The 42356-nt window shown below is 53.9% G+C and carries 40 protein-coding genes, 2 tRNA genes and 1 other RNA gene (1 of these 43 only partly in view); 25 read left to right on the top strand and 18 right to left on the bottom strand.

All coding sequences use genetic code 11. The annotated features are described in order from the left end of the window. The 4 genes from glmM to NA986_RS06945 form a co-directional block, all read left to right on the top strand. On the top strand, nucleotides 1-1295 hold the 3' portion of the coding sequence (gene glmM / locus NA986_RS06930) for a phosphoglucosamine mutase (protein ID WP_000071169.1). Its footprint begins 43 nt before the window's first position; the window shows 1295 of its 1338 coding nt (coding positions 44-1338); its start codon lies off the left edge, out of view; its stop codon occupies nucleotides 1293-1295. Nucleotides 1296-1517: 222 nt separating this feature from the next. Further along, nucleotides 1518-1850, top strand: a complete 333-nt coding sequence (secG, locus tag NA986_RS06935) for a preprotein translocase subunit SecG (protein ID WP_000272680.1) — start codon at nucleotides 1518-1520, stop codon at nucleotides 1848-1850. Between the two features lie 13 nt (nucleotides 1851-1863). Further along, a tRNA-Leu gene (locus NA986_RS06940) sits at nucleotides 1864-1950 on the top strand. A 335-nt stretch (nucleotides 1951-2285) separates the two neighbouring features. Then, the gene (locus tag NA986_RS06945; RefSeq protein WP_023215717.1) at nucleotides 2286-3350 is read left to right on the top strand and encodes a YwqG family protein; all 1065 of its coding nucleotides are present in this window, start codon (nucleotides 2286-2288) and stop codon (nucleotides 3348-3350) included. Nucleotides 3351-3436: 86 nt separating this feature from the next. Here the strand turns inward: NA986_RS06945 and argG are convergent, their stop codons facing one another. Then, on the bottom strand, nucleotides 3437-4780 hold the full coding sequence (gene argG / locus NA986_RS06950) for an argininosuccinate synthase (RefSeq protein ID WP_000207646.1): 1344 nt from the start codon (nucleotides 4778-4780) through the stop codon (nucleotides 3437-3439). A gap of 343 nt (nucleotides 4781-5123) precedes the next feature. On the opposite strand from argG, the gene NA986_RS06955 reads away from it, so the two are divergent. From NA986_RS06955 to mtr, 12 genes are all read left to right on the top strand, one after another. Further along, nucleotides 5124-5200, top strand: a tRNA-Met gene (locus NA986_RS06955). A gap of 207 nt (nucleotides 5201-5407) precedes the next feature. After that, nucleotides 5408-5860, top strand: a complete 453-nt coding sequence (gene rimP / locus NA986_RS06960) for a ribosome maturation factor RimP (protein ID WP_000105461.1) — start codon at nucleotides 5408-5410, stop codon at nucleotides 5858-5860. 27 nt (nucleotides 5861-5887) lie between these two features. Beyond that, nucleotides 5888-7390 carry a transcription termination factor NusA gene (gene nusA / locus NA986_RS06965; protein ID WP_001031038.1) on the top strand — a complete coding sequence of 501 codons (1503 nt, stop codon included), beginning with the start codon at nucleotides 5888-5890 and terminating at the stop codon, nucleotides 7388-7390. Between the two features lie 24 nt (nucleotides 7391-7414). Continuing rightward, on the top strand, nucleotides 7415-10093 hold the full coding sequence (gene infB, locus NA986_RS06970) for a translation initiation factor IF-2 (RefSeq protein ID WP_000133064.1): 2679 nt from the start codon (nucleotides 7415-7417) through the stop codon (nucleotides 10091-10093). A 220-nt stretch (nucleotides 10094-10313) separates the two neighbouring features. Then, entirely contained in the window at nucleotides 10314-10715 is a 402-nt protein-coding gene (rbfA, locus tag NA986_RS06975) for a 30S ribosome-binding factor RbfA (RefSeq protein ID WP_001040208.1), read from the top strand. Beyond that, nucleotides 10715-11659 (top strand): tRNA pseudouridine(55) synthase TruB, encoded by a 945-nt coding sequence (gene truB, locus NA986_RS06980; protein ID WP_023215716.1) that lies wholly within the window; start codon nucleotides 10715-10717, stop codon nucleotides 11657-11659. Before rbfA ends, truB begins: the two co-directional genes overlap by 1 nt. 150 nt (nucleotides 11660-11809) lie before the next feature. Then, nucleotides 11810-12079: a 30S ribosomal protein S15 gene (gene rpsO / locus NA986_RS06985; protein WP_000059465.1), complete on the top strand. Its 270-nt coding sequence runs from the start codon at nucleotides 11810-11812 to the stop codon at nucleotides 12077-12079. Between the two features lie 241 nt (nucleotides 12080-12320). After that, nucleotides 12321-14456, top strand: a complete 2136-nt coding sequence (gene pnp / locus NA986_RS06990; protein WP_001670767.1) for a polyribonucleotide nucleotidyltransferase — start codon at nucleotides 12321-12323, stop codon at nucleotides 14454-14456. Between the two features lie 109 nt (nucleotides 14457-14565). Then, nucleotides 14566-15450 (top strand): lipoprotein NlpI, encoded by an 885-nt coding sequence (gene nlpI, locus NA986_RS06995; RefSeq protein ID WP_000802069.1) that lies wholly within the window; start codon nucleotides 14566-14568, stop codon nucleotides 15448-15450. Between the two features lie 105 nt (nucleotides 15451-15555). Further along, a complete protein-coding gene (gene yrbN, locus NA986_RS07000; RefSeq protein WP_010723222.1) occupies nucleotides 15556-15636 on the top strand; it encodes a protein YrbN in 81 nt (26 codons plus the stop codon). Further along, complete coding sequence (gene deaD / locus NA986_RS07005; RefSeq protein WP_000807244.1) at nucleotides 15629-17518, top strand: ATP-dependent RNA helicase DeaD; 1890 nt, start codon at nucleotides 15629-15631, stop codon at nucleotides 17516-17518. The genes yrbN and deaD overlap by 8 nt, the downstream gene beginning before the upstream one ends. 153 nt (nucleotides 17519-17671) lie before the next feature. Beyond that, nucleotides 17672-18916, top strand: coding sequence for a tryptophan permease (mtr, locus tag NA986_RS07010; protein WP_024147132.1), 1245 nt, complete (start codon nucleotides 17672-17674; stop codon nucleotides 18914-18916). Between the two features lie 90 nt (nucleotides 18917-19006). Here mtr and NA986_RS07015 read toward each other — a convergent pair whose 3' ends face one another. The 3 genes from NA986_RS07015 to ubiU form a co-directional block, all read right to left on the bottom strand. Then, nucleotides 19007-20014, bottom strand: a complete 1008-nt coding sequence (locus tag NA986_RS07015; RefSeq protein ID WP_023215714.1) for a luciferase-like monooxygenase — start codon at nucleotides 20012-20014, stop codon at nucleotides 19007-19009. Between the two features lie 177 nt (nucleotides 20015-20191). Then, nucleotides 20192-21070 (bottom strand): U32 family peptidase, encoded by an 879-nt coding sequence (locus NA986_RS07020; RefSeq protein WP_000877716.1) that lies wholly within the window; start codon nucleotides 21068-21070, stop codon nucleotides 20192-20194. Between the two features lie 8 nt (nucleotides 21071-21078). Further along, on the bottom strand, nucleotides 21079-22074 hold the full coding sequence (ubiU, locus tag NA986_RS07025) for a ubiquinone anaerobic biosynthesis protein UbiU (protein ID WP_000421309.1): 996 nt from the start codon (nucleotides 22072-22074) through the stop codon (nucleotides 21079-21081). A gap of 216 nt (nucleotides 22075-22290) precedes the next feature. On the opposite strand from ubiU, the gene ubiT reads away from it, so the two are divergent. Next, a complete protein-coding gene (ubiT, locus tag NA986_RS07030) occupies nucleotides 22291-22815 on the top strand; it encodes a ubiquinone anaerobic biosynthesis accessory factor UbiT (RefSeq protein WP_000884721.1) in 525 nt (174 codons plus the stop codon). Continuing rightward, nucleotides 22809-23312 carry a GNAT family N-acetyltransferase gene (locus tag NA986_RS07035; RefSeq protein ID WP_000908562.1) on the top strand — a complete coding sequence of 168 codons (504 nt, stop codon included), beginning with the start codon at nucleotides 22809-22811 and terminating at the stop codon, nucleotides 23310-23312. The genes ubiT and NA986_RS07035 overlap by 7 nt, the downstream gene beginning before the upstream one ends. Here the strand turns inward: NA986_RS07035 and NA986_RS07040 are convergent. After that, nucleotides 23299-23616: a GIY-YIG nuclease family protein gene (locus NA986_RS07040; protein WP_000928379.1), complete on the bottom strand. Its 318-nt coding sequence runs from the start codon at nucleotides 23614-23616 to the stop codon at nucleotides 23299-23301. The genes NA986_RS07035 and NA986_RS07040 overlap by 14 nt on opposite strands. A gap of 37 nt (nucleotides 23617-23653) precedes the next feature. Between NA986_RS07040 and NA986_RS07045 the strand changes: the two genes are divergently transcribed. Next, nucleotides 23654-24097, top strand: coding sequence for a YhbP family protein (locus NA986_RS07045; protein ID WP_000380404.1), 444 nt, complete (start codon nucleotides 23654-23656; stop codon nucleotides 24095-24097). Here NA986_RS07045 and yhbO read toward each other — a convergent pair. Continuing rightward, entirely contained in the window at nucleotides 24077-24595 is a 519-nt protein-coding gene (gene yhbO / locus NA986_RS07050; RefSeq protein ID WP_000037599.1) for a protein/nucleic acid deglycase, read from the bottom strand. The genes NA986_RS07045 and yhbO overlap by 21 nt on opposite strands. Before the next feature lie 130 nt (nucleotides 24596-24725). Here yhbO and NA986_RS07055 point away from each other — a divergent pair, with 130 nt between their 5' ends. Beyond that, nucleotides 24726-25361, top strand: coding sequence for an NAD(P)H-binding protein (locus tag NA986_RS07055; protein ID WP_001517952.1), 636 nt, complete (start codon nucleotides 24726-24728; stop codon nucleotides 25359-25361). A 66-nt stretch (nucleotides 25362-25427) separates the two neighbouring features. Here NA986_RS07055 and dolP read toward each other — a convergent pair whose 3' ends face one another. Genes dolP through NA986_RS07075 form a run of 4 tightly spaced genes read right to left on the bottom strand, consistent with a single transcriptional unit; the run spans nucleotide 25428 to nucleotide 29020 of the window. Continuing rightward, nucleotides 25428-26003: a division/outer membrane stress-associated lipid-binding lipoprotein gene (gene dolP / locus NA986_RS07060; protein WP_001650801.1), complete on the bottom strand. Its 576-nt coding sequence runs from the start codon at nucleotides 26001-26003 to the stop codon at nucleotides 25428-25430. Nucleotides 26004-26012: 9 nt separating this feature from the next. Beyond that, nucleotides 26013-26603, bottom strand: a complete 591-nt coding sequence (gene diaA, locus NA986_RS07065; RefSeq protein WP_000893481.1) for a DnaA initiator-associating protein DiaA — start codon at nucleotides 26601-26603, stop codon at nucleotides 26013-26015. Nucleotides 26604-26624: 21 nt separating this feature from the next. Then, nucleotides 26625-27020 (bottom strand): YraN family protein, encoded by a 396-nt coding sequence (locus NA986_RS07070; RefSeq protein WP_023215713.1) that lies wholly within the window; start codon nucleotides 27018-27020, stop codon nucleotides 26625-26627. Further along, the gene (locus NA986_RS07075) at nucleotides 26978-29020 is read right to left on the bottom strand and encodes a penicillin-binding protein activator (RefSeq protein ID WP_000249230.1); all 2043 of its coding nucleotides are present in this window, start codon (nucleotides 29018-29020) and stop codon (nucleotides 26978-26980) included. Before NA986_RS07075 ends, NA986_RS07070 begins: the two co-directional genes overlap by 43 nt. A gap of 63 nt (nucleotides 29021-29083) precedes the next feature. On the opposite strand from NA986_RS07075, the gene rsmI reads away from it, so the two are divergent. Then, nucleotides 29084-29947, top strand: a complete 864-nt coding sequence (gene rsmI, locus NA986_RS07080; RefSeq protein ID WP_000812295.1) for a 16S rRNA (cytidine(1402)-2'-O)-methyltransferase — start codon at nucleotides 29084-29086, stop codon at nucleotides 29945-29947. 157 nt (nucleotides 29948-30104) lie between these two features. Here rsmI and NA986_RS07085 read toward each other — a convergent pair whose 3' ends face one another. The 8 genes from NA986_RS07085 to garD form a co-directional block, all read right to left on the bottom strand. Then, nucleotides 30105-30878, bottom strand: coding sequence for a DeoR/GlpR family DNA-binding transcription regulator (locus NA986_RS07085; RefSeq protein ID WP_001083899.1), 774 nt, complete (start codon nucleotides 30876-30878; stop codon nucleotides 30105-30107). 110 nt (nucleotides 30879-30988) lie between these two features. Continuing rightward, complete coding sequence (gatD, locus tag NA986_RS07090; protein ID WP_000844174.1) at nucleotides 30989-32032, bottom strand: galactitol-1-phosphate 5-dehydrogenase; 1044 nt, start codon at nucleotides 32030-32032, stop codon at nucleotides 30989-30991. A 43-nt stretch (nucleotides 32033-32075) separates the two neighbouring features. After that, entirely contained in the window at nucleotides 32076-33449 is a 1374-nt protein-coding gene (locus tag NA986_RS07095) for a galactitol-specific PTS transporter subunit IIC (RefSeq protein ID WP_023215712.1), read from the bottom strand. 3 nt (nucleotides 33450-33452) lie between these two features. After that, a complete protein-coding gene (gene gatB, locus NA986_RS07100) occupies nucleotides 33453-33737 on the bottom strand; it encodes a PTS galactitol transporter subunit IIB (protein ID WP_000824293.1) in 285 nt (94 codons plus the stop codon). A gap of 30 nt (nucleotides 33738-33767) precedes the next feature. Beyond that, nucleotides 33768-34232 (bottom strand): PTS galactitol transporter subunit IIA, encoded by a 465-nt coding sequence (gene gatA, locus NA986_RS07105; RefSeq protein ID WP_000080445.1) that lies wholly within the window; start codon nucleotides 34230-34232, stop codon nucleotides 33768-33770. 14 nt (nucleotides 34233-34246) lie between these two features. Then, nucleotides 34247-35518 carry a tagatose-bisphosphate aldolase subunit GatZ gene (gene gatZ / locus NA986_RS07110; RefSeq protein WP_023215711.1) on the bottom strand — a complete coding sequence of 424 codons (1272 nt, stop codon included), beginning with the start codon at nucleotides 35516-35518 and terminating at the stop codon, nucleotides 34247-34249. 119 nt (nucleotides 35519-35637) lie between these two features. Then, entirely contained in the window at nucleotides 35638-36492 is an 855-nt protein-coding gene (locus NA986_RS07115) for a tagatose bisphosphate family class II aldolase (protein ID WP_000469979.1), read from the bottom strand. Nucleotides 36493-36749: 257 nt separating this feature from the next. Beyond that, nucleotides 36750-38321: a galactarate dehydratase gene (gene garD, locus NA986_RS07120; RefSeq protein WP_023215710.1), complete on the bottom strand. Its 1572-nt coding sequence runs from the start codon at nucleotides 38319-38321 to the stop codon at nucleotides 36750-36752. 529 nt (nucleotides 38322-38850) lie between these two features. Here garD and garL point away from each other — a divergent pair. The 4 genes from garL (at nucleotide 38851) to rnpB (ending at nucleotide 42187) form a co-directional block, all read left to right on the top strand. Then, nucleotides 38851-39621, top strand: a complete 771-nt coding sequence (gene garL, locus NA986_RS07125) for a 2-dehydro-3-deoxyglucarate aldolase (RefSeq protein ID WP_001057715.1) — start codon at nucleotides 38851-38853, stop codon at nucleotides 39619-39621. A 25-nt stretch (nucleotides 39622-39646) separates the two neighbouring features. Next, nucleotides 39647-40537: a 2-hydroxy-3-oxopropionate reductase gene (garR, locus tag NA986_RS07130; RefSeq protein ID WP_000178106.1), complete on the top strand. Its 891-nt coding sequence runs from the start codon at nucleotides 39647-39649 to the stop codon at nucleotides 40535-40537. A 97-nt stretch (nucleotides 40538-40634) separates the two neighbouring features. Beyond that, nucleotides 40635-41780, top strand: a complete 1146-nt coding sequence (gene garK / locus NA986_RS07135) for a glycerate 2-kinase (protein ID WP_000706464.1) — start codon at nucleotides 40635-40637, stop codon at nucleotides 41778-41780. 32 nt (nucleotides 41781-41812) lie between these two features. Continuing rightward, an RNA gene (rnpB, locus tag NA986_RS07140) (RNase P RNA component class A) lies at nucleotides 41813-42187 on the top strand. Nucleotides 42188-42356: the final 169 nt, after the last annotated feature.

Consider the following 42356-nt stretch of genomic DNA (forward strand, 5'->3'; position numbering starts at 1 on the left):
GTGTAGGCAATGCCCCCATTACACCTGATTTCGTGCTTAAACTGGGTTGGGCTGCCGGAAAAGTGCTGGCGCGTCATGGCTCGCGTAAAATCATTATCGGTAAAGATACGCGTATTTCCGGCTATATGCTGGAGTCCGCGCTGGAGGCGGGCCTTGCCGCTGCGGGGCTGTCGGCCTCGTTTACCGGGCCTATGCCAACGCCAGCCGTCGCCTATCTGACGCGGACTTTCCGCGCGGAGGCGGGTATCGTTATCTCGGCTTCGCATAACCCGTTCTATGATAACGGCATTAAATTCTTCTCTATCGACGGTACGAAACTGCCTGACGATGTGGAAGAAGCCATCGAAGCCGAAATGGAAAAAGAGATCACCTGCGTAGACTCCGCCGAGCTGGGGAAAGCGAGCCGCATCGTCGACGCCGCCGGACGCTATATTGAGTTCTGTAAAGGCACCTTCCCGAACGAACTGAGCCTCAACGGTCTGAAAGTGGTTGTGGATTGCGCCAACGGCGCTACCTACCATATCGCACCGAATGTGCTGCGCGAGCTGGGCGCGACCGTTATCGCCATCGGCTGTGAGCCAAACGGCGTCAACATTAACGAAGAAGTGGGCGCGACCGACGTGCGCGCGTTGCAGGCGCGCGTGTTGGCGGAGAAGGCGGACCTCGGCATCGCGCTTGACGGCGACGGCGACCGGGTCATCATGGTTGACCATGAAGGCAATAAAGTCGATGGCGATCAGATTATGTATATCATCGCGCGCGAAGGGCTGCGCCAGGGGCAGCTGCGCGGCGGCGCGGTGGGAACGCTGATGAGCAATATGGGGCTGGAGCTGGCGCTCAAGCAGCTTGGCATTCCGTTTGCCCGGGCGAAAGTGGGCGACCGCTACGTGCTGGAAAAATTGCAGGAAAAAGGCTGGCGCATCGGCGCGGAAAACTCTGGTCACGTTATTCTGTTGGATAAAACGACCACTGGCGACGGTATTGTAGCGGGGCTACAAGTTCTGGCGGCGATGGTGCGTAATCATATGAGTCTGCACGATCTGTGCAGCGGTATGAAAATGTTCCCGCAGATTCTGGTTAACGTGCGTTACACCGCCGGTAGCGGCGATCCGCTGGAAAATGAAGCGGTGAAAGCGGTAACGGCGGACGTAGAAGCCACGCTCGGCAATCGTGGGCGGGTACTGCTACGTAAATCCGGTACCGAACCGTTGATTCGCGTGATGGTGGAAGGCGAGGATGAAGCGCAGGTTACGGCATTCGCCCATCGTATCGCGGATGCGGTAAAAGCCGTTTAAGCGTTTAAGTGACTAAAAAGGCGGCGGTTGCCGCCTTACGGCCCGCAAAAAACAACGCTTTTGCTGTTTTTTTCCGCAGTTGATACAATGCGCTTAAATTGCCCTTGCGAAGGTCATTCGCTTTGGTTAGTATTCACACCCGCTTCAGTGGGAAACAGTAAAAATCCCGCTTTATTGGTAGAAGCATTGGTACGCGGCAACTCCGCAAGGAACAGGTTGATTATGTACGAAGCTCTTTTAGTTGTTTTCCTTATTGTGGCAATTGGCCTTGTAGGTCTGATCATGCTGCAGCAAGGTAAAGGCGCTGATATGGGAGCCTCCTTCGGAGCAGGCGCTTCCGCTACGCTATTTGGTTCAAGTGGTTCTGGTAACTTCATGACCCGAATGACGGCGGTATTGGCGACGCTGTTCTTCATCATCAGTCTGGTGTTGGGTAATATCAATAGCAACAAAACCAATAAAGGAAGCGAGTGGGAAAATCTGAGCGCGCCGGCGAAGACCGAGCAGACTCAACCTGCTGCACCGGCCCAGCCGACCAGCGATATCCCGCGCTAATAGCAGTATCCGTGCCGAGGTGGTGGAATTGGTAGACACGCTACCTTGAGGTGGTAGTGCCCAATAGGGCTTACGGGTTCAAGTCCCGTCCTCGGTACCAATATTCCGAAAGAAAGACGCTGAAAAGCGTCTTTTTTTTCGTCTGTTGAAACTGCTCTCAGAGAGGAGGTTGAAGCACGCTTACACGCGTCCCTGGCATGGCCCCGTCAATACGTTGAGATAGCCCTACATACATACTCATGTATGTCCTCTCTGGTGATCTCCCTGCGTCAGGTTCACTCCACCGATTACGAGATCATCTTCGTTCATTGAAGCCAGTAGTTGCTCAGCTATAATCTGAAATGCTTGTATCTGTTATCCCCCTCCATATCTTTTGCTCAAGTAGTTTTATCTAATCTTCCTTTGCACTGAGCCGAATATCTAAGGAAGAGATTAATGAGTTTATTTTTCGATCGTGCTGGATTGATTGCCGAATTGCGCACATCCAATTTGAGCTCTGCTATTCAGGAGAAAGTCGTGCAACAGGCACGTGCTGCTATTGCATTTAAACGTTGTCTGCGGGATATGGAAACAGTAAAGGTGGGGGTATCGCGGTTGGGCGGTCTACCCGACTGGCCATTAGGACAAAACTGGCCTATACGAAAAAAATCGGTTAATGCCACATCTCGCGTACTAAAGCTGAAAGCTGAAAAAACGCGAAATGCCAGGTTTGTTCATGAAATGAAAATGAGTTATGAGCTGCTCAATGAAGGGCGTAAGCTGCTTGGGCAGCCAGCGGAAGATTTTGATGAGGAGAAGTATCGGTCAGTACAGCAACGGTTATTAACCGAAACTGACATCCGCATAGAGAATCAGTTGGTTGATTTTCCGCTTGCTTTCGTTGCCCAACTAAATTTGAGTGACCTGGCGTTACTCCCGGGGTTTGATCCACTGCTTCCCAGGCGGGGGTTATTGAGCTTCTTTGTCGATGTTACCTGGGAAGATCGGCAGCCCTTTGTTTTCTGGCACGATGTTGAGGTAGATACATTAAGCACGCTAGCTGTGCCAGATGACTTGCTGGCTTTTTACAATAAGATTGAATTTCGTGAACCATGGCAATTGTGTACACAGGTTGAGTGCCTGGAACCTCTTTCCGTTATCAGTGTTCCGTCAGTCTGCGAGGGATTAAGCGTTACGCAGCAGAAAGCGTATGAATCATGGTATGACGCGTTAAGTGATTACGAACAGGATAACCCGTATCGAGTTGATGCCTGCTATTCCGGCGATCTTCTGGGAGGGTGGACAATTCCTCTCCAACGTAGTGTGGAAGATGAACTGAATCAAAATGATACAAGGTGGCGACAGCTTTTTAGCTGGGATGAAGAAATTCATTCTACAACAGCATTACTGGCTGTCGCTGGGCCGGATTTTGGCGGGGGCATTGACTATATAATGATGACTGAAAAAGACATGGCTGCACAATGCTTTGACAGGGTGCGAAATGTTGTCCAGTTAGATTAACCGGCAAATCAGCCATTTGCATCAACCTGGGGTGATGTTCCACAAAAAAGGCCGCTTTCGCGGCCTGTTGCATCAACGACGCGGGCTTATTTGCCTTTGTTTTCCAGATTCTCAACCTGCGGCAGACCGGTCGCGGAAGAGGCGGTTAACAGACCCGCTTTCGCGTAGCCGAACAGTTTCTCGCGGGTATCGGTAATGTCCAGATTACGCATGGTCAACTGGCCAATACGATCGTCCGGTGAGAATACGGACTCGCCTTTCTCCATGGTCAGACGCTCAGCCTTATAGGTCAGATTGTCGGACACGGTGTTCAGGATGGAGTAGTCGTTGCCGCGACGCAACTCGAGTGTGACCTCACCGGTAATCTGGCTGGCGACCCAACGTTGCAGGCCGTCACGCAGCATCAGCGCCTGCGAGTCGAACCAGCGGCCCTGATACAGCAGTTTACCCAGCTGACGACCATGAGAATGATACTGTTCAATGGTGTCTTCGTTGTGAATACCGGTCAACAGACGCTCGTAAGCGATGTGCAGCAGCGCCATCCCCGGGGCTTCATAAATACCGCGGCTTTTTGCTTCAATGATGCGGTTTTCAATTTGGTCGCTCATGCCCAGGCCGTGACGGCCGCCGATGCGGTTTGCTTCCAGCATCATCTCAACATCATCGCTGAAGGTTTTACCGTTCAGGGCAACAGGGTGACCCTGTTCGAAGCGGACGGTCACCTCTTCTGCCGGGATCTTCACGCTCTCGTCCCAGAACTTCACGCCCATAATCGGGTTGACGATCTTGACGCTGGAGTTAAGAAACTCCAGATCTTTCGCTTCATGCGTGGCGCCGAGCATGTTGGAGTCGGTGGAGTAGGCTTTTTCAACGGACATTTTATAGTCGAAACCGCAGGCAATCATAAATTCAGACATCTCATGGCGACCACCCAGCTCATCGATAAAGTCGGTATCCAGCCACGGTTTGTAAATCTGTAATTCAGCATTCGTCAGCAGGCCGTAACGATAGAAACGTTCAATATCGTTGCCTTTATAGGTACTGCCGTCGCCCCAGATATTCACGCCGTCTTCTTTCATCGCGGCGACCAGCATCGTGCCGGTTACGGCACGGCCCAGCGGCGTGGTATTGAAATAGGTCAGTCCGCCAGTCGTATTATGGAAAGCGCCGCACTGAATCGCTGCGATCCCTTCTGCAACCAACTGCTTGCGGCAATCAATCAGGCGAGCATTCTCTGCGCCATACTCCATTGCGCGACGAGGAATGGCGTCATAGTCATCCTCATCCGGTTGTCCCAGATTCGCAGTATAGGCATATGGGACAGCTCCTTTTTGTCGCATCCACAGCAGCGCGGCGCTGGTGTCCAGACCGCCGGAAAAAGCGATACCAATACGTTGACCTGCTGGAAGATGCTTAAGAATCGTCGTCATAGAATAGAACCCTGCTTGATTGACTGATAATGAGATCGGTTTCTGCTTTAGTGCATTTTTATGCAAAATAAATGAGTTTTCATTTAATCATCTTTTAGCAGAGACAGGAAGCGTTTAGTGAAGGTTTACTGAAATAACGTTGTGAAATGCGTGCATAAGCCGGAGAGATGGGATGAGTATAACGAAGAGTGATATTCATTCATCTGCATATTGGGAATAGGGTTGACATAACTCATGCCTGGTCACTATACTGTGCGCAGATTTTACGTCCCGTCCTCGGTACCAAATCCCAGCAGTATTTGCAAATTTTGCCCAAAACGAGTAGAATTTGCCACGTTTCAGGCGCGGGGTGGAGCAGCCTGGTAGCTCGTCGGGCTCATAACCCGAAGGTCGTCGGTTCAAATCCGGCCCCCGCAACCACTTTCCCTTAGAGTTCTTTTTCAAATATACTGTGAAGATTATGTCCTTCGTAGCTGGATTTGAAAAAAATTCTTTCGGAAGGTACACCAGACCGCCGTTGCGGTTATAGGGTTCAGTTATCTAAAGCCCCGATTTATCGGGGTTTTTTGTTATCTGACTACAGAATAACTGGGCTTTAGGCCCTTTTTTTATGTCTTGGGGGTGGGCTTGTCCACATTAGAGCAAAAATTAACAGAGATGATTACAGCGCCAGTTGAAGCCTTAGGCTACGAGCTGGTCGGCATCGAATTTATTCGCGGTCGCACATCCACACTGCGCATCTATATTGATAGTGAAGATGGCATCAATGTTGATGATTGTGCTGATGTGAGCCACCAGGTAAGCGCGGTGCTGGACGTTGAAGATCCTATCTCCGTGGCTTACAACCTTGAAGTCTCGTCACCGGGTCTTGACCGTCCTATGTTCACTGCCGATCATTATGCGCGTTTCCAGGGTGAAGAAGTCGCGCTGGTTCTTCGCATGGCGGTACAGAACCGTCGCAAGTGGCAGGGCATTATCAAAGCGGTGGACGGTGAAATGATTACCGTCACAGTCGAAGGCAAAGATGAAGTGTTCGCGCTGAGTAATATCCAGAAGGCGAACCTGGTTCCCCACTTTTAACAGTCTGGATGAGGTGAAAAGCCCGCGATGAACAAAGAAATTTTGGCTGTTGTTGAAGCCGTCTCCAACGAAAAAGCGCTGCCACGCGAAAAAATTTTTGAAGCGCTGGAAAGTGCGCTGGCGACAGCAACAAAGAAAAAATATGAGCAGGAGATCGATGTTCGTGTAGAAATCGATCGTAAAAGCGGTGATTTTGATACTTTCCGCCGTTGGTTGATCGTTGAAGAAGTGACCATGCCGACGAAGGAAATTACGCTGGAAGCGGCGCGTTTTGAAGACGAAAGCCTGAATGTCGGCGACTATGTTGAAGATCAGATTGAATCTGTCACCTTTGACCGTATCACCACGCAGACTGCGAAACAGGTTATCGTACAGAAGGTCCGTGAAGCTGAACGCGCGATGGTTGTCGATCAGTTCCGCGACCAGGAAGGCGAAATCGTCACTGGCGTGGTGAAGAAAGTGAACCGCGACAATATCTCTCTGGAAATTAAATCCGAAGGGATGGCCGGTAACGCTGAAGCGGTGATTCTGCGTGAAGATATGCTGCCGCGCGAAAACTTCCGCCCTGGCGACCGTATTCGCGGCGTGCTGTATGCTGTTCGCCCGGAAGCGCGTGGCGCGCAGCTGTTCGTCACCCGTTCCAAGCCGGAAATGCTGATCGAACTGTTCCGCATCGAAGTGCCGGAAATCGGCGAAGAAGTGATTGAAATTAAAGCGGCGGCTCGCGATCCGGGCTCTCGTGCGAAAATCGCAGTGAAAACCAACGATAAACGTATCGATCCGGTCGGCGCTTGCGTGGGGATGCGCGGCGCGCGCGTTCAGGCGGTCTCTACCGAACTGGGCGGTGAGCGTATCGATATCGTGCTGTGGGATGATAACCCGGCGCAGTTCGTCATTAATGCGATGGCGCCGGCAGACGTCGCGTCTATCGTGGTGGACGAAGATAAACATACCATGGATATCGCCGTTGAAGCCGGTAATCTGGCGCAGGCGATCGGACGTAATGGTCAGAACGTCCGCCTGGCTTCGCAATTGAGCGGCTGGGAACTCAACGTAATGACCGTTGATGACTTGCAGGCTAAACATCAGGCTGAAGCACATGCCGCTATCGAGATCTTTACTAAATATCTTGATATTGATGAAGAGTTCGCGACCGTTCTGGTAGAAGAAGGTTTCTCCACGCTCGAAGAACTGGCCTATGTGCCAATGAAAGAACTGCTGGAAATTGACGGCCTTGATGAGCCGACCGTTGAAGCACTGCGCGAGCGTGCTAAAAACGCACTGGCCACTCTGGCGCAGGACCAGGAAGCAAGCCTCGGTGATAACAAACCGGCTGACGATCTGCTGAATCTGGAAGGATTAGATCGCGATATGGCTTTCAAACTGGCGGCTCGTGGTGTTTGTACGCTGGAAGATCTCGCCGACCAGGGCATTGATGATCTGGCTGATATCGAAGGGTTGACCGACGAAAAAGCCGGTGAGCTGATTATGGCTGCCCGTAATATTTGCTGGTTCGGCGACGAAGCGTAATAAACTGTAGCAGGAAGGAACAGCATGACAGATGTAACCCTAAAAGCGCTGGCCGCAGAGAGACAGGTTTCCGTGGATCGCCTGGTACAGCAGTTTGCTGATGCAGGTATCCGGAAATCTGCTGACGACTCTGTGTCCGCACAAGAAAAACAGACTTTACTGGCGCACCTGAACCGCGAAGCGGTTTCTGGTCCCGATAAACTGACGCTGCAGCGTAAAACGCGCAGCACCCTGAACATTCCTGGTACCGGTGGAAAAAGTAAATCGGTACAAATCGAAGTCCGCAAGAAGCGCACCTTTGTGAAACGCGATCCGCAAGAGGCTGAACGCCTGGCCGCGGAAGAGCAGGCGCAGCGTGAAGCGGAAGAGCAAGCCCGTCGTGAGGCAGAAGAACAGGCCAAACGCGAGGCGCAACAAAAAGCTGAACGCGAGGCCGCAGAACAAGCTAAGCGTGAAGCCGCTGAAAAAGCGAAACGTGAAGCTGCGGAAAAAGACAAAGTGAGCAATCAACAGACTGACGATATGACCAAAACCGCCCAGGCCGAAAAAGCCCGCCGTGAGAATGAAGCTGCAGAGCTGAAGCGTAAAGCGGAAGAAGAAGCACGTCGCAAACTCGAAGAAGAAGCGCGTCGTGTAGCAGAAGAAGCTCGCCGCATGGCGGAAGAAAACAAATGGACCGCAACGCCTGAGCCAGTAGAAGACACCAGTGACTATCATGTCACCACTTCTCAGCACGCTCGCCAGGCCGAAGACGAAAACGATCGTGAAGTAGAAGGCGGTCGTGGTCGTGGCCGTAATGCAAAAGCGGCGCGTCCGGCGAAAAAAGGCAAACATGCCGAATCCAAAGCCGATCGCGAAGAAGCGCGTGCTGCGGTTCGCGGCGGTAAAGGCGGCAAGCGTAAAGGATCTTCTTTACAGCAAGGCTTCCAGAAGCCCGCTCAGGCCGTTAACCGCGACGTGGTGATCGGTGAAACCATCACCGTTGGCGAACTGGCGAACAAGATGGCGGTGAAAGGCTCTCAGGTCATCAAAGCGATGATGAAGCTGGGCGCCATGGCCACCATCAACCAGGTCATCGACCAGGAAACCGCACAGCTGGTTGCCGAAGAGATGGGCCACAAAGTTATCCTGCGTCGTGAAAACGAACTGGAAGAAGCGGTAATGAGCGACCGTGATACCGGCGCTGCGGCTGAACCGCGCGCACCGGTTGTGACCATCATGGGCCACGTTGACCACGGTAAAACCTCTCTGCTGGACTACATTCGTTCCACGAAAGTAGCCTCTGGCGAAGCGGGCGGCATTACCCAGCACATCGGTGCTTACCACGTTGAAACTGACAACGGGATGATCACCTTCCTGGATACCCCGGGTCACGCCGCGTTTACTTCTATGCGTGCTCGCGGCGCCCAGGCAACGGATATCGTGGTTCTGGTGGTAGCGGCAGACGACGGCGTGATGCCGCAGACTATCGAAGCTATCCAGCACGCGAAAGCGGCAGGTGTGCCGGTCGTGGTTGCGGTGAACAAAATCGATAAGCCGGAAGCCGATCCGGATCGCGTTAAGAACGAACTGTCCCAGTACGGCATTCTGCCGGAAGAGTGGGGCGGTGAAAGCCAGTTCGTTCACGTGTCTGCGAAAGCGGGTACCGGTATTGACGAACTGCTTGATGCTATCCTGCTGCAGGCCGAAGTTCTGGAACTGAAAGCGGTACGCAAAGGTATGGCGAGCGGTGCGGTGATCGAATCCTTCCTGGATAAAGGTCGTGGTCCGGTGGCTACCGTGCTGGTTCGTGAAGGTACGTTGCATAAGGGCGATATCGTGCTGTGTGGCTTCGAATACGGCCGCGTGCGTGCGATGCGTAACGAACTGGGTCAGGAAGTGCTGGAAGCGGGTCCGTCCATTCCGGTGGAAATCCTCGGCCTGTCCGGCGTTCCGGCTGCGGGTGACGAAGTGACCGTCGTTCGCGACGAGAAGAAAGCGCGTGAAGTGGCTCTGTATCGTCAGGGTAAATTCCGTGAAGTTAAACTGGCTCGTCAGCAGAAATCTAAACTCGAGAACATGTTCGCCAACATGACCGAAGGCGAAGTTCACGAAGTGAACATCGTGCTGAAGGCCGACGTACAGGGTTCTGTGGAAGCGATCTCCGACTCCTTGCTGAAACTGTCTACCGACGAAGTGAAAGTGAAGATCATCGGTTCTGGCGTAGGTGGTATCACCGAAACCGACGCGACCCTGGCTGCGGCGTCCAACGCCATTCTGGTGGGCTTCAACGTTCGTGCCGATGCCTCTGCGCGTAAAGTGATCGAATCTGAAAGCCTGGATCTGCGTTACTACTCCGTCATCTATAACCTGATCGACGAAGTGAAAGCGGCGATGAGCGGTATGCTGTCTCCGGAACTGAAACAGCAGATCATCGGTCTGGCTGAAGTGCGCGATGTGTTCAAATCGCCGAAATTCGGCGCGATCGCGGGCTGTATGGTTACCGAAGGTACGATTAAACGCCATAACCCAATCCGCGTTCTGCGTGACAACGTGGTTATCTATGAAGGCGAGCTGGAATCCCTGCGCCGCTTCAAAGATGACGTTAACGAAGTCCGTAACGGCATGGAATGTGGTATCGGCGTGAAGAACTACAACGACGTTCGCGTTGGCGATATGATTGAAGTATTCGAGATTATCGAGATCCAACGTACCATCGCTTAATCTTCGTCGTCTTTTGGGCCGCAACGGCGTTGGCTGCGCTCGCTCACCCCGGTCACATAGTTATCTATGCTCCCGGGGATTTACGAGCTTGCCGCCTTGTTGCAATCCAAAATCCTTAGAAGATGATTAGGCGTAGGCCGGGTAAGCGAAGCGCCACCCGGCAAGAAATTTAAAAAGGGGCTTATGGCCCCTTTTTTGTCTTTATTCTGGAGAATTTATTATGGCGAAAGAATTTGGTCGCCCTCAGCGCGTAGCGCAAGAGATGCAGAAAGAGATCGCGCTCATCCTGCAACGCGAAATCAAAGATCCACGTGTAGGTATGATGACCACCGTATCGGGTGTTGAAATGTCCCGCGATCTGGCATACGCCAAAGTATTCGTGACGTTCCTCAACGATCAGGACGAAGCGGCTGTGAAAAACGGCATTAAGGCCCTGCAGGAAGCGTCTGGTTTCATCCGCAGCTTGCTGGGTAAAGCGATGCGTCTGCGCATCGTACCGGAACTGACCTTCTTCTACGACAACTCGCTGGTGGAAGGGATGCGTATGTCCAACCTGGTGACTAACGTGGTGAAACATGACGAAGAACGTCGTGTGAACCCGGACGACAGCAAGGAGGACTGATGAGTCGTCCTCGTCGTCGTGGCCGCGACATTCACGGCGTTCTGCTGCTGGATAAGCCGCAGGGTATGTCCAGCAATGACGTGCTGCAGAAAGTTAAGCGCATCTACAATGCCAACCGCGCCGGGCATACCGGCGCGCTGGACCCGCTGGCGACCGGCATGTTGCCGATTTGCCTCGGCGAAGCGACAAAATTTTCGCAGTACCTGCTGGATTCTGACAAACGCTATCGTGTTATTGCCCGTCTGGGGCAGCGCACGGATACCTCTGACGCCGATGGTCAAATCGTGCAGGAGCGTCCGGTGACTTTCAGCGCTGAGCAGCTTGCGAGCGCGCTGGAGACCTTTCGTGGGGATATCGAACAGATTCCCTCAATGTATTCGGCGCTGAAGTATCAGGGCAAGAAGCTGTACGAATATGCCCGCCAGGGTATCGAAGTGCCGCGCGAAGCCCGCCCGATTACCGTCTACGAACTGCTGTTTATTCGCCATGAAGGTAACGAGCTGGAGCTGGAAGTTCATTGCTCCAAAGGCACCTATATTCGTACCATTATTGATGATTTAGGTGAGAAACTGGGCTGTGGCGCGCACGTAACGTACCTGCGTCGTCTGACGGTCAGCAAGTATCCGATTGAGCGAATGGTGACGCTGGAGCACTTGCAGACGCTGGTAGCACAGGCGGAACAGCAGGGCGTTCCGGCGGCGCAGTTGCTCGATCCATTATTGATGCCAATGGACAGTCCAGCTTCGGACTATCCTGTTGTTAATCTGCCGTTAACATCTTCGGTATACTTCAAAAATGGCAACCCGGTTCGTACCACGGGCTCGCCGTTGGAGGGACTGGTCCGTGTGACGGAAGGTGAAGACGATAAATTTATCGGTATGGGCGAAATTGACGACGAAGGCCGTGTCGCGCCTCGTCGGCTGGTAGTAGAGTACCCAGCGTAATGTCGCTTCGTCTTGCGATAAGAGAGCGCTGCGAGTAGAATACCGCCGCTTAACGTCGCGTAAATTATTTAACAGTTTACGCGGCGTACACTGGGATCGCTGAATTAGAGATCGGCGTCCTCTCATTCTTAAATACTTTGGAGTTTTAAAATGTCTCTAAGTACTGAAGCTACAGCTAAAATCGTTTCTGAGTTCGGTCGTGACGCAAACGACACCGGTTCTACCGATGTTCAGGTTGCTCTGTTGACTGCACAGATTAACCACCTGCAGGGTCACTTTGCAGAGCATAAAAAAGATCACCACAGCCGTCGTGGTCTGCTGCGTATGGTTTCTCAGCGTCGTAAACTGCTCGACTACCTGAAACGTAAAGATGTTGCACGCTACACCGCGCTGATTGAGCGTCTGGGTCTGCGTCGCTAATTCTTTCGAGTTTCAGAAAGAGGGGGCCTTCATGGCCCCTTTTTTCCAGCAGATGGCAGCAATTCGCTGGAAACTAATGTATTGTTGCTATGAATGATCTTCCGTTGCAGAGGTTCGCGCGGCTAATGAGAGGCTTTACCCATATCAGGGTTAGGGTTGTCATTAGTCGCGAGGATGCGCAGAAGATCGGGTATTAACGACGGCGCGTATTATGCCGTCAAAAATTGGAAAGGATATTATTTTGCTTAATCCGATCGTTCGTAAATTCCAGTACGGTCAGCATACCGTTACGCTGGAAACTGGCATGATGGCGCGTCAGGCCACTGCCGCTGTTATGGTAAGCATGGATGACACCGCCGTATTCGTTACCGTTGTCGGCCAGAAAAAAGCCAAGCCAGGCCAGGACTTCTTCCCACTGACCGTTAACTATCAGGAGCGTACCTACGCTGCTGGTCGTATCCCGGGCAGCTTCTTCCGTCGTGAAGGCCGTCCAAGCGAAGGCGAAACCCTGATTGCGCGTCTAATTGACCGCCCGGTTCGTCCGCTGTTCCCGGAAGGCTTCGTTAACGAAGTGCAGGTTATCGCGACCGTCGTTTCCGTTAACCCGCAGGTTAACCCGGACATCGTTGCCATGATCGGCGCATCCGCTGCGCTGTCGCTGTCCGGCATTCCGTTCAACGGCCCAATCGGCGCGGCGCGCGTAGGTTACATCAATGACCAGTACGTGCTGAATCCGACCCAGGACGAACTGAAAGAAAGCAAGCTGGACCTGGTGGTTGCCGGTACCGAAGCGGCTGTGCTGATGGTGGAATCCGAAGCTGAACTGCTGAGCGAAGACACTATGCTGGGCGCGGTGGTATTCGGTCACGAGCAGCAGCAGGTTGTTATCCAGGCGATCAACGATCTGGTGAAAGAAGCCGGTAAACCGCGTTGGGACTGGCAGCCGGAAGCCGTCAACGACGCGTTGAACGCGCGTGTTGCTGCGCTTGCTGAATCTCGTCTGAGCGACGCGTACCGCATCACCGATAAACAAGAACGCTATGCTCAGGTTGACGTAATCAAATCCGAAACCATCGAGCAGCTTATTGCAGAAGATGAAACTCTGGATGCTAACGAGCTGGGCGAAATCCTGCACGCCATCGAGAAAAACGTGGTGCGTAGCCGCGTACTGGCAGGCGAGCCGCGTATTGATGGCCGTGAAAAAGACATGATCCGTGGTCTGGACGTGCGCACTGGCGTACTGCCGCGTACTCACGGTTCCGCTCTGTTTACCCGTGGTGAAACGCAGGCGCTGGTTACCGCGACTCTGGGTACTGCCCGTGACGCGCAGGTGCTTGATGAACTGATGGGCGAGCGCACTGACAGCTTCCTGTTCCACTACAACTTCCCTCCGTACTCCGTAGGCGAAACCGGCATGGTCGGTTCTCCGAAGCGTCGTGAAATTGGTCACGGTCGTCTGGCGAAGCGCGGCGTGCTGGCAGTGATGCCGGACATGGATAAATTCCCGTACACCGTTCGCGTGGTGTCTGAAATCACCGAATCCAACGGTTCTTCCTCTATGGCTTCCGTGTGCGGCGCTTCTCTGGCGCTGATGGACGCTGGCGTGCCAATTAAAGCCGCCGTAGCAGGTATCGCTATGGGTCTGGTGAAAGAAGGCGACAACTACGTTGTACTGTCTGACATTCTGGGCGACGAAGATCACCTGGGCGATATGGACTTCAAAGTGGCGGGTTCCCGCGACGGTATCTCTGCGCTGCAGATGGATATCAAAATTGAAGGTATCACCAAAGAGATCATGCAGGTTGCGTTGAACCAGGCTAAAGGCGCGCGTCTGCACATCCTGGGCGTGATGGAACAGGCGATCAACGCGCCGCGCGGCGATATCTCTGAATTTGCGCCGCGTATCCATACCATCAAGATCAGCACGGACAAGATCAAAGACGTGATCGGTAAAGGCGGTTCTGTGATCCGCGCGCTGACTGAAGAGACCGGCACCACCATCGAAATTGAAGATGACGGTACTGTGAAGATCGCGGCGACCGACGGTGAAAAAGCGAAATACGCTATCCGTCGTATCGAAGAGATTACCGCGGAGATCGAAGTCGGCCGTATCTACAATGGTAAAGTGACCCGTATCGTTGACTTTGGCGCGTTTGTTGCCATCGGCGGCGGTAAAGAAGGTCTGGTTCACATCTCTCAAATCGCGGATAAGCGTGTAGAGAAAGTGACCGACTATCTGCAGATGGGTCAGGAAGTCCCGGTTAAGGTTCTGGAAGTTGACCGCCAGGGCCGTGTACGTCTGAGCATTAAAGAAGCAACCGAGCAGTCTCAACCTGCGGCTGCGCCGGAAGCTCCGGCGAGCGAACAGGCCGAGTAAGGTAGCCTTTTGCCCTCCGCAGTGCGGAGGGCTTTAGACCTGGCTGGACGCCTTGTTGAGCCACCGGGGAACAGGACGTTCATTCAATCGTTGTCTTCGGGAGTGGGAAATGAAGCCTTTTTTGCGCTGGTGTTTCGTTGCGACAGCACTTACGCTTGCAGGATGCAGTAATTCCGCCTGGCGTAAAAGTGAAGTCCTCGCAGTACCATTGCAACCGACTTTACAGCAGGAAGTGATTCTGGCGCGTATGGAACAGATTCTTGCCAGTCGGGCTTTAACCGATGACGAACGCGCACAGCTTTTATATGAGCGCGGAGTGTTGTATGATAGTCTTGGTTTGAGGGCATTAGCGCGAAATGATTTTTCACAAGCGCTGGCAATCAGACCGGATATGCCTGAAGTATTCAATTACTTAGGCATTTATTTAACGCAGGCAGGCAATTTTGATGCTGCCTATGAAGCGTTTGATTCTGTACTAGAGCTTGATCCAACTTACAACTACGCGCACTTAAACCGCGGTATCGCATTGTATTACGGCGGCCGTGATAAGTTAGCGCAAGATGATCTGCTGGCGTTTTATCAAGACGATCCCAATGATCCTTACCGCAGCCTGTGGCTGTATCTTGTTGAGCAGAAGCTTAATGAGAAGCAGGCGAAAGAAGCGTTAAAAGCACGCTTCGAAAAATCGGATAAAGAGCAATGGGGATGGAACATTGTCGAGTTCTACCTGGGCGACATTAGCGAAGCAACGCTGATGGAAAGGCTCAAGGCGGACGCAACGGATAACACCTCGCTCGCTGAGCATCTCAGTGAAACCAACTTCTATTTAGGTAAGTATTACCTAAGTCTGGGGGATTTGGACAGCGCCACGGCTCTGTTCAAACTGGCGGTGGCCAACAACGTTCATAACTTTGTTGAGCACCGATACGCATTGTTGGAATTATCGCTCCTGGGCCAGGACCAAGATGACCTGGCAGAATCGGACCAGCAATAGCTGACGAACATATCAGCCCGTAATCTTTTTGATTGCCATCACCTTCGCGGGTGAGGGCGTTGTTGTTCGTTAATACACCTACTTTGAGCCGGTTCACACTTTTCAATGAAAATTGCAGATCAATTTCATGATGAGTTATGTAGACTGGCCGCCATTAATTTTGAGGCACACGTACTACATGGCTGAATTCGAAACCACTTTTGCAGATCTGGGGCTGAAGGCTCCTATCCTTGAAGCCCTTACCGATCTGGGTTACGAAAAACCATCTCCAATCCAGGCAGAGTGCATTCCGCATCTGCTGGGCGGTCGCGACGTGCTGGGCATGGCCCAGACCGGTAGCGGCAAAACCGCAGCGTTCTCTTTACCGCTGCTCAACAATCTTGATCCTGAGCTGAAGGCACCTCAGATTCTGGTGCTGGCGCCAACCCGCGAACTGGCGGTACAGGTTGCCGAAGCCATGACGGATTTCTCTAAACACATGCGCGGCGTAAACGTGGTTGCCCTGTACGGCGGTCAGCGTTATGACGTGCAGTTACGCGCCCTGCGTCAGGGGCCGCAGATCGTTGTCGGTACGCCGGGACGTCTGCTTGATCACTTAAAACGCGGCACCCTCGACCTCTCTAAACTGAGTGGTCTGGTGCTGGATGAAGCCGACGAAATGCTGCGTATGGGCTTCATCGAAGACGTTGAAACTATTATGGCGCAGATCCCGGAAGGTCATCAGACCGCTCTGTTCTCCGCCACCATGCCGGAAGCGATTCGTCGCATTACCCGCCGCTTTATGAAAGAGCCGCAGGAAGTGCGCATTCAGTCCAGCGTGACTACCCGTCCTGACATCAGCCAGAGCTACTGGACTGTCTGGGGTATGCGTAAAAACGAAGCGCTGGTGCGTTTCCTGGAAGCGGAAGACTTTGATGCGGCGATTATCTTCGTGCGTACCAAAAACGCGACCCTGGAAGTAGCAGAAGCGCTGGAACGTAGCGGCTACAACAGCGCCGCGTTGAATGGCGATATGAACCAGGCGCTGCGTGAGCAGACTCTGGAACGCCTGAAAGATGGTCGTCTGGACATCCTGATCGCTACCGACGTTGCGGCACGTGGTCTGGACGTTGAACGTATCAGCCTGGTGGTGAACTACGATATCCCGATGGATTCCGAGTCCTACGTTCACCGTATCGGTCGTACCGGCCGTGCGGGTCGCGCCGGTCGCGCGCTGCTGTTCGTTGAGAACCGCGAGCGTCGTCTGCTGCGCAACATCGAACGCACCATGAAGCTGACCATTCCGGAAGTGGAACTGCCGAACGCAGAACTGCTGGGTAAACGCCGTCTGGAAAAATTCGCCGCGAAAGTTCAGCAGCAACTGGAAAGCAGCGATCTGGATCAGTACCGTGCGCTGCTGGCGAAAATCCAGCCGTCTGCTGAAGGTGAAGAGCTGGATCTCGAAACGCTGGCTGCCGCACTGCTGAAAATGGCGCAGGGCGAGCGTCCGCTGATTCTGCCGCCGGATGCGCCGATGCGTCCTAAGCGTGAATTCCGTGACCGTGATGACCGTGGTCCGCGCGATCGTAACGACCGTGGCCCGCGTGGCGATCGTGAAGATCGTCCGCGTCGTGAACGTCGTGACGTTGGCGATATGCAGTTATACCGCATTGAAGTGGGCCGTGATGACGGCGTTGAAGTTCGTCATATCGTGGGCGCTATCGCTAACGAAGGCGACATCAGCAGCCGTTACATTGGTAACATTAAGCTGTTCGCGTCTCACTCCACCATCGAGCTGCCGAAAGGTATGCCGGGCGAAGTGCTCCAGCACTTCACGCGTACCCGCATTCTGAACAAGCCGATGAATATGCAGCTGTTGGGTGATGCTGTTCCGCACGCGGGCGGCGAACGTCGCGGCGGTGGTCGTAGCTTCAGTGGCGAGCGTCGTGAAGGCGGTCGTAATTTCAGCGGCGAACGTCGTGAAGGCGGTCGTGGTGATGGTCGTCGCTTCAGCGGCGAGCGTCGTGAAAGCCGTGGTCCGCGTCGTGATGACTCTACCGGTCGCCGTCGTTTCGGCGGTGATGCGTAACTCACGCTGACCTGCGCATTCACAGCGTAAAGTAAAATATACAGCCCCGATCGTCACAATCGGGGCTTTTTTTATTTCTTTTGTACTCGTGTACTGGTACAGTGCAGCGTATTGAGAGATAGTCACACTATAAATGACTGGAGAGAGAGCTGAATGGCAACACTTACCACCACCCAAACGTCACCTTCGCTGCTTGGCGGCGTGGTGATTATCGGCGGCACCATCATTGGCGCGGGGATGTTCTCCCTGCCGGTGGTCATGTCCGGGGCGTGGTTCTTCTGGTCGATGGCGGCGCTGGTCTTTACCTGGTTTTGTATGCTGCACTCCGGGCTGATGATCCTCGAAGCCAACCTTAACTACCGCATTGGTTCGAGTTTCGACACCATCACCAAAGATCTGTTGGGGAAAGGCTGGAACATTGTCAACGGTATTTCCATTGCCTTTGTGCTCTACATCCTGACTTACGCCTATATCTCGGCGAGCGGCTCAATTCTGCATCATACCTTTGCTGAGATGTCGCTGAACGTTCCGGCGCGAGCGGCAGGTTTTGCCTTTGCGCTGCTGGTGGCGTTTGTTGTGTGGCTGAGTACGAAGGCGGTCAGCCGGATGACGGCGATTGTGCTGGGCGCGAAAGTGATTACTTTCTTCCTGACCTTCGGCAGCCTGTTAGGGCACGTTCAGCCTGCCACGTTGTTTAACGTGGCTGAAAGCCACGCGTCATATACGCCGTACCTGCTGATGACGCTGCCATTTTGTCTGGCCTCTTTTGGTTATCACGGTAACGTACCGAGCTTGATGAAATATTACGGCAAAGATCCGCGCACCATCGTCAAATGCCTGATTTATGGGACGTTACTGGCGCTGGTGCTCTATTCCGTCTGGCTGCTGGGGACGATGGGCAACATCCCGCGTCCGGAATTTATCGGCATTGCGCAGAAAGGCGGCAATATTGATGTGCTGGTACAGGCGTTGAGCGGCGTGCTGAACAGCCGCAGCCTGGATCTGCTGCTGGTGGTGTTCTCTAACTTTGCGGTCGCCAGTTCCTTCCTTGGCGTGACGCTGGGGCTGTTTGACTATCTGGCGGATCTGTTTGGTTTTGATGACTCGGCAATGGGGCGTTTTAAAACGGCGCTGCTGACTTTCCTGCCGCCGATGATTGGTGGCCTGCTGTACCCGAACGGTTTTCTGTACGCCATTGGCTATGCAGGTTTAGCTGCAACTATCTGGGCGGCCATTGTGCCTGCGCTGTTGGCACGTAAATCTCGCGAACGTTTCGGCAGCCCAAAATTTCGCGTCTGGGGCGGCACGCCGATGATTGTACTGATTCTGCTATTTGGCGTTGGGAACGCACTGGTGCATATTTTATCGAGCTTTAATTTGCTGCCGGTGTACCAGTAACGTTATTGTGCCGGATGGCGGTTGCACCTTATCCGGCCTACTTGATGCTGTAGGCCCGGTAAGCGAAGCGCCACCGGGCAAAACAATGCGCTACCCCAACAATTCCTGCTTAACATCTATCGCTAAATTAAACGAATGCAGGCGTGCCTGGTGGTCGAAAATCTGCCCATTTACCATAATTTCATCCGCCTGGGTCTCCCGCAGGATGGATTCCAGCCCGTGGCGGACTTTCGCCTTATCACCGACCAGCGACATACTCAGCGCCTGTTGCACGCCATACTGCTCGGATGGCGACCAAAAGGTCTCCATATTCTCAATCGGCGGCGGCAGTTGGCCGGTTTCCCCACGGCGTAGCTTCACGAAAGCCTGCTGCATGGAGGTAAACAGGAATTCGGCGTCGCGGTTGCTGTCGGCGGCGATAATATTGATACACACCATCGCGTACGGTTTTTCCAGCCGCGCTGAAGGTTTGAACTGGGTACGGTACAGATGCAGCGCCTGGAACAACATATCCGGCGCGAAATGCGAAGCAAAGGCGAACGGCAGGCCAAGCTGGGCCGCCAACTGTGCGCTATACAGGCTGGAGCCCAACAGCCAGACCGGGATCTTCTCGCCGTAGCCGGGCACCGGGCGCACATGCGGATTAGGATCGCGAGCGTCGAACCAGTCCACCAGCTCTGCGACATCGCGTGGAAAGTTATCAATATCGCCGCTCATATGGCGACGTAGCGCGCGCATCGTCGGCTGATCGCTACCCGGCGCGCGTCCCAACCCTAAGTCGATACGTCCCGGGTAGAGCGTATTCAGCGTGCCGAACTGCTCGGCAATCACCAGCGGTGAATGGTTAGGCAGCATCACGCCGCCGGAGCCAAGATGTAATGTTGTGGTATTGGCCGCCAGATAACCAATCAATACCGAGGTCGCCGCGCTGGCGATACCGGTCATGTTGTGATGTTCCGCCAGCCAGTAGCGGTGATAGCCGCGCTTTTCAGCCAGCCGTGCGAGATCAAGCGAGTGCGTGAAGGCTTCTTTTGCCGAAGATCCTTCAGGGATCGGCGCCAGATCCAGCACCGAGAATGGAATAGTTTTGTCAGTCATAACGGCTCACTTTGTTACCGGTTAATCTTTTAATACTGCATTAAAGATTAGCGAATGTTGTTAACAAAGTGAGCTTTATGAGACTGACGGCAAAAACAATGCCCGATAGCGCTGCGTTTATCGGGCCTACGGGAGCGCTATTTGTAGGCCCGATAAGGTCTTTATGCCGCCATCCGGCTAGGCCTGTAGCTCCAGCCCGGCCAGCCGCTTCCAGTAGCCGTTGCAGTCACTATGGGAGGCAAGCGGTAATGGCGCACCGCCGTTTTCGTTAGCGCGAAAGGCATCAAGCATGGCAAATGTCTCCGTACCCAACGGCGACAGCCGCACGATATCGACCAATCCCTGCATCGACGTCAGTTCGTTGCCAAGGTTATAGACATAGCCGCTCATGGTCTGAATACCGTTAAGCACAAACACCTGCTGATTCTCTTGCGAGAGCACGTCACGACCGTTTGGATACTTGATACAGCAGGTTTCGCACTCATCTTTCGGGCGGTCTTCCGAACGGGCGGTAAAGCAGCGAGCAGAGTAGGCCAGCGGCAGATGCCCGTAGCTCAACACTTCCACTTCAAACTGATTGCGGATGCCCAGTTCATCGCACTGATTAAGCAAATTCACCAGCCAGTCGCGGGACAGCTCCACCGGCATACACCAGCGTACCATGCCTTCTTTCAGCAACCGGCGCAGCGTGACCGCGTTGTAGCAATTCAGCGCATGGCCGGCGACAAACGGCAGTTTGCGCTCGGCGCACAGATTCACCACGCCAAGATCGCTGGCTTCCAGCAGAAAATCGCCGTTGTCCACATAGCGTTTCAGCTCGCTTAATTCAGATGACGCCTGTACCAGCGCCAGGGTGGAGAGCGCCACCTGCTTACCGCTGGCGGCGAGGGATTTCGCCATTTCCAGCCAGTCGCCGACTTTGGTCGCGCGACGCTTGCTGCACACCGCTTCGCCCAGATAAATGACATCAGCGCTGCTTTTTGCGGCCTGCTGATAAAAATCTTCCAGCGTCTCTTTCGGCCAGTAATAAAGCACCGGTCCTAAGGAATATTTCATAGCTCCTCTCACTGCCATTTACGGTGATATGCGCCAAGCGTGGTTTGAGTGCCTTCGGACATCGCGCCGAGCGTCTCCATCCAGTCGCGCTGTGGAACGAAGTTTTGCGGGGCGGCTTTGCAGCGATCGATCGCCTGGCGCCACACTTTCGCCACCTGGCTGACATAGGCCGGGCTGCGCTGGCGACCTTCGATCTTCACCGAAGCGATGTTCGCCGCCATGAGCTCCGGCAGCAGTTCCAGCGTGTTCAGGCTGGTTGGCTCCTCCAGCGCGTGATAGCGCTCGCCGTCCACTAAATAGCGGCCTTTACACAGCGTTGGGTAGCCCGCGTTTTCGCCATCCTGGTAACGGTCAATCAGGACATCATTCAGGCGCGATTCCAGCCCCTGCGGCGTTTGCTGCCAACGGACAAAGCGGGCGGGCGAGCAGGCGCCGACGGTATTGGGCGACTCCCCCGTCAGGTAAGAAGAAAGATAGCAGCGACCTTCCGCCATAATGCACAGGCTGCCAAACGCGAATACCTCCAGCGGCACCGGCGTGACGCGGGCCAGTTGTTTTACCTGGTGAATCGACAGTACACGCGGCAGTACTACACGGTGGACATCAAAGTTGCGGTGATAAAAGCGAATCGCCTCTTCGTTGGTTGCCGAAGCCTGAACGGAAACATGGCGCTCAATATGCGGGTAACGCTCTGCGGCATATTCCAGCATAGCGAGGTCGGCGAGAATCAACGCGTCGGCGCCAAGCTGCGCCGCCATATCCACGGCGCGCTGCCAGCGAGCATAGCCGTCCGGATGCGCAAAAGTATTAATGGCGATGTGTAATTTGCGGCGATGCTGGTGAACAAAACTCACCGCTTCCTGCAATTTTTTTTCGGTAAAGTTAAGGCCGGCAAAATGACGGGCATTGGTATCGTCTTTTAACCCGATATAAACGGCGTCAGCGCCGTTTTCGATGGCCGCCTTCAGCGCCGGGAGATTTCCGGCAGGGCAGAGCAGCTCCATAATTTATCCTGAGGGTTACGTCTGAGACGCAAAATTGTTAACGAACAGGGATTTTAGTTAACCTTGCTGCGACAATTTTTGATTTAAGGCAGTTAAAGGCGTATTGGTAACACCAATAATGGGGTAGAAAATCAGACCCAATTGTTGATTTACGCCGCCATGTGATTTATTGGATATGGCAAAATAACAGGACTATTGAAACAGGGAGTAAAGCTCGTGTTAGATAAACTGCGTTCACGCTTAGTCCATGCTGGCCCGTCTCTGATGAGTGTACCGGTTAAACTGACGCCCTTTGCGCTAAAGCGCCAGGTTCTGGAACAGGTTCTGAGCTGGCAGTTTCGTCAGGCGCTGGCCGATGGAGAGCTGGAATTCCTCGAAGGTCGTTGGTTAAGCATTCATGTTCGTGACATCGACTTAAAATGGTATACCACGGTTGAAAATGAAAAGCTGATCGTTAGCCAGCAGGCGGATGCTGACGTCAGTTTTAGCGCCGACGCCAGCGATCTGCTAATGATAGCTGCCCGTAAACAGGACCCGGATACGCTCTTTTTCCAGCGTCGACTGGTCATTGAAGGCGATACTGAGTTAGGGTTGTATGTGAAGAATCTGATGGACGCCATCGAACTGGAGCAGATGCCGAAAGCGTTACGCGTTATGCTGCTGCAACTGGCGGATTTTGTTGAGGCGGGAATGAAAAACTCGCCGGAAACCAAACAGACCTCGGTAGGTGAACCATGCTAATTCGAGTAGAAATTCCCATTGATGCGCCTGGTATTGATGCGCTGTTACGCCGTTCATTCGAAAGCGATGCGGAAGCGAAGCTGGTTCACGATTTGCGTGAAGATGGTTTTCTGACGCTCGGACTGGTGGCCACGGATGATGAAGGTCAGGTGGTGGGCTATGTCGCCTTTAGCCCGGTTGATGTGCAGGGCGAAGATTTACAGTGGGTCGGCATGGCGCCGCTGGCGGTCGATGAAAAGTATCGCGGGCAAGGGCTGGCGCGTCAGTTAGTGTATGAAGGGCTGGATTCGCTCAACGAGTTCGGTTACGCGGCGGTCGTGACGCTGGGCGACCCGGCGTTATATAGCCGCTTCGGTTTTGAACTGGCCGCGCATTACGATCTTCACTGCCGTTGGCCCGGTACGGAAAGCGCTTTCCAGGTACACCGTTTGGCTGAGGATGCGCTGGAAGGCGTGACGGGGCTGGTGGAGTATCACGACCACTTCAATCGTTTTTAAGCACCGGCGTTTGCAGGCTGGACAGCAGCGCCTCAAACGCTTCGCGTTCCGTCACAAGGCGCTCCTTCTGGCGCTTTGTGAGCTGTTTGATGCGATACTCTATGCGCAGGGCCAGCGAGCGATCGCCGACCTGCGCCGCAAACGCCAGCGTTAACTCGCCTTTTCCCCGTAATGCTTTTGCGCCTTTTCCCGTTTGATGCTGCCTGTAACGACGCGCCACATCGGTGGTTATTCCGGTGTAAAGCGCATTGTCTGCGGTACGAATCAGATACAGATACCAGGGTGTCATTGTCGCCATCAGCATGATAATTTTCAGGTTCCCAGTATAAGCGAGAATAAAGATGGACACACTTACCGCTATTGGCCGTTGGCTGGCGAAACAACACGTGGTGACCTGGTGCGTACACCATGAGGGAGAGCTGTGGTGCGCCAATGCGTTTTATTTGTTTGATGCGCAAAACGTCGCGCTGTATCTGTTAACGGATGATAAAACCCGCCATGCGCAAATGTCTGGCGCGTGCGCGCCAGTTGCGGGAACGGTCAATGGTCAGCCGAAAACGGTGGCGCGCATTCGCGGCGTACAGTTTAAAGGGGAAATTCGCCGTCTGGAGGGGCAGGAGAGCGACGCCGCGCGTAAAGCTTACCTTCGTCGCTTCCCGGTCGCCAGGGTGCTGCCAGCGCCGGTATGGGAAATCCGGCTGGATGAAATTAAATTCACCGACAACACGCTGGGGTTTGGTAAAAAACTGCACTGGTTACGCGACTCACGCGCCCAGCAGGCGTAGCGCCTCGCGGTTAAATGCCGGCAGGTCGTCAGGCGTGCGGCTGGTCACCAGCTGATCTTTATCGACGACGACTTCCTGATCGTAAAATTCCGCGCCCGCGTTCTTCACATCGATAATAATCGGTTTCACCGCCGTGAGTTTGCGGCCACGAATGACATCGGCGCTGATCAACAACTGCGGGCCGTGGCAAATGGCAAAAACCGGTTTACCGCTGTTAACGAAATCGCGGGTAAAATCCACGAAACGGCTGTCGCCGCGCAGGTAGTCCGGCGAATGACCTCCCGGCAATAGCAAGGCGTCGAACTCGTCGGGACGAACGTCATCAATAGCCTTATCAATGGTGACACTGGCCTCGCCTTTTTTTCCTTTCACCGTTTTACCCGCCTCTTTTTCGATGGTGATGACCTCATGGCCGGCCTGACGGAATTCTGCTGCCGGCGAGGTAAATTCTGAATCTTCAAATTCATCGGTAATCAAAACGGCAATTTTCTTACTCATGCGTTTCCTCCGCAGTGGTGGCGTCGGGTAAGGCAAATTTTCCACAATGATGGATACTTACCTCGTAGACTATTAAGCCTGGTCGATAGGGCCGAGAGTGCAAGGTGGACAAATCTGTAAAGGAGCGAGGATGAGTCAGGTACTGATTACCGGCGCGACCGGACTGGTCGGCGGACATCTGCTGAGAATGTTAATCAACACGCCGCAGGTGAGCGCTATCGCCGCGCCGACGCGTCGCCCGCTGACGGATATTGTCGGCGTTTATAACCCTCACGATCCGCAGCTTACCGACGCGTTAGCTCAGGTGACCGACCCGGTGGATATTGTTTTTTGCTGCCTGGGCACGACCCGGCGTGAAGCGGGAAGTAAAGCGGCGTTTATTCATGCGGATTATACGCTGGTGGTTGATACCGCGCTGACCGGGCGTCGACTGGGCGCGCAGCACATGTTGGTGGTCAGCGCAATGGGAGCAAACGCGCACTCTCCGTTTTTCTACAATCGGGTGAAAGGAGAAATGGAGGAGGCGTTAATCGCGCAAAATTGGCCTCGTTTGACGATTGCCCGGCCTTCTATGCTGCTCGGCGACAGAACAACGCGGCGGGTGAATGAAACGCTTTTCGCTCCGCTATTTCGGCTGTTGCCAGGAAACTGGAAATCGATTGATGCGCGGGATGTGGCGCGGGCCATGCTGGCGGAAGCGCTGGCGCCAGCACAAGAAGGCGTGACGATTCTGACCTCATCGCAACTGCGGGAAAAAGCGGGGTAGCGAAGCCGGATGATTTACCGGATGGCGACGCGGTTTACACATTCTTATCGCCACCCGGCACACCGGTTACTTAATATACGTAAAGGCGGTGGTCACGCGTTTCACGCCGCTCACCCGGCTGGCGATGTCCGCTGCCGCTTTACCTTCACGTTCAGTCACCAGGCCCAGCAGGAACACTTCGCCATTTTCGGTGGTGACTTTCACGTTTGACGATTTTACCTGATCGCTGGTCAGTAGCTGTGAGCGAACTTTCGTGGTGATCCAGGTATCGTTAGAGGCGGTCCCCAGGCCGATAGGCTCACCCTGGCGAATCTCGTTATAGACCTCGGTGGTGCCTTCAACGCCCATCGCTATCTGTTTAGCGCGTGCGGAGAGTTCGCTGTTTGGCGACTGCCCCACTAACAAAACTTTGCCCTGATAAGCCGTGACATTGATGCGCGTCTCTTTTTTGATTTGCTCATCTTTCGACAGCGCGCTGCTGACACGCAGTTCCAGCGTTCCGTCATCCACCTGGGTGCCCACGCTACGCGGGTCGGTTGCGGCTTTGGTGCCGACGGCTGCCGTACCCACTACCGCGGCGGCGACGCAACCTTGCAATAGCAACGCAGAAATAAGGACTGCGAGCGGCGAAAATGCCTTCATGTGTACTCCTTAATCATCCTGGTGAGGAAAAAGCGTGTTATCGATCAAATCGCACAGGCAGTTTACCGTCAGCATATGCATTTCCTGAATGCGCGCGCTGTGGTGTGAAGGGATACGAATTTCGACATCCTGCGGCCCTAATAGTCCGGCCAGCTCACCCCCGTCATACCCGGTTAGCGCCACAATGGTCATGTCACGTGTGACGGCTGCTTCAACGGCTTTTACGATATCGCGACTATTACCACGCGTAGAGATCGCCAATAAAACATCGCCTGCATGTCCCAGCGCCCGGACTTGTTTTGCATAAACTTCATCGTGCAGGCGATCGTTAGCGATCGCAGTTAAGACCACATTATCGGTATTTAGTGCAATGGCGGGTAAACTGGGTCGCTCCGTTTCAAAGCGGTTAATCATGCTGGCAGCAAAATGCTGTGCGTTGGCCGCGGACGTCCCGTTTCCACAACAGAGGATTTTGTTGCCGTTAAGCAGGGAATGAACCAGCGTCATGGCGGCGCGGGAAATGGCATCCGGAAGCGCTTCCGCCGCAGCAATTTGAGTTTGAATGCTTTCTGTAAAGCAAACTTTGATTCTTTCGAGCACGCTAATCCTTAAAATCTTCAATTATGAGTGGTCGTTAAACGCATCCCGAAACCACTCAATCTCATTTCCGGTGAAGGCTAACACATCGAACCGACAATCCACAGTATCAAAACTCCCATTCTGGCGGGCGAGCCACAAGCGGGCAGTATGTAATAATTTGTGTTGCTTGCTGCGGGTCACACTGGCCGCCGCGCCGCCATAAAGCCCGGAGCGCCGATAGCGGACCTCAACAAAAACCGTCGTTTTTCCGTCGAGCATGATCAGATCGATTTCGCCGCCGCGCTCGCGCACGTTGGCGGCGATAAACTGCAGTCCTTTGCTTTCCAGCCAGCGACGCGCGGCAGCTTCCCACGCGTCGCCAGCCTGTTTACGCGTTAGCTGGCGGGAACAATCTCCCCTTGCTGGTATTTGAGCCATGATAACTTCCTGTTAATCACACAATCCGGGCTGGCGGTTAATGCGCCGGTATTACCATTGATCTCAAACCCCTGTACCTGACGCATCTGCGAAAAGTGGTTCGCCAGCGTCCAGGCATCCACGCCCATGGCGTACATCCGCGCCAGAGAATAGTCGTTATGTACAGCGCTCAGCGCCTGCTGCATCAACGGCATATTGCCGCCTGCCAGCATAGGAATTTCACTGTATTGTAAACCCTCCATTTCCAGACGGAAGTCGGGGCCGGAGGTGCCTTGCGCGCTGCGGGAGCTGGCATACAGCGTCGCGCCGCTCTGAGTGCCGTTACGCATGGCGATCATCGGTTTGATAAAGCCAATCTCTTCCGGCGTAGCCAGAATATAGACCGCGTCTACGCGTCCGCCGCCGGTGATTTGCGCGTCGGTCGGCGGCGCAGGGATAGTCAGACCGCCAATGGTGACGCCAGGCTGTGCAGGCACGCTGGCGGCGACCGGACTGCCCGTCAACGCGATACCCGCGCCGCCGTTCACGCCCATTTTCAGCTCGGCTACGGAGCCGAATTTTTGCTGTAACACGATGCCGCCGCCCAGTTTTTGCCACTCCTGGGTGAAGGCGTTCGCCACGCGATCGCCAAGCGTGCTGCGTGGGATCAACAGCAGCGGCGACTGCTTGCCCTGGTCATAAATATGATGCGCCGCGTCACGGGCTTCATCTTCTGGAGAGAGCGCGAAATAGCAGATATTAGGGAAGCTACGTACCGTTTCCGGCTGGTTGAGCGCCAGCACGTTGAGCGGCGTGTTGCTTTTCATCAGCGCTTCCACATTGTTTTTCAACAGCGGCCCGACCACGATACTGGCGCCGTCTTGCTGAACCTGAGCAAGCACCTGATCCAACGGCTGGGAAGAGGTATCGTAGATTTTTAACTCAGCGGAGGGATCCGCCGGCGCGCTTGCTGTAGCAGGGGGAGTTTGTGGCGCGCTGACTGGCGTAGCGGACTGGGCTGGAGCGTCATCAGTCAGATCGCTCACCGAGGCCTGCGACGGACTGGCGACGCCGTTGGTCATTTGTGGCTGCGTCTCCTCCACGCCAGGTTCTACTGGCGCGTCAGGCGCGGCGGCAGGCTGCATCTCTACCGCCTGGGTGCCGAGGTTTTTCGCGGCTTCGAAACCTTGCTGGATGGTACGGCCAAACACGGCAGCCTGACCGTTCAGCGGCAGCAGCAGAGCGATTTTGCTGGTGGAAGCTGGTTTAAAACGTTGTACATTGACGAGCTGCGTCGGCAGCATTTTCGCCCCCGGATTTTGCGGGTAGCGTTTTTGCCAGTCGGCGATCCCGGCTTTCAGCATGTCTGGATCGTTGCGGTTGTCAAACCAGACGCGTTGCAGATCCAGCCAGCCCTGAAGCACATTTTCATCAGCGTTGATAACTAACGTCCTGGCCTGATCCGGCGTCATGGCGGAGAGCGCCTGCCAGGTGGCGTCGATATTTTTTTGTTTATCTTTCGCCGCCAGTAGCGGTTCCTGGGCGATTAACGCCCGCAACAGGGTAAGCGACGGGCGTCCCTGGCTGGCAACGATCTGCGCCTGCCAGTAACGCGCTTGCTGATTTGGCGCAAAGTCGGCGGGTTTTAGTTTATCCAGCAAGGCCTGCGCGCCTGCGACATCTTTTTGCGCCAGTTTGATTTCTACCGCTAATAAAGACTGTTCGCGACGCTGGGTATCGTTCAGATTTTGCGGGAGTTGGTTGAACAGGTCGACGGCCTGCTGGCTTTTTCCTTCTTTCAGCAGTGCATGAATGGCGAGTAATTGCCAGTTGGTCTTGCTATCATCTGCGCTTTGCTGCATCTGATGCAGGTAAAAGGCGGAGTCAGCTTGCGCTGAACCCTGCATATAGGCTGCGCTTTGATCTGGCGCCTGGGTGCCGCACCCGGCGAAAAGTAGCGCAGCCAGGACGACAGGCAGCGCGCGCGCGGCGTTCAAACGAGAAAATGTTGAGGGTACCATACTGTATCCAGTGATATTTTTTTACGCAATGCTCAATATTAAATCGGCAATACGGACGACACAATGAAACAAAACGAATCGGCGGATAATTCTCAGGGCCAACTCTTTATTGTACCTACTCCTATCGGTAATCTGGCGGATATCACCCAGCGTGCGTTGGAGGTGTTACAGGCTGTAGATCTGATTGCCGCCGAGGATACTCGTCACACCGGTTTATTGCTGCAACATTTTGGGATTAATGCCCGATTGTTCGCGCTGCACGACCATAACGAACAACAAAAAGCGGAAACGCTGGTCGCGAAGCTAAAAGAAGGGCAGAACATTGCGCTGGTTTCCGACGCCGGTACGCCGCTGATTAACGATCCGGGCTACCACCTGGTGCGTACCTGCCGTGAAGCGGGGATTCGCGTGGTGCCGCTACCGGGGCCATGTGCGGCGATTACCGCCCTGAGCGCCGCTGGCCTGCCATCTGACCGTTTCTGCTATGAAGGCTTTTTACCGGCGAAATCCAAAGGCCGCCGTGATGCGCTAAAAGCCATTGAAACGGAACCGCGAACGCTGATTTTTTATGAGTCAACCCACCGCCTGTTAGATAGCCTGGAAGATATCGTCGCGGTATTGGGAGAATCCCGTTATGTGGTGCTGGCGCGTGAGCTGACCAAAACCTGGGAAACCATTCACGGCGCGCCCGTTGGCGAGCTGCTGGCGTGGGTCAAAGAAGATGAAAACCGTCGCAAAGGCGAAATGGTGCTGATTGTCGAAGGCCATAAAGCGCAAGAAGACGACCTGCCCGCCGACGCGCTGCGCACGCTGGCGCTGCTACAGGCAGAACTGCCGCTGAAAAAAGCGGCGGCGCTGGCAGCAGAAATTCACGGCGTGAAGAAAAATGCGCTGTATAAGTATGCGCTGGAGCAGCAGGAAGAATAAAAGCGAGCGCCCGGGAACCGCCTTTTATCGCCATCGCGTTAATACTCAATCAGGTGATTGATGTGGGTAAAGTGATGGGGGCATTGGGCGGTGATAGCGGGCCGGACCTTTCCTTCGGGCTTACTCTCGCGATCAGCAACGCATAACCGACTCCTTTTTAGACGATCATTAATTCCACGCCTGTTTTCGCTAATGCCGCTTTATCCTGTTTGCTGATGGTGTCATCGGTTATCACACAGTCGATCTTGTCCATCGGCAATACCTGGTTAAAGCCGCGACGGTTAAATTTGGTCGCGTCCAGTACCGCGATAACTTTGTGTGCCGCCGCCGCCATGACGCCGCTAATGGAATAACCTTCGTTAAACGTGGTAATACCGTTTGTCGCATCAATGCCATCCGCCCCGACAAACATGACATCGGCGCTGATGCCGTGTAGCGAGCGTTCCGCAATCGTGCCGTGCATTGAGTGGGTTTTATGCCGTACCGTACCGCCGCAAACCACCAGCGTGAGATCTTTATTTTCTGATAGCGTAAAAGCGGCAGGTAAGCTGTTAGTGATCACCGTAATATTGCTTTTTCGCGCGAGCGCTTCCGCAATCAGTAATGTTGTGCTCCCGCTATCCAGAATGATGGTCATTCCTTCTTCAACCATTGCCGCAGCCGCCTGGGCAATCCGCTTTTTCGGATCGCTGGCGAGTTGATACCGATCTTCCAGAATGACTTCCTGATTGTCGCCTTCCGCCAGATGACTTCCCGGTTTTGCCGCGCCGCCATGAAAACGGGTGACAAGGCCTTTCTCTTCCAGCAGACGCAGGTCAGCACGGATAGTCACTTCAGAAATACCAAAGGTATTTGAAAGATCCATCACCAGCACGCTGCCTTGCGTATTAATCAGGTCGACAATTTTATTTCTTCGCTCAAATGAGTTCATATTGATTTGCCTGATAATTAACTGTAACTAGTTTAAACGAAGGATTGCGAAAGGTGAACGCTAAATTTCGAAAGGAAATGTGAGCCAGCGCAGGTTGCTGGCTCGTACCATCAGGAAAGTTGAAGTAAGATTTTGCCCTGCATGGGCGCGCCATTAAGCGCTTTGACTGCTTCTGCAAAGCTTTCCGCATCGCCGCGATGGGCAATGAGAGGGGTCAGTTGAAGACGTTTTTCAGCCAACAGGCGCGCTGCGGTTTCCCATTCTTCTCCTGGCCATGGCGCGGAGTAGTTCATCCAACTGCCGAGGAGCGTGAGCTCTTTACGCAAAATTAACCCGAATGTACGCGTTGTCAGGGTGAGATCGTGATGTAACGTCCCCACCAGCGCCAGTTGCGCGCGCGGCCCGGCGATATCGATAGCCAGCGAGACGGTCTGGGGAGTTCCTGCCGTTTCGAGAACCAGTTGATCAAACTGAATGTCGGACAACGCGGTCTGGATGTCGTCGGCGGTCATTTCCCGGCTATTACAGGTATGCGTTGCGCCGAGCGCTTTCGCCAGTTCCAGTTTCTGCGGATTGATATCAATCGCCGTTACGCTTCGCGCGCCCAGTTCCCGCGCGCACTGTAAGGCCAGCAGGCCAATTGTCCCGGCACCAACGATAATTACGTTTTTCCCCTCGCAGCCCTGCGCCAGATGAAAGGCGTGTAAGCCCACGGTAATCGGTTCGATAAACGCGCCATCTTCAATCGGCATATCAGACGGCAAGCGGAAAAGATTGGCCCGTTTGACCACCACATATTCCGCATTACCGCCTTCGCTGCGCGATCCTACAAACTGATACTGTTTGCATAAAGAAAAGTAACCGCGTTCGCATTGCGGACAGTGAAAGCAGGGAAGAAGCGGGACACAAGCGACGGCATCGCCGGGCTGCATATCCGTTACGCCTGTGCCGTAGGATTCAACGTAGCCGCTGAATTCATGACCTAACGTAATAGGATAATAATGGGCGCCCTGCGCGAAAATACGCGGGATATCCGACCCGCAAAGCCCTGAGCTAACGACTTTGACCAACACATCGTCCTCGGCTTGCAGTTGTGGTAAGGGACGTTCTTCAACGCGCACGTCTCCCTCAGCGTGAATAACCACTGATTTCATAACATTCTCCAGGAAGGTGAGGGGAGCGATTGCTCCCCTAAAATTAAGAGGCGATTTGACTTTGCTGTAGCGCCGTGGCTTTCTCAGCCGCGACAAACTGTCGGGCGCGACGCCAGGTCAGCAGTACGCCGGCCAGATAGATAATGGCAATGACGGCGAAGCCGACGATATTCTGCCAGGTAAAAAGTTGAATCAGCAGCCAGGTGATGGGGGAACCGCCCTGATCCAGCGAGGCGACTTGTCCGCCTGCTTTTAGCGCTCCGGCATTGGCAGCCAGTTGGGTATGCAGGCCAATCGTCTGGGTGGCTATCCACAGGGTGATACTCATAATAATGACACCTGAAATCAGCGTGCGGAACAGGTTGCCCTGGTGTACCGCGACCGCCATCGCAATAAAGAAACCGATGGTGGCGAGGTCGCCGAACGGCAGCACCTGGTTCCCCGGTACTAAGACGGCAATCAGGATGGTCAGCGGAATGAATATCAGGCTCGCGGAGACAACAGAGGTATGACCGAGCAGTAGCGCTGGATCAAGGCCTATCAGGAACTCCTGCCCGCCAAATTTGGCCTGTAGACGTTTACGCGCATGTTTGGCGATAGGCGTTAGGCCATCCATAATAGGTTTAATGACGCGTGGCATAAGCAGCATCACCGCTGCGGTTTTGACCGCCAGTTGCAGAACGGCTTTGGCGTCGTAGCCTGCCAGTACACCAATCACCAGCCCCATCACGAAGCCGACAGTCACCGGCTCGCCAAACGGTCCGAAGCGTTTCTGGACATCGTCTGCGCTAAAGTGAATACGATTGAGACCCGGAATTTTCTCGATAATGGTATCAACGAGCACCGCCACGGGGCCCAGGTACGCGGATGAGCCGTGTGGGATAGCAATCCCCTCGAGGCCAAAATAGTCGCGGGTATCTTTGGCAAACCAGTCCCCCAGTTTGTAGACAAAGGCGGCATGAACCACAACGCCCAGAATCCCCAGCCAGTATGAACCGGTCGCCAGATGCAGCATGGCGCCCGTGAAGGTCATGTGCCAGATATTCCAGATATCGACATTCACCACGCGGGTCATGCGGGTCACCAGCATCAGGACGTTAACCCCAATGGCGACAGGGATCGCGACCAGCGCGATTTGTGACGCCCAGGTCATGGGCGATGAACCTGGCCAGCCGACGTCAATAACGTGGAGATTGATTTGGAAATGTTCCGCCATGGCTTTCGCCGCGGGGCCGATAGAATCCAGCATCAGGCCGATGACCAGACCAATACCCACGAAGCCGATACCAATATGCAAACCCGATTTAAAACAATCCCCAAGCTTCATTCCCAGCAGTTTAGAGAACACGATGATCACCAGAGGCAACATCACCGTTGGGCCTAAGTCGAGGATATAACGCATTATTTCGCTAAACATACGTTACCCCATGAGAATGGACAGAATTTTTTGCTGTAATGCTTCAATACCCACGCCGGAAACAAAAGGCATACCGTGAACGACGGGAATATCGCCGAAGGCGCGATCGACCCTGGCAGTGGTACAGATAAGATCGGCGCCGTCCATATAGGTTTCGATTTCGGTGACCCGGCATTGCACTAAGTCGAGCTCAATATGGTTGGCATCACATAGCTCTTTAATTTCTTCCGCAGCCATCGTTGAGGTTGCAACCGCACCGCCACAGGCCACAATTACTTTACGTTTCATAGGGTATTCCTCATTATTATCAATTTATTATCAAACCTGGACGCACTGCTCAGGCTCAAGGATGGTTTCCTGAAAGCGTATCGCCAGTTCGGCATCCGGCGCGCTTAACAGGGCATCGAGGGTGCTTGGGTTCTGTAGCTCACTAAACAGGCGGCGCAGAAGTTTTAGCTGTGCCGCCGGGTTTTCAACGATTAAGGCGATGATTAACGAAACAGCAATCTCTTCGTCATCATCCGCCTGTTGAAACATGACCGGCTTATCTGGACGAATCAGATAGATAGCGGGTGATTTCGCATGAACCGCCTCGCAATGAGGGATAGCGACGGCGTGACGCTCCAGCGCAATGCCGGTAGGAAAAGACGCTTCACGTTCCACCAGCGCCTGCGGATAACTATCATGTACCACGCCTTTCGCCAGCATCTCTTTGCCAATGTGCGCCAGCGCCTGTTGGCTCGAGTCGAATGTGATTCCGGTTCGGACAAATAGTTGGCTCATAAATTCTCCATTATTCAGGCGACATCCGGCGTGCAACCGAAGCGATAAGCGCGCAGAACATCCTGAATTTTGTCAATAATCAGGTTATGCGGCGTGGGGGTGAGCACGCCCTCAGACAGGCGTTCAAACTGTACGGGCATAAACTGGCTAATTAATCCCAGCGGCAATGTGACGTTATTCAGATTGGCGATTAACTTCTCTACGCTTTGACGAATACGCGGGTGCGGCCAGTAATAGCGAATACGGTCAGACAAACTAAAGTGGATGTCGACCATCGCCTGGCTCCAGGTTGGACGGTAGTATTTTTTCCAGTAGCCCGGTTCGTTTAGCATAACTTCATCAATGACCTCCAGTACCCGACTACGTTGTTCCGGGGAGATCAGCTCGTTTTCCATTTGCGCAAGTGCGAAAATGGCTTCGCGCAGCGCGAAAGTGAGCGCCGGGCCGACCTTCAGAATGGCGTAATGATCGCGTACCAGCGCACGGTAGGCCTGGCGAGTTTGGTAATCGGTGGAGTGTGCTTCATAGACCATCGGCGTTTCTTTTATCCAGTCGGAAAGCGCTTTAGCGGCCTGCGGTTGATAGTGGATAATCTGTGTATGGTCGAATTCTACGCCCGGCTGTACGACAATCGCGATAACCCGGTTCAATGCCTCCTCCAGCCCCAGGGCGCGAAAAGCAGCCTGATGCGTTTGCAGCGTGCGGGCCGCATCCTGTTCGCGGGTAACATGCACGGCGTTAATGGCGCTGGCTTCCCCGCCAGGAACCGGAACTTCAGTGCCGATAACATAGGTTAAATGGCGTTTTTGTTCGTCGGTCGCCGTCGTTTCCGCTGCCTGGCAAAGCAGGGCGGCGCGTTTAGCGACAACCATTGGGTCCAGCGACGTCGGGTCGTCAGCGCAGGACATAGAGGCATCAAGATGGATTTTGCTAAACCCGGCAGCGACGTAAGCCTTAATGAGTTCGACGGATTTTTCCATCGCCGTATCTGCAGGTTCGTTTTGCCAGCAGTTAGGTCCCAGGTGATCGCCGCCTAAAATAAGCCGTTCTCGTGGAAAACCCACTTCCTGGGCGATGCCATAGACAAAATCACGAAAGTCAGCCGGTTTCATGCCGGTATAACCGCCAAACTGATTAACCTGGTTAGAGGTCGCTTCGATCAGAACTTTGTTCCCGCTATTCAGATCAAAACGTAATGCGGATTCAATCACCAGCGGGTGTGCTGAACATACGGAACAGATCCCTATCTGTTCTCCTGCTTTGTGACGAGAAATTATTTCTTTCACTTCTGGCTCCGATATCTTTTGTTTATCTTCATAATATTTTTGGTTTGAAGGCAAAGGATAATAATGGCTTTCGTGATCCAGCTATGAAAACGCCCTTTGCCGTGCTAAATCCGGGGGCTTTAGAGCTTCCCTTCACAACCGCAGTCGGCAATCACTTTACGTACAACCTCTTTCATGGCCGCTTTCGCCGGGATCATGTAATGGCGGGGATCGCTGGCCTCTGCGTGTTGCGTTAAATAGTTTTTAAGCGCGCCGGAAAAGGCGATTTTAAGCTCGGTCGCGACGTTAACTTTGCAGATGCCCAGCGAAATAGCGCGGGTAATATCGCGGGTCGGCAGGCCAGAGGCGCCGTGAAGGACTAAGGGGACATCAACCCGCTGACGAATTTCCGTCAGTCGTTCAAAATCAAGTTTTGGTTCAGCGGTGTAGAGGCCATGAGCGGTGCCGATAGCAATGGCTAACGAGTCGATACCCGTTTTTTCTACAAATTCCCGGGCCTGTTCCGGATGGGTATAAAGCGCATCTTTGCCGTCAACGATAAGATCGTCTTCCTGCCCGCCGAGACGCCCAAGTTCAGCTTCAACGCTGACATCGTAGCGATGACAGTAATCAACCACACTTTTCACCAGCGCAATATTGTCGGCAAAGGGGAAATGCGACCCGTCGATCATGACCGAGCGTACCCCGGCGGCGACTTTCATTTTGATGTCGGCCAGTTTTTCATGATGATCGAGATGTACCGCGAGAGGATGGTTCCAGCTTTTCGCCAGTTCTGCGGCGATAGCCACGATATTACCGACGCCTGCGTAGCTAAAGGTGCCTGGCGTACCGGCGACAATCAGCGGAGAGCGCAATTCTGCGGCGGTTTCCACCACCACTTGCAATGTCTCCAGGTTGTGGATGTTAAACGCCGGCACAGCATAACCTTCCTGCTGCGCCTTCTTTAGCATTGTTCTGCCTGAAATGATAAACATCCTTCCTCCGAAATCTTTCGTTTGTTTTCTTTGAAAGAATTTATAGGCTTTCGGAATGTTTTTTTGTGATTTTGATCTGATAAATGAAAGTTTCGAAATAAAATGGAAGCTATCGAAAGTCAGGCGTAAAAAAAGCATGTCGGGCAGACATACTTCAGGCTACAGACTAAGGGCGAAAAAATACCGGGTAGCGCTGGCGCTTACCCGGTCTACAGATTATGCGGTTATACCCTGCTCGGAGAAGGGTACTGACTGGATCAGGTCACTGGCGCCGGGTTAAATATCGCCAGTTGGTTATGTAGGCCCCACTGGTCCGAGAAAGTCTTTTTCCGGCCGCTGGCGACATCGAGAATAAAGTGAAACAGCTTCCAGCCCACATCTTCGATTGTCTCTTCACCCGTGGCGATGGTGCCTGCATTGATATCCATTAAGTCATACCAGCGGTTCGCCAGCTCGGTACGCGTCGCCATTTTAATGACCGGCACCGCCATCAGCCCGTACGGCGTGCCGCGTCCGGTGGTAAAGACCTGTACGGTAATGCCGGAAGCGACCTGCTGCGTGCCGCAGACGAAATCGCTGGCGGGCGTCGCGGCGTAAATCAGGCCGCGTTTGGTGGGGCGCTGGCCCGGCGACAATACTTCGACAATGGCGCTCTTACCCGATTTAGCGATAGAGCCCAACGCTTTTTCCACGACGTTCGCCAGGCCGCCTTTTTTGTTGCCAGGGGAGGGGTTAGCGCTGCGATCTGTTTTCCCCATATCAAGGTAGTTATCGTACCAGGCCATCTCATCCAGCAGGCGTTTACCCACGGCTTCGTTGATGGCGCGCGGCGTCAGAAGATGAATGGCATCGCGCACTTCGGTGACCTCCGAGAACATGACGGTCGCGCCGCAGCGTACCAGCAGATCGGAAGCATAACCCACCGCCGGGTTTGCCGTGACGCCGGAAAACGCATCGCTGCCGCCACACTGCATCCCGACGACCAGCTCGGAGGCCGGGCAGGTTTCGCGCTGGCGCTGGTTCAGTTTCGTCAGATGGCGTTCGGCGACCCGCAAAATATCGTCGACCATTGATTTAAAGCCGACATGCTGCTCGTCTTGTAAACGCACAATACTGGCTCTTTCAACGGCGATGGCGGGGACATCCTCGGTGCCTTCCAGCAGTCGTTCCGGCTGCAGTTTTTCGCAACCGAGGCCAATCACCATCACTTCGCCGCCAAAATTGGGGTTGAGCGCGATATTATGAATCGTGCGAATCGGCACGACCGCCGCCGGCGCGTTGATTGCCACGCCGCAGCCGTACAGATGGTTTAGCCCTACAACGCCATCGACATTCGGGTATTTGGGCAGGAGATCGCGCTCAATCACTTTCACCACATAATCGACCACGCCCGCCACACAGTGCACGCTGGTGGTAATGCCAAGCAGATTTTTGGTGCCGACGCTGCCATCGGCGTTACGATAGCCCTCAAACGTATAGCCTTCCAGCGGCGGCAGCGGTTCCGGTACTTTGGTCGCCAGCGGTAGCGTATTCAGCGGCGGCGCTTTTGGCAGTTCAACCAGCGACTCGTCGATCCAGCTTCCGCGTGGGATGTCGCGTACCGCATAACCGATGACTTCGCCATAACGGATGATTTCGCCGTGAGCGGGGATATCCGTCAGAGCAACTTTATGGCCTTGCGGAATATGTTCAGTCAGTTCCAGGCCATCCGGAAAACGTGTTCCGGCTTTAAGGCCGTGGTCATTAACAATAATTGCGACATTATCGGTTTCATGTACTTTTATATAAAACGCCGATGGCGATTCCTGGCGAATTTCGATATTGGCCATTGTTCAACATTCTCCAGCCTGGATGATAGAAATAGGATTATCTATTTTGGTTATGGTTAAATCGTTAAATCTCAATATAAGAAATAAAGTTCATGCATAATGAAATAAGAATGACAGGAGTATAAATATAAGAATGTGATCCAGATCACCGCAAATTATGAAATTTTTTATGCAGGCCGGGTAAAGCGTAAATGTGTGCATTAGCGCCCAGTATCATGGGCGTATGCTCAAAAATAAGCGTTAAATAATCCCTTTTTAATGAGCGTTTGCACAATGATTATCCGCCATAGGCTGTTTATACTGAATGGCGAATTCAGTGTATCTGACGAGTTATTTGAAAATACCATGATAATAATAAAAGACGATAAAGATATCAGAACGGTATATTGTGCTACAGGATGTGTACCACATTAGAAATAGAATGCGGAGACCCATTCTGATTTCAGATAAGCATTTTATTGTCGTTGCTATAAGTTATGGTGGCGGCATCACATGTAGAGAATTAAAGAAATAAGCGAAGGTATAAGCGATGAATAACGCTATTTTCCCGAATAAGTTTAAAGCGGCGCTGGCGGCGCAACAGGTGCAGATTGGCTGCTGGTCTGCACTGGCAAGCCCAATCACCACCGAAGTTCTTGGTCTGGCGGGATTTGACTGGCTGGTGCTGGATGGCGAACATGCGCCGAACGATGTGACCACCTTAATTCCGCAGTTAATGGCATTGAAAGGCAGCGCCAGCGCGCCTGTAGTACGTGTGCCAACCAATGAACCGGTCATTATCAAACGGATGCTGGATATTGGGTTTTATAACTTCCTGATCCCCTTTGTTGAAACGCAAGAGGAAGCGGCTCGCGCCGTCGCCTCGACGCGTTACCCGCCGGAAGGCATTCGCGGCGTCTCCGTTTCTCACCGCGCGAATATGTTCGGTACGGTGCCTGATTACTTTGCGCAGTCGAACAAAAACATCACCATTATTGTTCAAATCGAAAGCCAGTTGGGTGTCGACAATGTTGATGCCATCGCCGCAACGGAAGGCGTTGATGGCATTTTTGTCGGCCCAAGCGATCTGGCCGCCGCGCTGGGTCATCTCGGCAATGCTTCTCACCCTGACGTGCAGCAGACGATTCAACATATTTTCGCCCGCGCTAAAGCGCACGGTAAACCGTGCGGCATTCTGGCGCCGGTAGAGGCGGATGCCCGCCGTTATCTGGAATGGGGCGCGACCTTTGTCGCCGTTGGCAGCGATTTAGGCGCATTCCGCGCCAGCACGCAGAAGCTTGCCGACACCTTTAAAAAATAATCCTGGTATGGAAAGAGAGAACGCTATGACGATGAAAGTTGGCTTTATTGGCTTAGGCATCATGGGTAAGCCCATGAGCAAAAACTTACTGAAAGCAGGGTATTCGCTGGTGGTGTCCGATCGTAATCCTGAAGCGATTGCCGACGTCATTGCCGCAGGCGCGGAAACGGCCTCTACGGCGAAGGCGATCGCTGAACAGTGTGACGTCATCATCACGATGCTGCCTAACTCTCCGCATGTGAAAGAGGTTGCGCTGGGCGAGAACGGTATCATCGAAGGCGCGAAGCCGGGAACCGTATTGATTGATATGAGTTCTATCGCGCCGCTGGCAAGCCGTGAAATCAGCGATGCGCTGAAGGCGAAGGGCGTTGAGATGTTGGATGCGCCGGTCAGCGGCGGCGAGCCGAAGGCGATTGATGGCACGCTGTCGGTGATGGTGGGGGGCGATAAAGCCATTTTCGACAAGTACTACGACCTGATGAAAGCGATGGCGGGTTCAGTGGTGCATACCGGCGATATCGGCGCAGGCAACGTCACAAAACTGGCTAACCAGGTGATCGTGGCGTTGAATATCGCCGCCATGTCTGAAGCGCTGACGCTGGCGACTAAAGCGGGCGTCAACCCGGATCTGGTCTATCAGGCGATTCGCGGCGGTCTGGCTGGCAGTACGGTACTGGATGCGAAAGCGCCGATGGTCATGGACCGAAACTTTAAACCAGGTTTCCGTATCGATCTGCACATTAAAGATCTGGCGAATGCGCTGGATACCTCCCACGGCGTTGGCGCGCAGCTCCCGCTGACCGCCGCCGTTATGGAAATGATGCAGGCGTTACGCGCGGATGGACACGGTAATGACGACCATAGCGCGCTGGCGTGCTACTACGAAAAACTGGCGAAAGTGGAAGTCACTCGCTAACGACGTTGTGCCCGGATGGCGTGTAGCGATCCGGGCCTGAATTTCAGGCTGGATAAGTGAAACGCCATCCGGCGTTGTGCAGTAACAGGCTACCACTATGAAAATCGTAATTGCCCCCGACTCCTATAAAGAAAGCCTTTCTGCCGCCGAGGTAGCGCAGGCGATAGAAAAAGGATTTCGGGAAATTTTCCCCGATGCGCAATATGTCTCTGTTCCGGTTGCCGATGGCGGCGAAGGAACGGTCGAAGCCATGATTGCCGCGACGCAGGGCGTTGAACGCACCGCATGGGTGACCGGGCCGTTGGGTGAAAAAGTGAAAGCCTGCTGGGGAATGTCCGGGGATGGTAAAACCGCGTTTATTGAAATGGCGGCGGCCAGCGGACTGGCGCTGGTTCCACCAGAAAAACGCAACCCTTTGATTACTACCTCGCGGGGAACGGGGGAGCTGATATTGCAGGCGCTGGAAAGCGGCGCAAGCAATATCATTATCGGCATTGGCGGCAGCGCGACAAATGACGGCGGCGCAGGGATGATGCAGGCGCTGGGCGCAAAACTGCGCGATGCAAACGGCGCGGATATCGGTTACGGTGGCGGAAGCCTTCATTGTCTAAGCGACATTGATATTTCAGAGCTCGATCCCCGTTTAAAACTCTGCGCGATTCGTGTCGCTTGCGATGTCTCTAATCCTCTGATCGGCGACAACGGCGCATCACGAATTTTTGGGCCGCAGAAAGGCGCGACCGAAGAGAACATTGTTGAGCTGGACAGAAATCTTGCTCACTATGCCGACATCATAAAAAAATCGCTGAATGTCGACGTAAAGGCGGCGCCCGGCGCAGGCGCGGCAGGCGGTATGGGGGCGGCGTTAATGGCTTTTCTCGGCGCGGAATTACGCAGCGGGATCGAAATTGTCACGGCGGCACTGAACCTGGAGGAGCATATCCACGACTGTACGCTGGTGGTGACGGGAGAAGGGCGGATTGATAGCCAAAGTATTCGCGGTAAAGTGCCGATTGGCGTCGCGAATGTGGCGAAAAAATATCATAAGCCAGTGATTGGCATTGCCGGCAGCCTGACGCACGATGTAGGGATAGTGCATCATTATGGCATCGACGCTGTCTTTAGCGTACTCACGCGCATCGTGACGCTGGAGGAGGCTTTTCGGGGCGCTTTTGACAATATTTATCGGGCATCCAGAAATGTTGCTGCCGCTCTGGCGATAGGAATGCGCAGCGCAGGGTGACAAAGTCGCGCGAACCCTCTATACTGCGCGCCGAAGCTGACCAGACAGTCGCCGCTTCGTCGTCGTCCTTTCGGGGAGACGGGCGGAGGGGAGGAAAGTCCGGGCTCCATAGGGCAGGGTGCCAGGTAACGCCTGGGGGGGAAACCCACGACCAGTGCAACAGAGAGCAAACCGCCGATGGCCCACGCAAGTGGGATCAGGTAAGGGTGAAAGGGTGCGGTAAGAGCGCACCGCGCGGCTGGTAACAGTCCGTGGCACGGTAAACTCCACCCGGAGCAAGGCCAAATAGGGGTTCATAAGGTACGGCCCGTACTGAACCCGGGTAGGCTGCTTGAGCCAGTGAGCGATTGCTGGCCTAGATGAATGACTGTCCACGACAGAACCCGGCTTATCGGTCAGCTTCACTTCTTCATAAAACCCGCTTCGGCGGGTTTTTGCTTTTACAGGGCGGCAGGATGAATGACTGTCCACGACGCTATATCCAAAAGAAAGCGGCTTATCGGTCAGTTTCACCTCTTCATAAAACCCGCTTCGGCGGGTTTTTGCTTTTACAGGGCGGCAGGATGAATGACTGAC

This window comes from Salmonella sp. NW177 (genome assembly GCF_051811585.1).
Classification (GTDB): domain Bacteria; phylum Pseudomonadota; class Gammaproteobacteria; order Enterobacterales; family Enterobacteriaceae; genus Salmonella; species Salmonella enterica.

Excerpts from the sequence above, each read along its gene's own strand:
- garK (WP_000706464.1), top strand. The coding sequence starts at position 40,635 with ATGAAAATCGTAATTGCCCCCGACTCCTATAAAGAAAGCCTTTCTGCC.
- ubiU (WP_000421309.1), bottom strand. The coding sequence starts at position 22,074 with ATGGAGCTGCTCTGCCCTGCCGGAAATCTCCCGGCGCTGAAGGCGGCC.
- nusA (WP_001031038.1), top strand. The coding sequence starts at position 5,888 with ATGAACAAAGAAATTTTGGCTGTTGTTGAAGCCGTCTCCAACGAAAAA.
- yrbN (WP_010723222.1), top strand. The coding sequence starts at position 15,556 with ATGAAAATTGCAGATCAATTTCATGATGAGTTATGTAGACTGGCCGCC.
- argG (WP_000207646.1), bottom strand. The coding sequence starts at position 4,780 with ATGACGACGATTCTTAAGCATCTTCCAGCAGGTCAACGTATTGGTATC.
- rsmI (WP_000812295.1), top strand. The coding sequence starts at position 29,084 with ATGAAACAAAACGAATCGGCGGATAATTCTCAGGGCCAACTCTTTATT.
- rpsO (WP_000059465.1), top strand. The coding sequence starts at position 11,810 with ATGTCTCTAAGTACTGAAGCTACAGCTAAAATCGTTTCTGAGTTCGGT.
- garL (WP_001057715.1), top strand. The coding sequence starts at position 38,851 with ATGAATAACGCTATTTTCCCGAATAAGTTTAAAGCGGCGCTGGCGGCG.
- nlpI (WP_000802069.1), top strand. The coding sequence starts at position 14,566 with ATGAAGCCTTTTTTGCGCTGGTGTTTCGTTGCGACAGCACTTACGCTT.
- NA986_RS07035 (WP_000908562.1), top strand. The coding sequence starts at position 22,809 with ATGCTAATTCGAGTAGAAATTCCCATTGATGCGCCTGGTATTGATGCG.
- deaD (WP_000807244.1), top strand. The coding sequence starts at position 15,629 with ATGGCTGAATTCGAAACCACTTTTGCAGATCTGGGGCTGAAGGCTCCT.
- truB (WP_023215716.1), top strand. The coding sequence starts at position 10,715 with ATGAGTCGTCCTCGTCGTCGTGGCCGCGACATTCACGGCGTTCTGCTG.
- NA986_RS07095 (WP_023215712.1), bottom strand. The coding sequence starts at position 33,449 with ATGTTTAGCGAAATAATGCGTTATATCCTCGACTTAGGCCCAACGGTG.
- garR (WP_000178106.1), top strand. The coding sequence starts at position 39,647 with ATGACGATGAAAGTTGGCTTTATTGGCTTAGGCATCATGGGTAAGCCC.
- gatB (WP_000824293.1), bottom strand. The coding sequence starts at position 33,737 with ATGAAACGTAAAGTAATTGTGGCCTGTGGCGGTGCGGTTGCAACCTCA.
- NA986_RS07020 (WP_000877716.1), bottom strand. The coding sequence starts at position 21,070 with ATGAAATATTCCTTAGGACCGGTGCTTTATTACTGGCCGAAAGAGACG.
- NA986_RS07015 (WP_023215714.1), bottom strand. The coding sequence starts at position 20,014 with ATGACTGACAAAACTATTCCATTCTCGGTGCTGGATCTGGCGCCGATC.
- NA986_RS07045 (WP_000380404.1), top strand. The coding sequence starts at position 23,654 with ATGGACACACTTACCGCTATTGGCCGTTGGCTGGCGAAACAACACGTG.
- mtr (WP_024147132.1), top strand. The coding sequence starts at position 17,672 with ATGGCAACACTTACCACCACCCAAACGTCACCTTCGCTGCTTGGCGGC.
- rbfA (WP_001040208.1), top strand. The coding sequence starts at position 10,314 with ATGGCGAAAGAATTTGGTCGCCCTCAGCGCGTAGCGCAAGAGATGCAG.
- gatA (WP_000080445.1), bottom strand. The coding sequence starts at position 34,232 with ATGAGCCAACTATTTGTCCGAACCGGAATCACATTCGACTCGAGCCAA.
- NA986_RS07115 (WP_000469979.1), bottom strand. The coding sequence starts at position 36,492 with ATGTTTATCATTTCAGGCAGAACAATGCTAAAGAAGGCGCAGCAGGAA.
- gatD (WP_000844174.1), bottom strand. The coding sequence starts at position 32,032 with ATGAAATCAGTGGTTATTCACGCTGAGGGAGACGTGCGCGTTGAAGAA.
- secG (WP_000272680.1), top strand. The coding sequence starts at position 1,518 with ATGTACGAAGCTCTTTTAGTTGTTTTCCTTATTGTGGCAATTGGCCTT.
- NA986_RS07075 (WP_000249230.1), bottom strand. The coding sequence starts at position 29,020 with ATGGTACCCTCAACATTTTCTCGTTTGAACGCCGCGCGCGCGCTGCCT.
- NA986_RS07070 (WP_023215713.1), bottom strand. The coding sequence starts at position 27,020 with ATGGCTCAAATACCAGCAAGGGGAGATTGTTCCCGCCAGCTAACGCGT.
- NA986_RS07040 (WP_000928379.1), bottom strand. The coding sequence starts at position 23,616 with ATGCTGATGGCGACAATGACACCCTGGTATCTGTATCTGATTCGTACC.
- garD (WP_023215710.1), bottom strand. The coding sequence starts at position 38,321 with ATGGCCAATATCGAAATTCGCCAGGAATCGCCATCGGCGTTTTATATA.
- yhbO (WP_000037599.1), bottom strand. The coding sequence starts at position 24,595 with ATGAGTAAGAAAATTGCCGTTTTGATTACCGATGAATTTGAAGATTCA.
- dolP (WP_001650801.1), bottom strand. The coding sequence starts at position 26,003 with ATGAAGGCATTTTCGCCGCTCGCAGTCCTTATTTCTGCGTTGCTATTG.
- NA986_RS06945 (WP_023215717.1), top strand. The coding sequence starts at position 2,286 with ATGAGTTTATTTTTCGATCGTGCTGGATTGATTGCCGAATTGCGCACA.
- NA986_RS07085 (WP_001083899.1), bottom strand. The coding sequence starts at position 30,878 with ATGAACTCATTTGAGCGAAGAAATAAAATTGTCGACCTGATTAATACG.
- infB (WP_000133064.1), top strand. The coding sequence starts at position 7,415 with ATGACAGATGTAACCCTAAAAGCGCTGGCCGCAGAGAGACAGGTTTCC.
- NA986_RS07055 (WP_001517952.1), top strand. The coding sequence starts at position 24,726 with ATGAGTCAGGTACTGATTACCGGCGCGACCGGACTGGTCGGCGGACAT.